This is a genomic window from Rhizobium leguminosarum (assembly GCF_019798305.1).
Classification (GTDB): domain Bacteria; phylum Pseudomonadota; class Alphaproteobacteria; order Rhizobiales; family Rhizobiaceae; genus Rhizobium; species Rhizobium leguminosarum_U.
Genome location: NZ_JAAXDD010000020.1, coordinates 57,672 through 104,983, shown reverse-complemented (window position 1 = coordinate 104,983; position 47,312 = coordinate 57,672). Strand labels below are relative to the sequence as shown.

54 protein-coding genes, 1 tRNA gene and 2 pseudogenes (1 of these 57 only partly in view) are annotated in these 47,312 nt (G+C 60.7%); 39 read left to right on the top strand and 18 right to left on the bottom strand.

All coding sequences use genetic code 11. The annotated features are described in order from the left end of the window. From HFO99_RS29505 to HFO99_RS29475, 7 genes are all read left to right on the top strand, one after another. Positions 1-808 (top strand): DUF930 domain-containing protein (locus tag HFO99_RS29505; protein WP_222365209.1); only part of this gene is annotated, 808 nt, incomplete at its 5' end. Beyond that, a complete protein-coding gene (locus HFO99_RS29500; RefSeq protein WP_155755772.1) occupies positions 805-1,056 on the top strand; it encodes a hypothetical protein in 252 nt (83 codons plus the stop codon). The genes HFO99_RS29505 and HFO99_RS29500, both read left to right, overlap by 4 nt. Positions 1,057-1,161: 105 nt before the next feature. Beyond that, on the top strand, positions 1,162-1,959 hold the full coding sequence (locus HFO99_RS29495) for an APH(3') family aminoglycoside O-phosphotransferase (protein WP_222365207.1): 798 nt from the start codon (positions 1,162-1,164) through the stop codon (positions 1,957-1,959). A gap of 77 nt (positions 1,960-2,036) precedes the next feature. Next, entirely contained in the window at positions 2,037-2,843 is an 807-nt protein-coding gene (locus HFO99_RS29490; RefSeq protein WP_222365206.1) for a helix-turn-helix transcriptional regulator, read from the top strand. A gap of 83 nt (positions 2,844-2,926) precedes the next feature. After that, complete coding sequence (locus tag HFO99_RS29485; protein ID WP_222365204.1) at positions 2,927-3,823, top strand: DMT family transporter; 897 nt, start codon at positions 2,927-2,929, stop codon at positions 3,821-3,823. A 3-nt stretch (positions 3,824-3,826) separates the two neighbouring features. Beyond that, a complete protein-coding gene (locus tag HFO99_RS29480; protein WP_222365202.1) occupies positions 3,827-4,519 on the top strand; it encodes a B3/4 domain-containing protein in 693 nt (230 codons plus the stop codon). Positions 4,520-4,616: 97 nt separating this feature from the next. Beyond that, positions 4,617-5,015: a DUF427 domain-containing protein gene (locus HFO99_RS29475; protein WP_011652877.1), complete on the top strand. Its 399-nt coding sequence runs from the start codon at positions 4,617-4,619 to the stop codon at positions 5,013-5,015. Between the two features lie 167 nt (positions 5,016-5,182). Here the strand turns inward: HFO99_RS29475 and HFO99_RS29470 are convergent, their stop codons facing one another. Further along, positions 5,183-5,428: a DUF6894 family protein gene (locus HFO99_RS29470; protein ID WP_222303079.1), complete on the bottom strand. Its 246-nt coding sequence runs from the start codon at positions 5,426-5,428 to the stop codon at positions 5,183-5,185. 133 nt (positions 5,429-5,561) lie between these two features. Here HFO99_RS29470 and HFO99_RS29465 point away from each other — a divergent pair. Both HFO99_RS29465 and HFO99_RS29460 read left to right on the top strand, forming a co-directional pair. Beyond that, a pseudogene (locus HFO99_RS29465) lies at positions 5,562-5,844 on the top strand (hypothetical protein). A 77-nt stretch (positions 5,845-5,921) separates the two neighbouring features. Then, positions 5,922-6,854 (top strand): LysR family transcriptional regulator, encoded by a 933-nt coding sequence (locus HFO99_RS29460; RefSeq protein WP_222365200.1) that lies wholly within the window; start codon positions 5,922-5,924, stop codon positions 6,852-6,854. 140 nt (positions 6,855-6,994) lie between these two features. On the opposite strand, the gene HFO99_RS29455 is transcribed toward HFO99_RS29460, so the two are convergent. Then, positions 6,995-7,921, bottom strand: a complete 927-nt coding sequence (locus HFO99_RS29455) for an NADP-dependent oxidoreductase (RefSeq protein WP_222365198.1) — start codon at positions 7,919-7,921, stop codon at positions 6,995-6,997. Further along, positions 7,921-8,391: an ester cyclase gene (locus tag HFO99_RS29450; RefSeq protein WP_222365197.1), complete on the bottom strand. Its 471-nt coding sequence runs from the start codon at positions 8,389-8,391 to the stop codon at positions 7,921-7,923. Before HFO99_RS29450 ends, HFO99_RS29455 begins: the two co-directional genes overlap by 1 nt. Positions 8,392-8,624: 233 nt before the next feature. Between HFO99_RS29450 and HFO99_RS29445 the strand changes: the two genes are divergently transcribed. From HFO99_RS29445 to HFO99_RS29415, 7 genes and pseudogenes are all read left to right on the top strand, one after another. Next, positions 8,625-9,845, top strand: a complete 1,221-nt coding sequence (locus HFO99_RS29445) for an MFS transporter (RefSeq protein WP_222365195.1) — start codon at positions 8,625-8,627, stop codon at positions 9,843-9,845. 94 nt (positions 9,846-9,939) lie between these two features. After that, positions 9,940-10,536: a DUF922 domain-containing Zn-dependent protease gene (locus tag HFO99_RS29440; protein ID WP_222365193.1), complete on the top strand. Its 597-nt coding sequence runs from the start codon at positions 9,940-9,942 to the stop codon at positions 10,534-10,536. A gap of 115 nt (positions 10,537-10,651) precedes the next feature. Continuing rightward, entirely contained in the window at positions 10,652-11,005 is a 354-nt protein-coding gene (locus tag HFO99_RS29435) for a DUF1428 domain-containing protein (RefSeq protein WP_222365191.1), read from the top strand. Between the two features lie 110 nt (positions 11,006-11,115). Beyond that, positions 11,116-11,864 (top strand): annotated as a pseudogene (locus HFO99_RS29430) (carbonic anhydrase). 165 nt (positions 11,865-12,029) lie between these two features. Beyond that, positions 12,030-12,452 carry a secondary thiamine-phosphate synthase enzyme YjbQ gene (locus HFO99_RS29425; protein ID WP_222302997.1) on the top strand — a complete coding sequence of 141 codons (423 nt, stop codon included), beginning with the start codon at positions 12,030-12,032 and terminating at the stop codon, positions 12,450-12,452. A gap of 213 nt (positions 12,453-12,665) precedes the next feature. Next, complete coding sequence (locus HFO99_RS29420; RefSeq protein ID WP_222365189.1) at positions 12,666-12,971, top strand: hypothetical protein; 306 nt, start codon at positions 12,666-12,668, stop codon at positions 12,969-12,971. Between the two features lie 173 nt (positions 12,972-13,144). Next, positions 13,145-13,483, top strand: a complete 339-nt coding sequence (locus tag HFO99_RS29415; protein ID WP_168272155.1) for a hypothetical protein — start codon at positions 13,145-13,147, stop codon at positions 13,481-13,483. 548 nt (positions 13,484-14,031) lie between these two features. Here the strand turns inward: HFO99_RS29415 and HFO99_RS29410 are convergent. After that, complete coding sequence (locus HFO99_RS29410) at positions 14,032-14,772, bottom strand: SIMPL domain-containing protein (protein ID WP_222365187.1); 741 nt, start codon at positions 14,770-14,772, stop codon at positions 14,032-14,034. 198 nt (positions 14,773-14,970) lie between these two features. On the opposite strand from HFO99_RS29410, the gene HFO99_RS29405 reads away from it, so the two are divergent. Beyond that, on the top strand, positions 14,971-15,417 hold the full coding sequence (locus HFO99_RS29405; protein ID WP_222365185.1) for a GNAT family N-acetyltransferase: 447 nt from the start codon (positions 14,971-14,973) through the stop codon (positions 15,415-15,417). A 100-nt stretch (positions 15,418-15,517) separates the two neighbouring features. On the opposite strand, the gene HFO99_RS29400 is transcribed toward HFO99_RS29405, so the two are convergent. Continuing rightward, positions 15,518-15,664 carry a hypothetical protein gene (locus tag HFO99_RS29400; protein ID WP_168344500.1) on the bottom strand — a complete coding sequence of 49 codons (147 nt, stop codon included), beginning with the start codon at positions 15,662-15,664 and terminating at the stop codon, positions 15,518-15,520. Between the two features lie 254 nt (positions 15,665-15,918). Between HFO99_RS29400 and HFO99_RS29395 the strand changes: the two genes are divergently transcribed. Then, the gene (locus HFO99_RS29395; protein ID WP_017994759.1) at positions 15,919-16,110 is read left to right on the top strand and encodes a hypothetical protein; all 192 of its coding nucleotides are present in this window, start codon (positions 15,919-15,921) and stop codon (positions 16,108-16,110) included. Positions 16,111-16,213: 103 nt separating this feature from the next. Here HFO99_RS29395 and HFO99_RS33700 read toward each other — a convergent pair whose 3' ends face one another. After that, positions 16,214-16,408, bottom strand: a complete 195-nt coding sequence (locus HFO99_RS33700; RefSeq protein ID WP_261323372.1) for a hypothetical protein — start codon at positions 16,406-16,408, stop codon at positions 16,214-16,216. A 713-nt stretch (positions 16,409-17,121) separates the two neighbouring features. On the opposite strand from HFO99_RS33700, the gene HFO99_RS29390 reads away from it, so the two are divergent. Further along, the gene (locus tag HFO99_RS29390) at positions 17,122-17,697 is read left to right on the top strand and encodes a hypothetical protein (RefSeq protein WP_222365183.1); all 576 of its coding nucleotides are present in this window, start codon (positions 17,122-17,124) and stop codon (positions 17,695-17,697) included. Positions 17,698-17,848: 151 nt separating this feature from the next. Here HFO99_RS29390 and HFO99_RS29385 read toward each other — a convergent pair. Next, positions 17,849-17,924 (bottom strand) — tRNA-Ile (locus HFO99_RS29385). A 195-nt stretch (positions 17,925-18,119) separates the two neighbouring features. On the opposite strand from HFO99_RS29385, the gene HFO99_RS29380 reads away from it, so the two are divergent. Continuing rightward, complete coding sequence (locus HFO99_RS29380; protein WP_222365181.1) at positions 18,120-18,488, top strand: response regulator; 369 nt, start codon at positions 18,120-18,122, stop codon at positions 18,486-18,488. 100 nt (positions 18,489-18,588) lie between these two features. Here HFO99_RS29380 and HFO99_RS29375 read toward each other — a convergent pair whose 3' ends face one another. From HFO99_RS29375 to HFO99_RS29365, 3 genes are all read right to left on the bottom strand, one after another. Beyond that, complete coding sequence (locus HFO99_RS29375; protein WP_017961378.1) at positions 18,589-18,792, bottom strand: hypothetical protein; 204 nt, start codon at positions 18,790-18,792, stop codon at positions 18,589-18,591. After that, positions 18,789-19,454, bottom strand: coding sequence for an acyl-homoserine-lactone synthase (locus tag HFO99_RS29370; protein WP_003541559.1), 666 nt, complete (start codon positions 19,452-19,454; stop codon positions 18,789-18,791). The genes HFO99_RS29375 and HFO99_RS29370 overlap by 4 nt, the downstream gene beginning before the upstream one ends. Before the next feature lie 95 nt (positions 19,455-19,549). Continuing rightward, positions 19,550-20,275 (bottom strand): LuxR family transcriptional regulator, encoded by a 726-nt coding sequence (locus HFO99_RS29365; protein WP_011652863.1) that lies wholly within the window; start codon positions 20,273-20,275, stop codon positions 19,550-19,552. Between the two features lie 123 nt (positions 20,276-20,398). On the opposite strand from HFO99_RS29365, the gene HFO99_RS29360 reads away from it, so the two are divergent. Together HFO99_RS29360 and HFO99_RS29355 are read left to right on the top strand one after the other, a co-directional pair. Further along, positions 20,399-20,593 carry a hypothetical protein gene (locus HFO99_RS29360; protein ID WP_017961375.1) on the top strand — a complete coding sequence of 65 codons (195 nt, stop codon included), beginning with the start codon at positions 20,399-20,401 and terminating at the stop codon, positions 20,591-20,593. 335 nt (positions 20,594-20,928) lie between these two features. Then, positions 20,929-22,854, top strand: coding sequence for a DUF5054 domain-containing protein (locus HFO99_RS29355; protein ID WP_222365179.1), 1,926 nt, complete (start codon positions 20,929-20,931; stop codon positions 22,852-22,854). 18 nt (positions 22,855-22,872) lie between these two features. Here the strand turns inward: HFO99_RS29355 and HFO99_RS29350 are convergent, their stop codons facing one another. Both HFO99_RS29350 and HFO99_RS29345 read right to left on the bottom strand, forming a co-directional pair. After that, positions 22,873-23,112: a DUF2934 domain-containing protein gene (locus HFO99_RS29350; protein WP_222365177.1), complete on the bottom strand. Its 240-nt coding sequence runs from the start codon at positions 23,110-23,112 to the stop codon at positions 22,873-22,875. A 25-nt stretch (positions 23,113-23,137) separates the two neighbouring features. After that, the gene (locus tag HFO99_RS29345; RefSeq protein WP_222247037.1) at positions 23,138-23,344 is read right to left on the bottom strand and encodes a hypothetical protein; all 207 of its coding nucleotides are present in this window, start codon (positions 23,342-23,344) and stop codon (positions 23,138-23,140) included. A gap of 359 nt (positions 23,345-23,703) precedes the next feature. Here HFO99_RS29345 and HFO99_RS29340 point away from each other — a divergent pair, with 359 nt between their 5' ends. Both HFO99_RS29340 and HFO99_RS29335 read left to right on the top strand, forming a co-directional pair. After that, a complete protein-coding gene (locus HFO99_RS29340; RefSeq protein WP_222247039.1) occupies positions 23,704-24,087 on the top strand; it encodes a hypothetical protein in 384 nt (127 codons plus the stop codon). 220 nt (positions 24,088-24,307) lie between these two features. Next, a complete protein-coding gene (locus HFO99_RS29335; protein ID WP_131639542.1) occupies positions 24,308-24,721 on the top strand; it encodes a DUF4174 domain-containing protein in 414 nt (137 codons plus the stop codon). Between the two features lie 63 nt (positions 24,722-24,784). Here HFO99_RS29335 and HFO99_RS29330 read toward each other — a convergent pair whose 3' ends face one another. Next, entirely contained in the window at positions 24,785-25,495 is a 711-nt protein-coding gene (locus tag HFO99_RS29330) for a GntR family transcriptional regulator (RefSeq protein WP_222365176.1), read from the bottom strand. A 268-nt stretch (positions 25,496-25,763) separates the two neighbouring features. Here HFO99_RS29330 and HFO99_RS29325 point away from each other — a divergent pair, with 268 nt between their 5' ends. The 7 genes from HFO99_RS29325 (at position 25,764) to HFO99_RS29295 (ending at position 32,313) form a co-directional block, all read left to right on the top strand. Next, positions 25,764-26,852, top strand: coding sequence for an ABC transporter ATP-binding protein (locus HFO99_RS29325; protein WP_222365174.1), 1,089 nt, complete (start codon positions 25,764-25,766; stop codon positions 26,850-26,852). 52 nt (positions 26,853-26,904) lie between these two features. Then, positions 26,905-28,203: a PotD/PotF family extracellular solute-binding protein gene (locus HFO99_RS29320; protein WP_222365172.1), complete on the top strand. Its 1,299-nt coding sequence runs from the start codon at positions 26,905-26,907 to the stop codon at positions 28,201-28,203. A 163-nt stretch (positions 28,204-28,366) separates the two neighbouring features. Beyond that, entirely contained in the window at positions 28,367-29,281 is a 915-nt protein-coding gene (locus HFO99_RS29315; protein WP_168323524.1) for an ABC transporter permease, read from the top strand. A gap of 1 nt (position 29,282) precedes the next feature. Beyond that, a complete protein-coding gene (locus tag HFO99_RS29310) occupies positions 29,283-30,104 on the top strand; it encodes an ABC transporter permease (protein ID WP_151519562.1) in 822 nt (273 codons plus the stop codon). A gap of 1 nt (position 30,105) precedes the next feature. Further along, positions 30,106-30,840: an aspartate/glutamate racemase family protein gene (locus tag HFO99_RS29305; RefSeq protein ID WP_168323525.1), complete on the top strand. Its 735-nt coding sequence runs from the start codon at positions 30,106-30,108 to the stop codon at positions 30,838-30,840. 221 nt (positions 30,841-31,061) lie between these two features. Further along, on the top strand, positions 31,062-31,559 hold the full coding sequence (locus HFO99_RS29300; protein WP_222365170.1) for a heme-degrading domain-containing protein: 498 nt from the start codon (positions 31,062-31,064) through the stop codon (positions 31,557-31,559). Positions 31,560-31,689: 130 nt separating this feature from the next. Further along, complete coding sequence (locus tag HFO99_RS29295; RefSeq protein WP_222365169.1) at positions 31,690-32,313, top strand: DUF2799 domain-containing protein; 624 nt, start codon at positions 31,690-31,692, stop codon at positions 32,311-32,313. Positions 32,314-32,322: 9 nt separating this feature from the next. Here the strand turns inward: HFO99_RS29295 and HFO99_RS29290 are convergent, their stop codons facing one another. Then, positions 32,323-33,582 (bottom strand): AGE family epimerase/isomerase, encoded by a 1,260-nt coding sequence (locus HFO99_RS29290; RefSeq protein ID WP_222365167.1) that lies wholly within the window; start codon positions 33,580-33,582, stop codon positions 32,323-32,325. Between the two features lie 170 nt (positions 33,583-33,752). Between HFO99_RS29290 and metH the strand changes: the two genes are divergently transcribed. From metH to HFO99_RS29275, 3 genes are all read left to right on the top strand, one after another. Continuing rightward, entirely contained in the window at positions 33,753-37,526 is a 3,774-nt protein-coding gene (gene metH, locus HFO99_RS29285; protein WP_222365165.1) for a methionine synthase, read from the top strand. A gap of 300 nt (positions 37,527-37,826) precedes the next feature. Continuing rightward, positions 37,827-38,060 (top strand): type II toxin-antitoxin system Phd/YefM family antitoxin, encoded by a 234-nt coding sequence (locus HFO99_RS29280; protein ID WP_017965157.1) that lies wholly within the window; start codon positions 37,827-37,829, stop codon positions 38,058-38,060. Then, complete coding sequence (locus HFO99_RS29275) at positions 38,057-38,458, top strand: type II toxin-antitoxin system VapC family toxin (RefSeq protein WP_222365163.1); 402 nt, start codon at positions 38,057-38,059, stop codon at positions 38,456-38,458. Before HFO99_RS29280 ends, HFO99_RS29275 begins: the two co-directional genes overlap by 4 nt. Before the next feature lie 3 nt (positions 38,459-38,461). On the opposite strand, the gene HFO99_RS29270 is transcribed toward HFO99_RS29275, so the two are convergent. Both HFO99_RS29270 and HFO99_RS29265 read right to left on the bottom strand, forming a co-directional pair. Then, positions 38,462-39,226, bottom strand: coding sequence for a GntR family transcriptional regulator (locus tag HFO99_RS29270; RefSeq protein ID WP_222331478.1), 765 nt, complete (start codon positions 39,224-39,226; stop codon positions 38,462-38,464). Next, positions 39,223-40,107 (bottom strand): BadF/BadG/BcrA/BcrD ATPase family protein, encoded by an 885-nt coding sequence (locus tag HFO99_RS29265; protein WP_222365161.1) that lies wholly within the window; start codon positions 40,105-40,107, stop codon positions 39,223-39,225. The genes HFO99_RS29270 and HFO99_RS29265 overlap by 4 nt, the downstream gene beginning before the upstream one ends. Positions 40,108-40,632: 525 nt before the next feature. On the opposite strand from HFO99_RS29265, the gene HFO99_RS29260 reads away from it, so the two are divergent. The 5 genes from HFO99_RS29260 (at position 40,633) to HFO99_RS29240 (ending at position 45,973) form a co-directional block, all read left to right on the top strand. After that, entirely contained in the window at positions 40,633-41,892 is a 1,260-nt protein-coding gene (locus HFO99_RS29260; protein ID WP_222365159.1) for an ABC transporter substrate-binding protein, read from the top strand. Between the two features lie 211 nt (positions 41,893-42,103). Beyond that, positions 42,104-43,048 (top strand): carbohydrate ABC transporter permease, encoded by a 945-nt coding sequence (locus HFO99_RS29255; RefSeq protein ID WP_222247056.1) that lies wholly within the window; start codon positions 42,104-42,106, stop codon positions 43,046-43,048. A gap of 9 nt (positions 43,049-43,057) precedes the next feature. After that, complete coding sequence (locus tag HFO99_RS29250) at positions 43,058-43,897, top strand: carbohydrate ABC transporter permease (protein WP_017965151.1); 840 nt, start codon at positions 43,058-43,060, stop codon at positions 43,895-43,897. Further along, on the top strand, positions 43,894-44,961 hold the full coding sequence (locus tag HFO99_RS29245) for a Gfo/Idh/MocA family protein (RefSeq protein ID WP_222365157.1): 1,068 nt from the start codon (positions 43,894-43,896) through the stop codon (positions 44,959-44,961). Before HFO99_RS29250 ends, HFO99_RS29245 begins: the two co-directional genes overlap by 4 nt. A gap of 10 nt (positions 44,962-44,971) precedes the next feature. Further along, positions 44,972-45,973 carry an ABC transporter ATP-binding protein gene (locus HFO99_RS29240; protein ID WP_222365155.1) on the top strand — a complete coding sequence of 334 codons (1,002 nt, stop codon included), beginning with the start codon at positions 44,972-44,974 and terminating at the stop codon, positions 45,971-45,973. A 74-nt stretch (positions 45,974-46,047) separates the two neighbouring features. Here the strand turns inward: HFO99_RS29240 and HFO99_RS29235 are convergent, their stop codons facing one another. Both HFO99_RS29235 and HFO99_RS29230 read right to left on the bottom strand, forming a co-directional pair. Continuing rightward, positions 46,048-46,353, bottom strand: coding sequence for an NIPSNAP family protein (locus HFO99_RS29235; RefSeq protein WP_170254947.1), 306 nt, complete (start codon positions 46,351-46,353; stop codon positions 46,048-46,050). Between the two features lie 195 nt (positions 46,354-46,548). Continuing rightward, positions 46,549-47,312 carry the 3' portion of an ABC transporter ATP-binding protein gene (locus HFO99_RS29230; RefSeq protein ID WP_017965148.1) on the bottom strand. Its footprint extends 298 nt past the window's final position, so the window shows 764 of its 1,062 coding nt (coding positions 299-1,062); the start codon falls outside the window, past its right edge; its stop codon occupies positions 46,549-46,551.

Here is a 47,312-nt window from a genome sequence, read left to right as displayed (position 1 = left end):
GCCTCCGCCTCCAAACGCTGCGAAGCTGCCCGAAGCGCCCGTCGCTCCACAGCCACAACGTGTCGCCCGCCCGGTCTTCGAATTTGCCGAGAAGGATTCAGCGCCGGAACAAAGTGAGCGGGGTATACCGCAGCAGGCAGAAGCACCAAAACCGCCGATCGTTGAGCCAAAACCCGAAGAAATGCCGCCTGTCGAATCGCCGCAACTCCAAAAGCCGGAGGTTCCGGAGACTATGCCTGCCGCGAATCCGCTGCCGCAGGATATCGAACTTCCCGAGGTAGAGACTGCTGAGGCCAATCCGGAAAAGAACGGGCCGGCAGCCACAGGACACGATGAGGCAAAGACGAATTTCGAGGCAAATCCGTCAACGAATTCGACGGCAACCTCCCCAATGCCACCGGACGCAGCGGCTAAGGAATCAAATAAGCTCACGAAAGCGAAGACGCTATTTACCGACGACTTTGTCTCAGACCCTACGGTCAAGACGGCGATGAATAACTTGCCGCGCCAAACAAGGGGTGGTCAGCTTTGCTGGAGCGAGCTTAGAGAACAGCTCCTTCATTCGTCTGCGGCATATGATCCCAATATTATTGAGGTGCCTCAATACGAGCTCCGGAATGGCAATTTCCTCGCGCTTAAGGGAAGCGCGTTCTATGACGGTCAGAAATTGCACCAATTGGCGTTCAGTTGCGAAGTGAATGACAACGCTACGAAGATTGTATCGTTTGAATTTGGTGTCGGGAATGTAATCCCGAAAAGTGAGTGGGCGCGTTATCACTATCCAAACGGCGACGCGGAGCATCGGTGAGCTTCGCTACAAGCCACGCGCAAGGAACCGCACCTAACCATCTCCTGATGGCCGTGATGATTCCGGTGAAGAAGAGGACAGATGATATGTCGAACGAGATCGAGCGTTTTTTTGAGCGTCAGGATGAAGCCGTGAGCGCGCTGTTCCTGGAAAACAAAGGCGACGAGCTGACCGATATTCTGGTGGCGGCTCTGGAAGAGGCTTTCGAAATCCTTCTTGAAGCCGCGCCCGCCGAAACCGTTCATTGAGGTCGCGGAAGCCCGTTCGGTCTGCCAGTGTGTCCTGACCGGTTGCGCGGCTTGCGCTGTCCCCTTATGTCGGGATAATGCGCCAGCATCAATGGCCTAGATATCATGTCGATTTTCCAAGAGGATCAACCACTGTCAGCGGGCGTGCTTGATGCCCGTCTTGAGGGTTATTGGTTCGAACGCGATGCGCTCGGCCGCTCCGCCGCAAGTGTCTTCCGGCTGGAAGCTCTCGGATTGCCGGCGCTTTATCTGAAGGTCGAACAGGCCGGTCCTTTTGGCGAACTCGCCGACGAAGCAGCCAGGCTTCATTGGCTCAAGGCTTCCGGTCTGCCATGTCCCGATATCATCGCAGAGGACAGCGACGGTGTGCACAACCGGCTGCTGATTAGCGCGCTGTCCGGGAGTGATCTCGCCAGCGCATCGGTGCTGACGCCGCTTGCGCGGGTCGAACTGCTGGCTGTGGCACTCCTCGATCTGCATCGCCTACCGATCGCATCCTGCCCCTTTGATCACCGGCTGGAGGTGCGTATTGCGGCGGCGAAAGCACGGATGCAGGCCGGTATCATCGACGAGACCGATTTTGATGAGATGCGGCTTGGAAAGAGTGCCGAGGCCCTTTTTGCCGAACTCGAAAGCGGGAGGCCTGGCCGCGAGGATCTCGTCGTCACCCATGGCGACGCCTGCCTGCCGAATTTCGTCGTCTCCGAAGACGGGTTTTCGGGCTATATAGACTGCAGCCGTCTCGGCGTCGCCGACCGCTATCAGGATATCGCGCTCGCCTGCCGCAGCATCGCCTATAATTTCGGCGAGGCGCTGATGCAGCCCTTCCTTAATCGGTACGGCATGCCGGCCACGGATCCGGCGAGACTCGATTATTATCAGCTGCTCGACGAGTTCTTCTAGGCATGCATCCTAGCCGCCACGATTGCGTCATCTCACGGCGGCTGGCAGAGTGGCCGGCGATCGGACGCGGGCAGACAATGGCGAAAAACCAATTCAGGATGTTGCGCTCGGCGCTGGCTGGCGTCGAAGCGGTGGAGGCGGAAACGCATCACAGCTTTGCGCGCCATACGCACGAGCAGTTCGGCATCGGTTTGATTTCCGCCGGTGCGCAGTCGTCGCTCAGCGGTCGCGGCATGGTGGAGGCTGAGGCCGGCGACATCATCACGGTCAATCCGAACGAAGTGCATGACGGCGCGCCGATCGGCGCGGGCCGATCCTGGCGCATCCTCTATTTCGATCCGACCATCGTCACCGGTTTGTCGCGAAAGATCAGCGAAGACGGGGCAGGGCGATCGGAAATCCCGCATCCCGTCATCCGCAATGCGGCGATCGCCGCCCGTTTCGAGACGCTGTTTGGCGCGGTGACCGGCGGCGGGGCGGCGGATGGGCTGCTCTGCGAGGAACTGCTTCTGCAACTCGTCGCCGATGTCATGCGCGAGCGCTTTGCTACCGAAGAGCGGCCATTGGTGCCGGAGTCGATCCGTGCGGCCCGAAACCTGATTGACGACGATCCGCTTGCCGCCGTCTCGCTCGCCGATCTCTCCAGGGAAAGCGGGCTCAGCCGCTTTCAGGTACTGCGCGGTTTTGCCAAGGCGACCGGATTGACGCCGCATGCCTATCTCGTCCAGGCTCGCATCCATATCGCCCGCCGGCTGATCGCTCAGGGCATGCCGCTTGCGGAAGCGGCCTTTGCCAGCGGCTTTGCCGACCAGAGCCACATGACGCGGGTCTTCGTGCGCAAATACGGTCTGTCGCCGCGCCTCTATGCCGGCGCCTTTCTCTGAGCGCCTGCTTTGCATCTGCAATTTCGTTCAAGACCCTGATCCATCCCTGCTGTTTTCTCGGCGCAACCAACAGGAGACGCTGAATGTCGAGGCAGGTTCAAGGTTATCTCTATCTGGCGCTGGCGATGCTTACGGTCGGAAGCACTGTGATCGCAAGCAAGCTGATCGCGTCGGATCTGCCGCCGTTCAGCGCCACCGCATTGCGCTTCGCCATCGCCTTTCCGGTCTTACTCCTGTTGATGCGGGCGACCGGTGCGCGGCTGCCGAGGTTTTCCCGACATGACCGCCTCATCCTCATCATCCAGGCCGGGGCCGGAAGCGTCGGTTATACGACGCTGCTGATCTCTGGCCTCAGCCTGACCTCGGCGGCCGATGCCGGCGTTATCATCGGCACGCTGCCGGTGGTGTCGGCCGCAATCGCTATCCTGCTGCTTCGCGAACGGCCGCAGCGTGCCCTGCTTCTCGCGGTTGCGCTTGCGACGTCAGGCGTGCTGTCGATCGCCTTTACGCCGGATGCGGCAGGCGGATCATTGGCCGGCAATGCGTTGATCTTCTGCGCCGTCGTCTGCGAGGGATTGTTCATCCTGCTCAACAAAAGACTGAAGACGGAGATTGCGCCGCTTGCGCAGTCGACGCTGATGGCCGGCATCGGTTTCATCGTCGCCGCTATCCCGGCCATTTTCGAAGCGCCTTTCGCACAGGGTATTTCCGCAAGCGCTGCAGGTGCCGTCGTCTATTATGCGCTAGTGCCGACCGTCGGCGGATTTCTGCTCTGGTATTTAGGGGCAGAAAGGGTGAGCGGCACGGAAGCCGCATTGTTCACCTCGGTTGCGCCAGTTTCCGCCGTCATGCTTGCCTTCATCATCCTTGGCGAGACGATCGGGCTCCACCAGTTCGCCGGTATCGCCTGCGTGCTTGCGGCCGTGCTCGGTCTTGCCTTTGCCGGGAACCGTACAGTGAAACCAGCCAGGGGGAGATAGATCATGCAGTTCAGCCATTCCGATGCCATATGGCAGGCCTTTGCGGAGCTTCGCGCCGGTGCGCTGCATGCGGGAGGGATCCATGCGGATGCCGATGTCGAGGCGGCGATCGCAGACTTCAACGCGATCGCCGAGGCCCGGCTGGCCAAAGCGCAGGAAAGCGAATTCCCCGAAATCCAGGCCTGGCGGCGCGGCTTTTCCCGCATGGGGCTGAAGCCGACGCAATATCGCTGCGCTTCCGAGGCGCTGCTGCGCCGCTTCCGCCAGGAACATGCGCTGCCGCGTCTGCATCCGCTCATCGATCTCTGCAATGCGATTTCGCTCGCCTTTGCCATTCCGATCGCCGTCTTCGATGCTGAAAAGATCGTTGGCGATCTCGAAGTCCGGCGAGCCAAAGGTGAAGAGACCTATCTGACCTTTGGCGGCGAAATCGAGCGTCCGGAGGCGAACGAGGTGATCTTCGCAGACGCGGAGAGCAGGGCACATGCGCGGCGCTGGACGAACCGGCAGAGCGGGTTTTCGGCGGTGCGGGAGACGACGCGTTCGGTGCTGATCGTTGCCGAGGCCTTGCACGCCTCCGCCGGCGATGACATCGCCAGGCTGGTTGAAACAGTTGCAGATGCGCTTGCACGGCACTGGCCGGCGGCGCCGAAAACGGCGATGCTAGGTCCGGTATCGCCGCGTTTCGAATTCTAAGGGCGCGGCGTTTCAGGGAAAGCTGCGTTCGAGCCCTTGGGCCGGCCGCATGCCCGCCCTATCTCTATGCGATCGATAGCTTCTGGAGACGAACCCGATGTCAGATAAGTCGATCAAGATTCCGGGGCCGGATCATCCGATCACCGTCGAGCACAATCCCTCCCGTGTCGTCGTCACGCTCGGCGGCAAGACGATAGCCGATACGCGCGATGCGCTGACGCTGTGCGAGGCCTCCTATCCGCCGGTGCAGTATATTCCGCGCAGGGATGTCGACATGTCGCTGCTTCAGCGCACCGACCATAGCAGCCATTGCCCCTATAAGGGCGACGCCTCCTATTACAGTATCATTCCGGGTGGCGAACGCTCGAAGAATGCCGTCTGGACCTACGAGGCGCCGAATGCCGCGGTCAGCAGCATCAAGGACCATCTCGCTTTCTATCCCGACCGTGTCGACGGTATCGAGGAGATGGCCTCTCCGGAAGCCGGCGCCTTCTGACGGTACGCACGACACTGAAACCCGTTCCGGCGGAACAGGTTGTCCGCCGGACCGTTAGGCTCATCCAGCGGGGATATGTCGTGCCGAAATTCTACTTTCAACTTTTCGATCGTGATGGCGCCGGGACGACCGAGGAGTGACCGGCAGCAGCCCTTAAACCGCAGCCGTTATCGTAAGACGTCGAGCCATTCGTTGTTGAAGACGAGGCTGGCAACCGTGACCGGATCGCCGCTCTCGTCGCGAACGGTAATGGCGATCGTCATGCGATCACCTGCCGGCAATTCGTCGCGGGCCACATCCAGCAGGATGCGGGTCAGCTCTTTCGGAATGTCTTCACGAGATTTGAGCTCGGTGCCGTGCTCGTCGCGCGTGGGACCTTCCTCATTGTGCAGATCGAAATAGTAGCGAGGCATGTTCTTTCCTGCAGGTCACAGGGAGAAATCACAGATCAAGACAAATTGTTCCGGGGCTAGGCATTGATTCTTATAGAAAATACAGGTCGCATCGAAATGGGTAGGGGCTCCAGCACTATTGGCGGGCAAGTCTGTGATTGAATCCCTGCTGCTCAACCTTGGAAGCCGCGATGTTTTGTGGGCCGAAGAGGAAAGCCATCTCAGAACGATGAGCGGCGCGCTACAAGGTGACGGCCGATGGCAGTCGCCAGATCACCGCACTGCATGTCGCCGGCGATTTCGTCGAGCAGGCGCTGAGGCGCGAGGGCGTGTTCACCTGGGAGAACCGGACGATCACCATCGTCGATTGGGAACGCCCGCAGGAAATCGCCGAATTCGATCCTGGCTATCTCAGCATCTCCCGGGAGCCGCGCTAAACGTCGACGCGCTTGCATACAAGTATGGTTTGCAACATGCTGCCGGTCGATAGTCGTCGTCTGGGATCATCCACATCATGAATAGCCTTCAAGCGGTCGATCTCAACCTCCTCGTCGCCTTCGACGCGATCATGGCGGAGCGCAGCGTCACCCGGGCCGGCGCCCGCATCGGCCGCACCCAGCCGGCGATGAGTGCAGCACTTGCCAGGCTACGGCAGCTCTTCGAGGATGAGCTCTTCGTGCGCAGCCCGAGTGGGTTGGAGCCGACGCCGCGGGCGCTCGACCTGGCCGAGCCGATCGGAAAATCTCTGCGGCATGCGCAAGAGGCGCTGGCTTTCAGTGGTGTCTTCGACCCGCGGTCGTCATCGGCTTCGTTCCGGCTTGGTCTTTCCGAACATCCAGCCTTCGTGCTTCTGCCGAAGCTGCTGGCGGCTATCAGGCAGGCCGCGCCGAATATCAGCGTCGACGTCAAGGGTTTCGTTGCCCGGGAAAGGGCGGTGGAAATGCTCGACGCCGGCGAGGTGGATGCGGCGGTCGGCGTGCCGGTCTCCTCGTCGCCGCGCATCCTTTCCCGACTGCTTTTCGAGGAGAGTTTCGTTTCGATCGTCCGCGCCGATCATCCCGCGGCAAGGGGACTTGATCTCGAAACCTTCGTCGGTCTCGACCACCTGCTCGTATCACCGGAAGGCGATCGTTATGGCCATGTCGACCGGAAGCTTTCGGAATTCGGTCTGCGCCGCAGGCTCGGCCTGACGCTGCCGCAAATGTATGCGGCGCCGGCGATCGTCGCCGAGACCGATCTCGTCGCCACGCTGATGCGCGGCGTCGTCGAGGTCTCGGACAGCCGCGCCCGGCTGTCGATCCACAAGCCGCCGATCGAACTGCTGCCGGTCTCCTTTGCTCTGTCATGGCATCGCCGCAACGATTCCCATGTCGGGCAGCAGTGGTTCCGCGAACTGATCCGCTCCGTCGCGGCCGCGAAACAGGATCAGTCCGAGGAATTGCGCTGACCCCGCCTTTGGGATCAGCCGCCTCGTTCAGAGCATGATGCCGAAAAGTGTGAGCGGTTTTCGGACGACATCATGCTCTAACTCTTTAATTGAGAACAGGATTCAGACTTTAGGCCGAACAGGCCTAAAATCATCCTGTTCTAGGGCCTCACCAGGGTCTTGCCGCGGGCGCCGCCCTTCGAAAGGGACCGCAAGGCCCCGACCGTGTCCGCAAGGGCGAACTCCTGGCCGATGACGCTTTGGAGACGACCATCTGCAGCAAGTGCTGCCACTGCGGCCAGGCGACCGGCATCGCTCTCATGAAAGAGAAACTGCGCATCAATGCCGCGCGCCTTCGGCCCTTCTGTGTCGAACGGTGCCGAGAGGCCGACGAGCTTGCCGCCGGGGCGGATGATGCCGAGCGAGCGCTCCAGCGTTTCGCCGCCGACCGTGTCGATCACCAGGTCGACGGCCCCAGCGAAGGCAGTAAAATCCTGGTTGCGATAGTCGATCACCTCGTCGGCGCCAAGCGAGCGGACGAGGTCGAGATTGGCCGCAGAGGCAGTCGCCGTCACATACGCGCCGGCACGCTTTGCGAGCTGAACGGCGAAGCTGCCGACGCCACCGGCGCCGGCATGGATGAGCACCGATTGACCGGGCTGGACCGCTGCGGCCTCGAACAGCGCCTGCCAGGCGCTGGCTGCAGCCGTCGGCAGGCCGGCGAGGCTTGCGAGCGGCAGATCGGCCGAAACCGGAACGACCAGTCGGGCAGGCACGGCCGCCAGTTCGGCAAAGGCGCCGCCGCTCGCCGCATCAGTGCGCGCGATCACCCTGTCACCCGGCCTGACGGTGGCGACGAGCCGGCCGGTTGCAACCACCGTTCCGGCGAGATCGGTCCCCAGCGTATAAGGGAAGGCGAGGGGGAAGAAGTCCTTCAGATATCCGGCAAGCAGCTTGTTATCCATTGGATTGGGGGCGGCTGCCTCGACGCGGATGAGCACCTCGTCAAGGCCGGGTACCGGCTCTGGCACATCCTCGATCCGGATGTCGTCGATCGGGCCATAGGCATGGATGCGGGCGGCCTTCATCACGCGCTCTCCGGAGGGAGGGACGACACCGTCTGCGGCGGCCAGGCGCCGAGCTGGTGCAGCATGCCGAACCAGTCCTCGAGATGCCAGGTATGGGAGATCCTGTCGCCTTCGAAGCGGTGGAATTCATGGAGCGCGATCTCGATCCGGCGGTTCGTCGCCGGAATGCCGAAAAGCGCGCCGCGCTGGGTGCCGAGGATGCGGGCGCGAACGCCGGCGCGGTCGTTGAAGCCGATCACTTCGTCGACGACGATTTCCACATCCGGCAGGGATTCGATGAAGCCGAGGATGATCGGCTTCAGTCCAGCTGGCCCCGGACCCTGGCCCGGTGCCAGCGGAATATCCTGCCAGTCTGATGTCACGGCTTCGTCGAGAAGATCGGGATTTTTGCGCGTGAAGGCACCGTAGAAGGTTTCAAGCGCTGCATGCTGACGTCCAGTCAGTGCGCTTGCTGTTGTATCGAAGGTCATCGAGAGCCTCTTTGTTTATGACAAGAGGAGGTTAGGGCATGCGGCCGTCATATCGGAAATCGATATAAGATATAGCTGATCATTGATAATTGATATGCCGACGAGCTGAGACCAATACAATCCGGCGGCTGTTGCGCATTGCGATTGACAAATCGTCCTTTCGGGCAGAACACCGCTCCGACCTTCTTAAAAACTCCTTGCTGGCGCGACCGTAGCCGGCCGGTGACATCGCAATGGACATATCCCAAGCACCGGGGAGCGTTCTTCGCCACCCCGGCTATCTGAACTTCGCTGCCTCCCGCGTTTTTTCCTCGCTCTCCTTCCAGTCGATTGGCATCGCCATGGGATGGATGATCTACGACCAGACGAACAGCGCCTTTGCGCTCGGTCTCGTCGGCTTTTGCCAGTTCCTGCCGATGGCGGTGCTGACCTTCGTCGTCGGTCATGTCGCCGACCGGTTCGACCGGCGGCGTATCGGGCTTGTTTGCCAGTTGATCGAGGCGGTGACGGCCTTGGTGCTGGCGATCGCTACCTGGCAGCAATGGCTGACGCCGGCCGGCATCCTCGCCGCCGTCACGGTGCTTGGGGCCGTCGTCGCCTTCGAGCGCCCGACCATGGCGGCGCTGCTGCCGAACATCGTGCCAGCCTCGATGCTGCAGAAGGCGGTTGCAACCTCGACCTCGATGGTGCAGACGGCGCTGATCATCGGCCCCTCGCTCGGCGGCCTGCTTTATGGCCTCCACCCCATCGCGCCCTTTGCTGTAGCAGCGCTGCTTTTTGCCGTTGCGAGCTTCAACGTCATCTCGATCCGGATGCAATGGAGCCCTGCCAGGCGCGAGCCGGTGACATTAGCCTCGGTCTTTGCCGGCGTCTCCTTCATCCGCAGCCGGCCGGTGATGCTCGGCACGATCTCGCTCGATCTCTTCGCGGTGCTGCTCGGCGGCGCGACCGCGCTGCTGCCGATGTTTGCCCGCGATATCCTGCATGCCGGCCCATGGGGGCTCGGCCTGCTGCGCGCCGCGCCGGCGATCGGCGCGCTCGCCATGTCGATCGTGCTTGCCCGCCGGCCGCTCGAGAGCAATGTCGGGCGCAAGATGCTTGCCGCCGTCGCCGTGTTTGGCGTCGCCACCATCGTCTTCTCGCTTTCGACCAATATTGCGCTTTCCGTCGTGGCACTGCTCGTCGTCGGCGCGTCCGATACGGTAAGCGTCGTCGTGCGCAGCTCGCTGGTGCAGCTGCTGACACCGGACGAGATGCGCGGCCGCGTCAGTGCCGTCAACTCGCTATTCATCGGCACCTCCAACCAGCTCGGCGAATTCGAATCTGGCATGATGGCGGCAGCCCTCGGGCCGGTCGCTACGGGCTTTGTCGGCGGGCTCGGCACGATCGTCGTCGTGCTCCTGTGGATGCGGCTCTTCCCGGATCTCACCAAGGTCAAGAAGTTACAGGGCTAGCCAGATCGTTCTTCGACGTCGGCTCGTTCAGCCTTGTTGAATGCCCCGCTTGGCCCCATTAGGTTCGGCGCGAACATCATAGACAGGGATTGGCGTGACGAGACATTTTCTATCTGTTGTGCTGGTGGCAGTTTTCGCGTCGGTGCCGGCCATGGCGCTGGCCGAGTGGCAGGCGGTCGAAGAGCTTCGACCTTATTCGATATCAGGCAAAACGGGCGCTGAACTCTATGAATCGATCGGCGCGCGAGGGCCCGAAGCCGGTGCGGGCAGGGCAATCGCGCATACGACGTTCAAGCTGACCTGGACCAGGAAATACGAACCGCAGGGAAATGCCTGCGTTATCGTGACCAACCGGCCGAAGCTCATCATCACCTATACGCTGCCGAAACCATCTGCTGCGCTGCCGGCCGCCGTGAAAAGCAGTTGGGAGACTTTCATATCGGGTGTGCAGGCCCATGAGCGGGTGCATGGTGAGACCATTAAGGAGATGGTCAAGGAAATCGAGGCGACGAGCATTGGCCTGACCGTTGCCGATGATCCTGATTGCAAGAAGATCAGGATCGAGCTGACCCGCCGGCTCGGCGAGATCTCCCAAAGACAACGCCAGCGCGGCCGTGACTTCGACAAGATCGAAATGGGTGACGGCGGCAATATCCAGCAGCTCATCCTCAAGCTGGTCAATGGGCCCTGAATGCCAGGAAGCTGATAAGGGCGCGGTTAGCCGCTCGGCAGCGGACTGGACCCGCTTGGCAAGTCTCCTATCTCTTCGGTGATAACCGGGCGCAGACACGCAAAGGAGGAGCGAGATGTCCTATGTCGATGGTTTCATCGTGGCGGTTCCGAAGGGGAATATCGAGGCCTACAAGGAATTCTCCACCTTCGCCGGCTCGATCTGGAAGGAATATGGCGCCCTCGAATATGTCGAATGCATCGGCGACGACGTGCCTTATGGCGAGTTGACCTCCTTTCCCAGGGCCGTGCAGGCGAAGGAGGACGAGGTGGTGGTGTTTTCCTGGATCGTCTACGGCTCACGCCAGGAGCGCGACGGTATCAATGCCAAGGTGATGGCCGATCCGAGGCTCAAGGGCGACCAGTGGCAGATGCCGTTCGACGGCAAGCGGATGATCTACGGCGGCTTCGAGACGCTGCTCAAGCTCTGATGCTTGTCTTCCAAATGCTGTGCGCTTGACGTTTCATTCTCCCTGATGAGCGCGCATAATCTCGCCACGGGGTTTGACCGGCCGCCGGTTGCCACCGTGGGGGGACGGACATGCAGCGACGTGATTTCATCAAGGGACTGATCGTGCTTGGCGCCTGCCCGGCCTGTGCCGGTGCTGGCTTTGCCGCCGAAGGCGCGCATTGGAGCTATGAGGGCCAGTCAGGCCCGGACCACTGGGGCGCGATGGCGCCGGAGAATACCGCCTGTTCAGCCGGCTCGCAGCAATCGCCGCTCGATCTGACCGGTGCTGTCAAGGCGGAGCTTCCGCCGATTGCGATCGACTGGAAGGCCGGTGGCAGGATCGTCAACAACGGCCACACGATGCAGGTCAACATGCCCGGTGGCAGCAGGCTTTCCGGGCCGGCAACAGCTACGAGCTGCTACAGTATCATTTCCATGCGCCGAGTGAACATCATGTCGACGGCAGGAGCTTCCCGATGGAGGCGCATTTCGTCCACAGGCACAAAGAGACCGGCACGCTTGGGGTGCTTGGTGTATTCGTGACACCGGGTGCTGCCAATCCCGGCTTCTCGCGGCTGGCGGCCGCCTTTCCGAAAACGGCAGGCGGCGAGGCTGCGGTCGATGTCGACCCGAACGGCCTGCTGCCGAAAGAGCTCACCTATTGGTCCTATGAGGGGTCGCTGACGACGCCGCCTTGCAGCGAGATTGTCGATTGGATGGTGCTGAGGCAGCCGATCGAGGTCGACGAAAGGGATATAAGAGCCTTCACGACGCTCTATCCGATGAATGCCCGGCCTGTGCTTGCCGCCAACCGGCGCTTCATCCTCTCTTCTTTCTGAAGCGATCATCGGCTTGCCCACGCGAGCTTGACTTGCCCCGGCAAGCTTGACTTGCCCACGCGAGCTTGACTCGCCCACGCGAGCTTGACTTGCCCGCGCAAGCTTGACTTGCGCCAGTCAGCGCGCCAACTCGCGAGACATGTCATCTCGAAGCGGGAGAGCGCCTTGCCCCAGACGATCCTCACCTTGTCCACACGCGGACAGGGCCTTTACGAGTTCACCCACCAGGCCGAAGCCTTCGTCATCGAGTCGGGGCGGGAGGAGGGGCTTCTCACCGTCTTCGTGCGTCACACGTCCTGTTCGCTGCTGATCCAGGAAAATGCCGATCCCGATGTGCGCACCGATCTTCTTTCCTTCTTCCGCCGCCTCATACCACCGGCCTCCGATCCTGACATGGGTTGGATCGTGCACCGCGCCGAGGGGCCGGACGACATGCCGGCGCATATCAAGGCGGCGCTGACGCAAGTCTCGATCGGCATTCCCGTTACCCGGGCGCGGTTGATGCTCGGCACCTGGCAGGGCCTTTATCTTTTCGAGCATCGTGACCGGCCGCACCGGCGCGAAATCGTGCTGCATCTCAGCACCTGAAACCGGTTAATTCCAGATCCGGATGATCATCCGGATCTGGATCGAAGAAGGAGAGCATGATGTCGTCCGAAACCGCTTACACTTGTCGGCATCATGCTCTTTGAATGCAAACTGAATGCCCGGTTCGAACGCCATTCAGTTTGCTGCGTTTACTGTCGAGACAATCCCCGAAGGGAGACCTTGGAATTACCAATCGACGGAGACACACCCCCCATGACGCATTTCCTGACCAAGGCTTCACTTGCCGCATTACTCGCCCTCTGCTCCATTCCGGCCACTGTTTCCACGGCGGCAGCCGCAGGGCCGCAGACGAGCTTTATCGTCGAGGCGCAATACCATCGTCCGATACGTGGTTGCTCGCCGATGCACGCGGTGCGCAAGGCGCATGATTTCGGCCTGCGCGATGCCCGCATCACCCGCATGTCGCCGCGGGTCGTCGTCGTTGCCGGGCGCGAACGCCGCGGCTGGGACAGGATCACCTTCGCGAATGTCCGCGGCTGCCCGCTGATCCGGCGCTGAGGACTGCGGCCGGAGGCGCCGATGCGGCGCTTCCGGTCCGTTTTTGCCTTGACGCTGACACTTTCCGCCGTCTCTTCTCCGGCCTGTATGAATGATTCCCAAATGACGCCTCGGCGTAATGCGGACTAATGGGGAGGGCTTGACGGCCCGACTTTCAAACGAAAGGTTTTTCGATGATGCAGTTTCTGGCAAAGGCGGGTCTTGCCGTCATGCTGACAGCCGGTACCCTGGCCGGCACGGTGGCCCCGGCTGCCGCCCAGTTGAATATCATTATTGGTGAGCCGGACCGTGGTCCGCCGCAGGATTACCGCCGCCCGCCGCCGGGCTACGGCCGGCCGTCGCGCGGCTGCAATCCGCGGCTCGCCGAAGATATGGCCCGGGATTACGGCTTCCGCCGTGCACGCGTCGTCGACATCACGCCACGCCGCGTGATCGTCCAGGGCTGGACGCGTCGCGGCCCCGATGAGATGAGCTTCGCCAATGTGCGCGGTTGCCCCGCCCTGCGCCGCTGATATCAAGGTAGAATACCGCCTCGTCTCCCCGATGCGGCGGCACTGCATAATTCCCTAAATCGGAATCGATTTAGGGGTAAAATTATGCCGCAATTCAAAGTGTTACGGCGTCCTTTGCGCGTCTGAAAAGATGCGCGGCGCTATAAAAACCGCCTTTGCCAGTCTCCCCGGATCGGCAAGGGCGGTTTTCTTTTTGCGCTCAATCTGACTGCGCTCTTTCCTCCGATATCATCGTGGGTCTTGTGCCACCGGCTGTCCGGTTGGCGCCAATGACTGCCCCTTACCCTAACCCTACCCTAACCCTCTCCCCGCTCGCGGGTAGAGGGGACGTGCCCTGCGAGGGGCTGGTGGGGAACGGAGAGGGTGCGGCATGGTCCCTTCGCCCCGTTTACGGGGTCCGAAGGACGGGTTGAGACCCGTGGCTCGACCCCGGTTGGTGGCGGCAGCCGGATGAGGGGCTGGCATCGGCGTTCTCTCGGGCCGAGGAGCAGAAGATGACATTGAACCGAGCGGCCGCGCGCCTCCTCAGACGCGCGGTGCTGTTATGCTCATTGTTCGATCGCGAAGGTCACGGTGACGCTCACATTGTAATTGTTCTCGCCGCCCTGGACGGGAACGGCAGCGTCGGAGGCCTCCTTCATCATCGTGGCGCGATAGGCCGGCTGCGGCATCGCGCGCGGCACATTCTCGTTGATCTCGAGAATGCGGCCGAGCTTGACGCCGGCGGCTTCGCTCAGCGTCTTTGCCCTCTTGACGGCATCGGCGACTGCGGCCTTGCGTGCCTCTTCGATCACGGCGTCCGGCTTGTCGTTGGTGAACTGGATATCGCCACCCTGGTTGATGCCGAGGCTGACGGACTGGTCGATCACCGCGCCGAGCTTGGCAAGATCGCGCAGCCTGACGGTGACCGAATTGATGGTCTGGTAGCCGATCAGCTGCGGCTGCTGCTGTTGCCCGTCGACCGGCTGCGGATAATTGTATTGCGGCTGGATGGAAAAGCCGGAGGTCTGCAGGTCGCGCTCGGCGATGCCGCCGCTCTTCAGCGCGGCAAGCACGTCGTTCATCGCCTTGTTGTTCTCATCGAGCGCTTCGCGGGCGGTTTTCGCCTGTTTGACGACGGCGAGGTTGACGATGGCCATATCGGGAGCGGCGGACGATTCGCCATCGCCGGTCACCGAAATCACCGGCTCGCGCGGCTTCATCTCCTGCGCGAAGGCGGGCGCTGCGGCGGCAAGCGGCAGCGCCAAAAGGGCGGTCATTAGGACTGTTCTGGTATAGATCGGCGCCATGTTTTCATTCCTTGGTTGTCGTTTCCCGGAAGAGCTTTCTGTCGGTTGATTGTGAAGCTATTGCGGCGGAAAAGACAGGCGCATGCGTAGCGAGAGAAAAATGTCAGGGATGCCTGCATCGGAGCTTGAACCCGGAGGACGTCTGCCGACCCTTAAGAGCCGAAACGGGCTGGACCGGAACCGACGGCTCGCTATCATATGGCGATCATCGACGACGAGGAAACAATGTTCGAAACGCTCGATCCCGTCCCGTCCGAGGTCGCCACCGTGATTTCCGATGGCCTGAACGCCTTCAACGAGAGCGCTGAGATCAGACGTGAGGCCTTCGCCATCGTCTGGCGGGAAAACGGAAGGGTTATCGCCGGAATAACGGCGTCCGTTTCCTTCTCGGTTCTTTTCATCGGCAATCTGTGGGTCGAAAAATCGCTGCGCCTGAGGGGCATTGGCCGGAAGCTGATGGCGGCGGCGGAAGAAGAAGGGCGCCGCCGCGCCGCCGTCATGGCCTGCGTCGACACGCTCTCAACCCAAGCGCCTGACTTTTACCCGAAGCTCGGATATGTCGAGTTCGGCAGGGTCAGCGGGCATGCCGGAGGCCGGCCCGTCGACCGGATCTGGTTCCGGAAGGAGTTGTCCGCCGCGGCTTGATCAGGAGCCGCTGGCAGCTTCAACATCCGATGTCATTGCAGGGATATGTGAGGTCGCTCTCGCGCGGGACGCCGGTCTACTGACCGCGCCAATCGTCCGACTAGGCGCCGAAATCGTCCATGAAGGACGGATGGATGGCGGGCTTCCGCTCCTGGCGTGCGTCCCGAATACGTTGGGGAACAGCACCGAGACCGGCGACGAAACGGGTGAGGAGATTGCGGTTGAAAAGTTTCTGTATGGCACTCATGGCAGTTCACTCATTCTTTTTTTTGTTAGCCGGCAGCATATATTTTGCCCAGGCTGCCATAACAATGGGCAATTTTGCATGACAGTTATGTGACGGTGCATGGCTTGAGGGTGGCTGGCCCAAAAGGTGATCACATTGGCGTTAGAAGCGGCCGTCCAGGGCGGTCGGCTGCTATAAATCCTCGTCGGTATTCGCCGTGGCGTGGTAGATTGCCCGCTTGGGTGAAACCATGCGCCTCCGAAGGAGAAGCTCAGATGAATCGATTTTTCGCATTTATCGCGACCGGAACGCTGATCAGCCTTGCCGCGATCATTTCGGGCTGCACATCGTCCGGGAGCGTCGACCAGACGTCGTCGATCGGCGGCGGTTATTATGAGCGTCAGCCGCTTAATCCGGCATGTGGGGGTGGGTTCAGGCCGAGCGATGGGCGTTCTTGTAGCTATTAGGAATGTGCGCCAAGTGGGCATGATGCCGCCGGACGAAGTCGTGTGCTACTGGCCATCGCCGGAGTCGACCTATCGCCGCAATCAGACTTCTAATTTCCGACCGCTAATAGCTACACGGACGATCATTGCCGAATCCATCGCGGCAGGCAGGCCGAAGGGCAAAGTCACCGCTCTGCGCGGTATAGCCGACCGAACCTGTCTGCACCGAGTCGTTTGAGCTCGTGGTGCACGACGATGCCGACATGGCAATGACGAAGACGGCTGCCATGGCTGCCGATAGTTTGCGAGCTTGAAGCATCTCCCCACCCCTCACTGTCCAAAATGGCCTTATAATCCTGGCAAGTAGGGCCGAGGAGGCGTCCCGATAACTGATGTTGTCGATCAAGATTTTGTCATTTGTTGAAAACCCCTTCGCCAGCACTCGCTGCCACGATCAAGGTTGCCTCGGCCACTCCTCCAGATGTCGTTTATTTGAACAACGACGATATAGGTTGCCGCAGCCTGTCAAAGGGTCCCATTCACCCGATTGACTGCAAGTCTGGAGTAGTTGGAGGCTCGGTGTGGTCATGAATCCAGAGCGAAGGTTAAGCTCGGTCGGCGAACATCCGCGATATGCGCCAGCAGCTTGCATTGGCAGAAGGCCCCTTGAGGTGCGGATGCCATATCCGGCGCGCACCGGGTCAGGTCGCATTGAAATGCTTGGGTTCCACGGCAAAAGAACAGCAAGCGGCAACGAACAGGGCTTTGGAAAACAAGGCAGAAGTCCTGTCGCAAGTCCTTCCAACCAGTAGAGAACTTAAGTTTATAGGGAGAACAACCTGCGACAGGGAAATTCTGCTTCTGTCCCGGGACTGTGTGAAGGGACTTTTCGGGCACAGCCGGTGTCATTGGATATGCGGACGCCTACGGCTACGGTCTCGATCAAGGCGCTCTTGAACGATACTTCGGCTCGATTGGCTTGGCGACGCCGGAGGGCGTTTCCTATAGCAAGGTATCGAGCACCACTTCGGTGTGAAGAGCAGCCAAACGATTTGGGAAGAGCACCTATACGAACTCAAGGGCTTCTACGAAATATTCGGCGAAGGTGCCGTGGCGACCATAAAGGCAGGCGCCTCGCCGGAGCGGAATCTTTGGCCGCTGCTTCCTAGGCTTACAGTGTCGTTGGCACGCAGTGAAGGGTTCGCGCCGCTAACCAACCTTCGTTCTGAGGTAATTGCGATTGCGGATGGCTGTGCGACTGTCATGTGCACCTCTGATGACAACCTTACAGAGATGGTGCTGAGGCTGAATTTCGCAGAGGAACGACTGCAGATAAATGTGAAGGATGGGCTGAGGACGGCCGACGACGGATCGGAGGGGGCGGCCAGAAGCTACGCAAGCGTCATGCGATTTGTTCGCGACTATATACTCAACGGTGTCCTTGAAGTGTGGGATTGGGATCAGCGAAGACTGCTTGGTAAATGCGATGTCTTCATTCCGTTGAATGTCGATCTCGAGGCAACCAAAAGAGCTTATGATTCAATCATTAGAAATTTCGAAAATCTAGCTGAGGTACGTTCGAAATCGGGGAACTTTGGTGGAGACTAGGTCCGCAGCTCCCACCATCATCGAATGACGCGCCATCAAACCGCCCTCAAGCATGCTTCAAAGGATTTCGAAAATTCCGGAATCTAGTGTCAAAATTCCGGTTTTTCGCGTCCGGCTACGGCGTCCGGCTACATACAGCATCTTAGAACGTTGGTGGGCCCGGAGGGACTCGAACCCCCAACCAAGCGGTTATGAGCCGCCGGCTCTAACCATTGAGCTACAGGCCCTTGGCGCCGGTGGCGGCACCGTGATGCCGGGGCAATGGTTCCCGCGAGCATCGGTTCGCTCTAACGCAAATTGCAAGGAGCCACAAGCGGGGAGCGCAAGCATCTGTGGACGATGCATTCGTGGGCGGCCACTGGAACCTTCTCGCGCGGGCGACACTTATCAAGTGACATTCCGCATGAAGAGGGCGATCGGAGATGGTGGCTTCGAACAGTGCCGTGGTGCTCACCGTGGAGGACGAGCCGCTGATCCGGTTCAATATCCTCGATGTGCTGGAGGAGGTCGGCCATGTAGCGCTGGAGGCGGCGAATGCCGATGAGGCTCTGGTGGTGCTGAAGGGCAGGCAGGATGTCGATATCCTGTTTACCGACGTCAACATGGCCGGTTCGATGGACGGTCTCCAGCTTGCCAATCGGGTGAGGGCGATGCGGCCGAACATCGGCATCATCATCACCTCGGGCATGGTGCGGCTCGATCCGATGGCGCTGCCCGCCAATACCGCCTTCCTGCCGAAGCCATACATGCACGATACGCTGATTTCGACGATCGATTCCCTGATGACGTAAACACGCCGCGCAGCCGCAAAACGGGGACTGTTTTTGCGGCTGCGCGCGAGGCGCCGGGAGACATGCTCGTCTTCAGGCGGGGCGGAGGGGAACCACACCCTCAGCTGAAGCTGCTCTTCAGCGCCTCGTTCTCGTGATGGGCCTTCTTCTCGTAAATCGTGAACAGCGCCATCGAAAGGAGATAGGAGAGGAAGGGATCCCCTATCTGCGTGGCGATGTCGCGGGATGCGAGAACATGGCGCTCGAGAGCGCCGATGTCCTTCTGTATTGCGGTCTGCGTGGTGGTTTCAGCGAGGCGATTCATGCTGCCATCTCCAGGAATTGGGTCACGACCGAGCGGGCCGGCACGTGCCTGACATAAAGGGGTAGGGTGAGGCCGAGGGCGGCGCGCATCTTGCGCAGCACCCGGTCCGATACTTCGAAGGCGCCGCAGCAGACGGGGTATTTGCCGTAGCCGTCTGCACGGCCGAGTTCTTCCACTTCGGCGCCGGCGCGCTTGTAGACGCGCTTGAGGTAGGGCTCGTAGTTGGAAATCATCGTATGGATGCCGTGATCGAGCGCGCATTCGCAAAGCGCAAGCAGCATCATGGAGAAGGCGCGGCCGGCGTCGACATTGGAGAAATCCTTGGCGATCGCCTCCTCGTCGATGCACATGCGCGTGCCTTCCCAGATGCCGGGGGCGATAAGATTGGCGGCATCGGGAAACGTCTCACGGAAGACGTCGTAGAGAAGGGTCGGGCCTGTCGTCGGCATCAGACGCATGCCGCCATAGAGGCGGGTGCGGCTATCGTTGCACCAGACGAGATAGGCAGGGGCGAGCGAATCGTAGCTATCGCGTTCGTAGGGGCCGATGACGGGAACGTCCCAGCCGAGCGTATCGGCGAAGACCTTCTTGCGCAGGCGAAACATCTGGTCGAGTACGGCAGCGTATTTTTGATACTCATGTGCCTGAATGATAACGAACATTTTGCCCTCCAGCGTTTTCAAGTTCGTGGAAGGCAGAATGGTTCAGCCGGGCCGGTTCGGAAATTCCCTCAGATGGGCCCCCTCAGATGAGGGGATCAAGGATTGATGATGCGCAATTGCACGGCCCGTGAAGCGGCCGCCGAGATCGTCGCACAGCCGAGCTTGAAGCGGGCGGTCTTCAGGTAATCGCGCGTGGTGTGCTCCGATATGCCGAGGATGACCGAAATATCCTTGTAATCCTTGCCCAGCGCCGTCCAGTGCAGACACTCGATTTCGCGCGGCGACAATGACGGCACCGGATCGTTTTCGCCATGCAGCTCATAGACGGCCTTGCGGTGGATGAGATGGGCGATCTCAATCCATTCGTTGCGGCAGCGGCGGACGAGTTCGGCCCATTCTTCCGCCGGTATGCGGGCATTCAGCGACAAGAGGGCGCGGCGCTGTGCCTTGTCTGCGACGGGAATGGAGTAGCCGTTGCCGCCGATGCCGTGCTTCTGGGCGTCGACCAGCATGGCATAGGCCTCAGGCGTCGGTTCGACCTCGCTCCAATCGAAGGGCAGTTGGCGTTCGAAGCCCTGTTTGACGATGGGATCGACCTTCACATAGCTGTTCAGAAGGTAGCGGGAGACCCAGGCATCCGGATAGGTGGTGCGTACGAAGGGCGAATCAATCTTGGCCGCGATCGTCTGGGCGAGATGGTAGGTGACGAAATCGAGGCCATATTCCGCCTGGAGAATGCGGATGGCGGCATCCACATTGGCCGCAGCCTTAATCTGTTCGAAAGCGGACTCGAACTTTTCACTATAGGTATTCTCAATCATTTCCACTGCCCCAATTCCCTCAATCCTACCGCGAGGGCTGTCATAAATACAAGGCATCCCCACATATGCGGGGAATGACAATCCGGGTCCCGTCTGCTAGCGGCTGTCATGAGGAGACCTCATATGGACAGCAAGAGACCATTCGCGATTGCCGAATGCCAACAGGCCGCCAAAGGCCTGAAATCCAGCTGGCAGGACATGGCAGGCTCCGAAGCGCTGATCCGCGCCCTCGTTGCCGAACGCAACGGCGACACGCCGCTGGCGCTGTTCTGGACCGAAGTTCACCGGGCGCTCTGCCAGGAAACCAACGCCTTCTGACGATGAACCTCCCGGAAGAGCGGCCCAGCCCTTTCTCCGCGATTTAGGCAGGGCACCCACGCCGGTCGGCAGGGAAATCGTCCGCCTTTCTCCAAAATTGCCCATGAACACGTCTTCATTCATGTCGTGATTCGATTTGACGGCGAAAGGATCGGACGCTGCGTTCTGGATATATGGTTAAGAAATCCGCATTATTTCATCGATTTGTGCCAAACTGGTTGACGGAGGGTTTGCGGCAGGAGCTATGGTGTTTGTGGAAACGGTTACATTCCGTCTTGCCTGTACAGCGCCGGCTGCAGAATGATTCGGATGTCATCACCGATGTGTGGAATGGAATGACTGAAAAGCGTGTGCATCTGGTCTTCAAGACCCATCTCGATATCGGCTTTACCGACCATGCCGAGAAAGTCCGCCGGCAATATCACGAGCGCTTCATTCCGCAGGCGATCGAGACGGGCAACCATTTTCATGGTGAAAATCCCGACGAGCCGAAATTCATCTGGACGACGGGCGCCTGGCTGATCTGGGACCATCTGAATTCGCGCTCGGCCGCAGAGGTGGCAGCGCTGGAACAGGCGATCGAGCGCGGGCTGATCCGCTGGCACGGCCTGCCGTTCACCACGCATACGGAGCTGATGTCGCCTGACCTTTTCCGGGCCGGGCTTTCCTATTCGCAGGAGCTCGACCGGCGCTTCGGCAAGACGACGATCGCGGCGAAGATGACCGATGTGCCCGGCCATACGCTCGGCATGGTGCCGCTGCTTTCCGAGGCGGGCATTCGCTTCCTGCATCTCGGCGTCAATACGGCGTCGCCGCCGCCCGATGTGCCCGACATCTTCCGCTGGCGAGCGCCCGGCGGCGAGGAAGTGGTCGTCATGTACCAGCGCTCCTATGGCGAGACCTGTTTCCCCGACGGTCTCGAGGACGGGCTGAGCTTTGCCCATACCAACGACAATATGGGGCCGCAGAGCGTGCCGCAGACGGCCGGGGCCCATCGCGAATTACGCGCCCGCGAACCGGATGCGGTCATCCGCGCGGCGACGCTCGAGGATTACGGCGTCATTCTCTGGAGCGAGCGTGAGCGTTTTCCTGTCGTCGAGCTGGAACTCGGCGACAGCTGGATCCATGGCAGCGGCAGCGATCCGGTGAAGACGGCGCGCTTCCTGGCGCTGCAGCGGCTCTACGACCGTTTCGCGGCGGATGGGCTCGACGCGCGGCGTCTCGCCTTCGGGCGCGGACTGGCGATGGTGGCCGAGCATACCTGCGGCGTCGATATCAAATCTTATCTGCGTGACGACAAGGCATGGTCGCGGTCCGATTTCGAGGCCGCGCGCCGATCCGATTATCGCTTCGCCTATACCGAAGCCTCGTGGGACGAGCAGCGAGCCTATGTCGACCAGGCGGTCTCGGAACTCGACGAGACGGACCGAGAGGCGGCCCAGGCCGTGCTCGCCGAATTGACCACTCCTGCGGTGATCGAAGGCGGCGGGCGGGAGTTCCGCCTGCAGGCCGGCGGCTGGTCGATCGCGCTCGACGGTGCGAGCGGCGATGTCGCCGAAATCACCTCGCCCTCCGGCCGGACGATCTCCGGCCGTAACGGCTCGCTGATCGCCTATCGATATGAGAGCTACGATGCCCACGACATCATCAGGCACATGGAAACCTACCTGACCCATCGCCAGGAATGGGCGGTGCTCGACCACGACAAGCCGGGGCTTGCCCGGTCGGGAGCAGCACTTTCGAAGGGTTTTCTGCCAGCGCTGGAAGCGACCCAAGGGGCGTGCATCCTTCTGTCGATGCCGGCCGAGGCCGTGCAGAAATACGGCGCGCCGCCGCATGTGATGCTGCATTTCACCGCCGAGCGCGATCGTCTCGACCTGCGTCTGACGTTGCATGACAAGCCGGCGAACCGCATGCCGGAGGCCAGCTTCCTTTCCTTCACGCCTGATGGTGCCGGGGACTGGAATTTCCACAAGATGGGCCTCTGGCACCGATCGGGAAATATTGCGACGAGCGGCGGTGGGCAATTACAGGCGGTGACATCAGCACGCCGTGATCTTGCCGATGGTCCGCTGACGATCGAAACCTTCGATGCGCCGCTCGTTGCGCCGCAAGGCTTGGATTTCATGACGTTTTGCAGGACGCTGCCGGATTTTACCGCCGGCATCCGCTTCAATCTGCACAACAATAAGTGGGGAACCAATTTCCCGATGTGGTGGCAGGGTGATTTTCAAGCACGCTTCCGGCTCAGCGTGAGCTGAGCCGGAGGCAGATAAGGCTCAGCCGACCTTTGTCGCAGGGTTGACCCAATCTTGGCGCGGCACTTCGGGCCTTTGCGGTTTCGGACGAAACTTCACCAGCACCTCGCGACCATCGACAGAGGCTTGCGTGCGTTCCAGCGCATCACGTTCGGCAACCGCCTGGCGCCAATGCTCGTCGTCGCGGCCATCGGGCCGGCCCTGTTCTTCCCAAATCGCGTAAGCTCTCTTGCTGATCCATTCGTGGCGTATGTCGCTCATCTATCCATTCCATTCATCAAAAGCGTTATTCGGCAATTCTGTCCTGCTGAACCGGCGGCCGGCGCTTGGCTGCCATCAGCAGGTCGAGCTCGATCGAGGAGGGCCCGAAACGGGTGAACAGGCTCTCAGCCTGGTCGTTTCGGAGGCCGTATTTGGAGGCGAATTCATCAAGGCTATAGGGACGGCCGCGCAGGATTCTGCTCCGGCGCTCCGGTTCACGTATTTGCGTCATTGGTGGTAACCCCAGTCGGTTCGGCGAATGTGAGAACAAAACAGATTACAACGCCGAAAGTTCCGTGATTTTGCAGCGATTCCTGCCCTTTGTCCCATTCCGGACCGATCTCAGGCGGGAGGCAAAAACATTTGACGGATGGCGCATGCCAAGAAAATTTCCACTAAAACATGCAAGAATATCATGGCGTTATGGAATTCGCTTCCATGCGCGCGGAGAAATGGGCTTTACCCCAGCGCGTTACTCTATAGAATCAATAGTGTTATTCGGTTCGCAGGGGCAGCAACGTTCCGTTTCCCCGCGTTTGGCGCGACCGATACCGGAGGACTTTGGCCTCAATCCATCAAGAGGAGACAGACATGATGAATGCACTGCCGCCACTTCATGACGGCCATGCGCCGTTCGACCTCCAGCAGCTGTTTCGCGAAGCGCTCTATGCCTTCGAGGAATGGGACAGTGAATTGACCGAACCGATCGTGACCTATGAAGGACGGGTCATGCCCATCAGCTTCGTTTTCGAAGCCATGCGCGAATGCACCGACATCGTGCCGATGAACATCGTCGGCGCCGTCACCGAACGGCTGACCAAGCCGTGGGAGGGCGAAGGCCCGCTCGACCAGATGACCTTCTCGACGGCGGCGCGTGTCATGCGCGTTTTGGTGCGCAAGCGCCTTCACGTCACTGGGGCTGCAGATCTCGTCGCCGTTTCGGCCCACGCGTCCGAAGACCAGGGCCGCGATTGACAAAGTGAGGATCGCGGCCATGGCTGCGATCCTTTTCCGCTTTTTGGCGGAACCTCGCTTATTCCCAGCCGTTTAATTCGGCAGGCACAGCCCGCCACTACAGCGCCCTTTTCGACAGTCGCAAAGGGCGCTGTGGCACTTCGAATTGCTGCATAATCTATCCTTAAATCGATCCCGATTTAAGAATTATGCAGTGGTGACGGGCGAGGAATGAAGCACCATGCTGAAATCTATTGTTCATGAAATCATCGGTACACCCAGGCGTGAGCCTGAGCTTCCGCAATCGCTCGAGCAGTTTCGCGACAGGAAACGGGTGCTGATCATCTTTGCAGATGCGCAAGATGACCGCGCGCTCATCCAGGACGAATGGCTGCGCAAGGCGCATATGCGGTTGATCGAGGAAGACGTCGAGGTGTTCAGCATCGCCGGCGGCGGCGCGTTTGCGCTGTTCGACGATGACTGGGAACTCGATGCCGACGATATTCGCGATCGACTGCAGGGACCGCCGTCCGGCGAGTTCGGGCTGATCCTGATCGGACGCGACGGAACCGTTAAGCTGCGCTCGAGCGAGCCGATGAGCGCCGAGGATATCTTCGCTGCCTTTGAGATGTTGCCGAAGAAGACGCCTTGGTAGCGTTTCGAGAGCCCGTTTGAAGCGGGCGCGGTGAAGCATCCGCGTCCCGCGTCTTTTGCATGTTCAGAGTTCGAAGGCTTCCTTGAGGCCCAGGCTCTTGCGTTCGCGCAGGTCGAGATCTGCCTCGATATGGGCGATGTGATGCAGCATCAGCTGGCAGGCGCGGTCGAGTTCGTCGGCTTCGATCGCCGAGATGATGTCACCATGTTCGGAATGGCCGCAGCTCGATGCGGTCGACTGCCCGTAGAGCGCAATCACCAGAGACGATCGGGCGACAAGCTCTTCCATGAAGCGCTGCATGATTGAGTTTCCCGATATGGCCGCCAGCATCAAATGAAAATCGCCCGATGCCTTGATTTCGGCGCGGCGCGCCGTCTGGCCACGCTCGCTCATCAGGCGGCCTTCTTCCAGCAGAAGCTGTCGCAGATGGGTAATGTCATCAGGCGTGATCCGCGCCGCTGCCTCGCGCAAAATGCCGGGTTCAACCAGCCGGCGGGCGGAAAAGATCTGACGAGCCTCTTCCGGCGAGGGATAGGCGACGAAGGCGCCGCGGTTCTTCTCGACGCTGACAAGACCTTCATAGGACAGTGCCTGCAGGGCGGCGCGGGCAAGCGTGCGGCTGACGCTGAAGAGATTGCCGACATCGCTTTCCGAAAGCTTGGTGCCGGGCGAGAGCCTGCGCTCGACGATCGCTTCGCGAATGGCATCGCGGATCTGTTGCGCGCCTGTTTCGGCGGAGTCTTCGGCCTGCTGAGCCTTGGCGGCGGATTTCATGAAATTTACTTCCTGATGGTCGGCAAACCATACCCGGCTTCGCGGCAAAAGTTAAGCAGAATTTGTGCCCGAAATGGTGGTGAGATTGTATACGATGTTTTGCACAAATTGCGCACGATAGCCTAAATCATGTGCAGATAGCGTTGCGCCTATAATTTACTCCCTGAATTGCGGCTTTAATAAAAATGTTATTTTACAATCGCTTATTCTAAGCAATGGAGTCTGGCACGGCAGATGCATTCTTCTTTTCCAAACAGGGGAAGGCATGATGTCGAAAGCGGCAGAGATCGATATAGTATCCGTTTCGAAGGTCTATGGCGCGACGACGGCGGTCCATGCGATCAGCCTGAAAATTCCCGCCGGCTCCTATTGCTGCTTCCTCGGCCCGTCGGGCTGCGGCAAGACTTCGACGCTGCGTATGATCGCCGGCCATGAGAGCACCTCGTCGGGCGACATCAGGCTCGGCAATGCCGTCATCACCGATTTTCCGCCGGCCAGGCGCGGCACGGCGATGATGTTCCAGTCCTACGCGCTTTTCCCGCATCTCGATTTGATCGACAACGTCGCCTTCAGCCTGAAGATGAAGGGCGTCGACAAACAAGAGCGGCGTGCCAAAGCGCTCGAGATGCTGAAGCTGATGCAGATGGAGGCCTATGCCGTCAGACGTCCGGCTCAGCTTTCTGGCGGCCAGCAACAGCGCGTGGCGCTGGCGCGCGCGCTGATCACCGATCCGGAAGCGCTGCTGCTCGACGAGCCGCTGTCGGCGCTCGATCCGTTCCTGAAGATCCGCATGCGCGCCGAACTCAAGAAGCTCCAGAAGTCGCTCGGCATCACCTTCGTGCACGTCACCCATAGCCAGGAAGAGGCAATGGCGCTTGCCGACGTCATCGTCATCATGAATGACGGCCGGATCGAGCAGGCGGCGGCACCCCGCGAGGTGTTCGAGCGGCCGGCAACCGCTTTCGTCGCGCGGTTCATGGGCGACCACAACGTGCTATCCGGCCGGGTGACGTCGAGCGAGAACGGCGTGCTCGTCATGACCGTTCCGGAAGGTCAGAGCTTTTCCGTGCGCGGAACGGGCAGGGAGGTCGGCGAGCCCGTCGATATCGGCATCCGCACCGACCGTGTGCGGCTGCAGGTGGCGACCGAATGGACGCTCGGCTTCGACGGCATCGTCTCCAATATCGAATATCGCGGCTCTTCGGTGAAGATCACCGTTATCGGCGCCGGCAGCGACGACTTCACCGTCATTGCCAACGACGGCGAATATTTCGCCCGGCCGGTCGCCGTCGGCGATACCGTCTCGCTCAGCTGGGCGCTTGAGGATGCCGTGCTTCTCGGCCGCTCTGCCACATGAGCAATCACCATCAAGAACCATGAACCTTCTATCCAAGAAAAGGGGAACTGACATGACGACTGAAACGACATCGACCAAGGCGGAGAAAGGCCTTTCCCGCCGCGCGCTGCTGAAGACGGGGGCTGCCGCCGTCGGCGCCATCGCAGGTTCCGGCGCCATCACCGGCTTTCCCACCATCTGGGCCCAGACGAACATCACGCTTCGCCAGTTCGGCACCGGCGTTTCGAACATCAATGCCATCGCCGAGAAGTGCAAGGCCGATCTTGGCATCACGCTGGAGATGACGGCGACCGATTCAGACGCCGCCGCCCAGCGCGCCGTCACCCAACCCGACAGCTACGACATTGCCGACATCGAATACTGGATCGCCAAGAAGGTGTTCCCGACCGGCGTCATGCAGCCGATGGACGTCAAGAAGCTGAAATATTACGACAAGATCGTACCGCTGTTCATCAACGGCAAGCTGAAGCCGGAGAGCGTTATCGCTCAAGGCACGGCGCCGCACACGGTCGGCTTCGTCGAAGCGCAGGATTCCAAGAAGTTCGCCAAGGAAGCGACGCAGTGGATGACGATGGTTCCGACCATCTACAATGCCGACACGCTCGGTATTCGCCCCGATCTCGTCGGCCGCGACATCACCAGCTGGGCCGACATCATGGATCCGAAGTTCAAGGGCAAGACCTCAATCCTCAATATTCCGTCGATCGGTATCATGGATGCCGCGATGATCATGGAAGCGCTCGGCAACATCAAATATGCCGACAAGGGCAACATGACCAAGGAAGAGATCGACAAGACGATCGAATTCCTGATCAAGGCCAAGGGCGACGGCCAGTTCCGCGCCTTCTGGAAGAGCTTTGACGAGTCGGTGAACCTGATGGCGTCGGGCGAAGTCGTCATCCAGTCGATGTGGTCGCCGGCCGTCGCCGCCGTCCGCTCCAAGGGCATCGCCTGCAAGTATCAGCCGCTCAAGGAAGGCTATCGCGCCTGGGGCGGCGGTCTCGGCCTTGCTTCGCACCTCAAGGGCGCGCAGCTCGACGCCGCCTATGAATACATCAACTGGTACACATCGGGCTGGGTCGGCGGCTATCTCAACCGCCAGGGTTACTATTCCGCCTGCATGGACACCGCCAAGAACTTCATGACGGCGGACGAGTGGGGCTACTGGATCGAGGGCAAGCCTGCAACCGGCGACATCATGTCGCCTGAGGGCAAGGTCATGGAGAAGGCCGGCGCCGTTCGCGACGGCGGCTCCTTCGAAGCCCGCATGGGTGCGGTCGCCTGCTGGAACTCGGTGATGGACGAAGACCGCTACATGGTCCGCCGTTGGAACGAGTTTATCGCTGCTTAAGGCCAAGTAGGCGTTGTCGCCTTCCCCTCCCCAACCCTCCCCACAAGGGGGAGGGAGCCCAGCGAGGGTGCGGCAAAACTTTCCCTCCCCCTTGTGGGGAGCGTTGGGGAGGGGTCTTTGATGATCCCTCCTTTCATTACTTCGACGAACGAAAGGGCAAAGGATGGCGACCATCGCAGCGGAAACGGAGGAGGACGGCCAGGGCGCGCGCGGCGGGCGCGGACTGAAGCTTTCCCCATCGGCGATATCCTATCTCCAGGCGACGCCGCTGTTCGTCATTCTCGGCTTGTTCTTCCTGCTGCCGATCGCCATGATCGCGGTCGTCAGCTTCTGGGACTACGACTTTGCCGGTCTCTATCCCGACTTCCTGACGATGAACTACACCGACACGCTCGGTTCGTGGGTGACGTGGAAGATCTATCTTAACACGCTGAAATTCACCGCGATCGTCTGGGCGCTGACGCTCGTCATCGGTTTCTGGGTCGCCTATTTCCTGGCCTTTCACATCCGCAAGACATCGACGCAGATGATCCTCTTCCTGGTCTGCACCGTGCCGTTCATGACGTCGAACATCATCCGCATGATCTCGTGGATCCCGGTGCTCGGGCGCAACGGCCTCGTCAACTCGACGCTGATCAAGATGGGCATCATCCCGCAGCCGATCGAATGGCTGCTCTATTCCGATTTCGCCGTCGTGCTTGCCATGGTGCATCTCTATACGCTGTTCATGGTGACGCCGATCTTCAATACGCTGATGCGCATCGACCGGTCGCTGTTCGAGGCGGCGCGTGATGCCGGCGCCTCCGGCTGGCAGGTGTTGTGGAATGTCGTCTTCCCGCTTGCCAAACCCGGCATGGCGATCGGCACGATCTTCGTCGTTACGCTTGTGATGGCCGACTTTTCGACGGTGCAGGTAATGTCCGGCGGCCAGAGCGCCTCGGTGGCGCTGATGATGAAGAACCAGATGTCGCTGCTGCAATATCCGGCCGCTGCCGCCAATGCCGTGGTGCTGCTCGCAGTCGTGCTGTTGATGGTCGCGGCCATCCTGCGCATCGTCGATATCCGCAAGGAGCTTTGAGATGAGCCACGAAAAACGCGGCCTGGAATTCTACCTGCTGGCGCTCTTCTTCATCATCTTCGTGCTGTTCCTCTACGGGCCGCTATCGGCGATCCTGATCCTCTCCTTCCAGGGGCCGGATGGCGGCCTGACCTTCCCGATGAACGGTGTTTCCACGCACTGGTTCTTCAACCTATTCGAGAAGCAGGCGGTCGGCGATTTCGGCGCCTCGTTCCGCCGCTCCTTCACCCTCGGACTGATGGTGATGGCGGTGACTGTCGTCGTCTCTCTGCTCGCCGGCCTTGCTTTCCGCCGCCGTTTTCGCGGTTCGACGGCGCTGTTCTATGCCACGGTCGCAAGTCTCGTCGTGCCGTCGATCATCATCTCGCTCGGCATCGGTGTCGTCTTCCAGGAGGGAGGGCTCAAACCCGCTTGGTATTCGTCGGCCTTCGGCGCGCATCTCACCTGGACGCTGCCCTTTGGCGTGCTGATCATGTTTGCCGTCTTCAACCGCTTTTCGCCGGCCTATGAAGAGGCGGCGCGCGACCTCGGCGCCAGCTCCTGGCAGACGTTCCGCCATGTCGTGTTGCCGATGATCGCCCCGAGCCTCGTCGGCGTCGGACTGTTCGGCTTCACGCTCTCCTATGACGAATTCGCCCGCACGCTGATGACATCAGGCACCTACAATACGTTGCCGCTCGAAATCTACGGCATGACCACCAATGTCACGACGCCGGTGCTCTATGCGCTCGGCACGGTGACGACGCTGTTTTCCTTCACCATCATTCTCCTCGCGCTCGGCATCATGACGATGCTCAGCCGGCGGCAGGCAAAGATAAACTGACATGCGCATCCTCATCGTCAATCCGAACACCACGGCCTCCATGACCGAGAAGGCCGCGACCGCTGCGCGGGCGGTGGCGGCATCCGGCACGGAGATCATCGCGGCCACCTCGCGCATGGGGCCGGTTTCCATCGAGGGGCATTACGACGGGGCCTTAGCGATCCCCGGCCTGCTCGCCGAACTCAAGGAGCGGCAGGGTGTGGATTATGACGCGGCTGTTATCGCCTGTTTCGACGATACCGGGCTCGAAGCGGCGCGAACCTTTTCCGATGTGCCGATCCTCGGGCTTTGCGAATCCGCCGTGGTGACGGCGGGCTTCCTGGCGCAGCGCTTCACCGTGGTGACGACGCTGGAGCGCTCGCGGGTGCTGATCGACAATCTGGTGCGCCGCTACGGAATGGGCGACCGCGCCAAGGTGCGCGCCTCCGACATCCCGGTGCTGGAGCTGGAAGATGCAGGCTCGGGCGCGATCGGCAAGCTTAGGGCCGAGATCGAGCGGGCGCTTTTGGAAGATGGCGCCGAGGCGATCGTGCTCGGTTGTGCCGGCATGACCGATCTGGCGCGCGAACTGCAGGAAATCTACGGCGTGCCCGTCGTCGACGGCGTCGCCGCCGCCGTCAAGCAGGCCGAAGCGCTGGTGTCGCTCGGACTTTCCACCAGCAAGCGCGGCTCCTATGCCTCGCCGCTGCCGAAACCCTTCATCGGGGCGATGAGCGGTTTCTCGCCGGTCCTGTGACCGTTTTCGAGATGCTGACGCCGAAGCTCTGACGAAGAGCATTTCCGTTTTCTTCGAGTCACGAAAATGCTCCATCTCTTTGTCTTCGCGCAATTCCGGACGCAAAACCGCCGCGCAGTTTTGCTGGAATTGCTCCAGCGGTAGGCCCAAGTTTTTGCTTTACTTTTTTGCTCCCCGCGAGAATGGTCTGCACGGATCATCGCGCAAGAGGAACGCTTATCATGACAATCGAGGACGATCTCAGCCGGATCGTGGAGCAGGAGAAAGTGCTGAGCTTCGACGCCTTCGACCTGACGACGGCATGGCAGCTCGGCAAACTCCTGCAGGAACTCGCCACCGAGCGCGGCCTCGGTATCGCGATCGACGTGACCCTGCATTCGATGCCCGTTTTCTATGCTGCCCTCCCGGGTGTGACGCCCGATAACGTCAATTGGGTCCGCCGCAAGCGTAACATGGTGCTGCGTTATTTCCGCAGCAGCTATGCCTCCGGTCTGAAGTTGCAGAGGGACGGCAAGACGGTCGAGGATAACGGGCTTTCCGGTGCCGACTATGCGCCGCATGGCGGCAGTTTCCCGATCAACGTCAAGGGCACCGGTTGCATCGGCGCGGTCACCGTCTCAGGATTGCCGCAGCGTGACGACCACAATCTCGCGGTCGAGGCGCTGGCGCTGATGCTTGCCAAGGATCTGGATACGCTGCGGCTGGCCCCGCTGCTCTGATGCGGTCTCCCGCCGTAATTTTGACAGAAAAAAGCCATGAAAACTACAAATTCGCGTCGCCGTGCCGGTGACGCGAGCTTGTCCTGCGGCTAATCTGCGGCGTCGCACTCCTCATCTTACCCGGGACGCCATGATCCGCTTGTTTCTTGCGCTTGCCGCCACCATCGGCTTCGGCCTTTTCCTTGCCTCCTGCAACACGCTGTCCAAGGAGGAATGCGTCGCTGCCGACTGGCGGGTGATCGGCGAGAGCGACGGTGCAGCAGGCCACGAGCCGCAACAGCGCTTCGCCGCACATGCGAAATCCTGCGAGCGGGTCAAGATCGTGCCCGATCAGACGATCTGGTTTCAGGGGTATCAGGCTGGCCTGGTGCGCTACTGCACGCCGCTTAGCGGGCTTGCGCGCGGCCAGGCGGGCAGCGGCTACGCCAATGTCTGCCCGCCGGAGACCGCGCCCGGCTTCCTGCGCGGCTTCGGTCTCGGCAGCAAGCAGCACGAGCTGCAGGCGCGCCTCAGCTCGATGCAGAACGACTATAGTTTCAAAGAGACAGGCATCGATGAGCTTTCCGACAAGCTCAGGGATGCAAAAGACGACGAAAGGTCGGAGCTGCGCCGGCGGATCAGGGATCTGGAGGACGACCTGCACGATATCCGCCGCGACCAGCGCGACGTGCAGGACGAACTCGATCGCGTCAACGAGGATGTCGAGTGGTTCCAGCGAAACCCGAACGCCGAGCTGCCGGCGCCGGGTTACTGATCTCCGGCCTTAGATCCCGCCGCCAGCCTCAGTGATGCCCTTTGTCAGGCTGCCCGTAGCCGGGAAGAGCGGGATGAGGCAGGCCTGCAGCGCGTGATAGATATCGCCCTTGCCGGGGAAGAGCGAATGAGAGGGAACGAGATCCTCCGTCAGTTCCTCGTGCCAGCCGCCGTTCTTGTGGTCCATGAAGGCGCGCTCGATCACGTTCCAGATCTTGCGATAGCTCTCTTCATGGAAATCGCTCGGCAGGTGCTCGTTGAGGAAATGTGCAGCAGCCGCACCTTCGCAAGCCGGCCACCAGAGCTTGTTGCGCTTGGCGGGCTTGTCGTCCCAATCGAGCGTATAGAAGAAGCCGCCCTTGTCGTTGTCCCAGCCGAGCGCCATGGATTGGGCAAAGAGGGCCTTGGCTGCATCCGGCATCCATTCGATCCGGTTGCCGCCGAGCGCCCAAAGCTGCAGGATGAGGCGGGCCCATTCCAGCCAGTGGCCGGGCGTCGTGCCGGCCGGGCGGAACATTTCGTTCGGATGATAGTAAGTCTTGTCGAGATTCCATTTGGCGTCGAAATGTTCGGCGACGCGCCAGTCGACCGAACCGGCGGCGCGGCGGATGACGAGATCGGCAATGCTTTCGGCCTTGGTCAGGTATTCCCGGACGCCGGTGGCTTCGAAGGCCGCCATCAGCGCTTCGGTCAGGTGCATGTTGGAGTTCTGGCCGCGATAGGCGCCGCCATCGAGCGGCTGCCAGTCGGCGGTGAATTCCTCGGCGATCGCGCCGTGTTTGGCTTCCCAGAACTTCGTGTTGAGGATGTCGGTGATGTCGGCGAGCATGCCGTCGGCAAGCGGATGACTGATCGTCTTTGCCGATGAGGCGGCGAGCAACACGAAAGCATGCCCATAGCCCTGCTTGTTGGAATCAATAGGACCGTCATTGTTGAGCGACCAGAAATAACCGCCGTTTTTCCGGTCGCGATGATGGTTCCAGATATAGTTCATACCGTGGTCGACGACATCGGCAGCGCCGGGGCGGCCGAGCAAGGCGCCGATCGAGAAGCAATGCACGGCGCGCGCCGCGATATGGATGCCGCGAACCTGGCCCTCGGCGTCGAGAGGCCTACCTTCGTCGTCGAGATCGTAAAAGCCGCCCTTGGGATTGACCGAATTGTGCTGGAAGAAATCGAAGAGACCGTTCGCTTGGTTCAGCAGCCAGCCGCGGTGATAGGCGCGGGTCGTCCAGTTTCCAAGCACGGCGTTGCCAGTTGCGGGTGCCATGATGCTCCTCCGATTTCGTGCACAAAGCGTTGTAAACGCCTATATAGGCGTCGTGCGAGTCTGTCATCGGGCGAGAATTGCAAAGTCACGAAATCGACAGGCATATATTGACATAAAGATATCTTTATGTGATCAGGAAGTCTGATACTACGACGTCAAGGAGCCCTCCCGTGTTTGACAATCTCTTTGGTCCGGAAACGGGCAAACGTGACGGCAGTGAAGTTTTCGCAGCTTTGAAACAAGCCGCGAGCGAGCGCATCCTTGTTCTCGACGGCGCCATGGGCACGCAGATCCAGGGGCTCGGCTATGATGAAGACCAGTTTCGCGGGACGCGCTTCATCGGCTGCGCCTGTCATCAGAAGGGCAATAACGACCTTTTGATCCTGACCCAGCCGGATGCGATCGAAGAGATCCATTACAGATACGCCAAAGCCGGCGCCGATATTCTCGAGACCAACACCTTCTCTTCGACCCGCATCGCGCAGGCAGATTACGAGATGGAAGGTGCGGTCTACGACCTCAACAAGGAAGGTGCGGAGATCGTGCGCCGGGCGGCACAGCGCGCCGAGCGCGAGGATGGCCGCCGCCGTTTCGTTGCCGGCGCCATCGGACCGACCAACCGCACCGCCTCGATCTCGCCCGATGTCAACAATCCCGGTTTCCGCGCCGTCACCTTCGACGATCTGCGTTCCGCCTATGGCGAGCAGATCGACGGTCTGATCGACGGCGGCGCCGATATCATCCTGATCGAGACGATCTTCGACACGCTGAACGCCAAGGCTGCGATCTTCGCCTGCGAGGAGCGCTTCGAGGCCAAGGGCGTGCGCCTGCCGGTGATGATTTCGGGCACGATCACCGATCTTTCCGGCCGCACGCTGTCTGGTCAGACGCCGTCGGCCTTCTGGAATTCGGTGCGCCATGCCAATCCCTTCACGATCGGGCTCAACTGCGCGCTCGGCGCCAATGCGATGCGCCCGCATCTGCAGGAGCTTTCGGGTGTTGCCGACACCTTCATCTGCGCCTATCCGAATGCCGGCCTGCCAAACGAATTCGGCCAGTATGACGAAACGCCGGAGCTGATGGCGGCGCAGATCGACGGCTTCGCTCGCGAGGGCCTCGTCAACATCGTCGGCGGCTGCTGCGGCTCGACGCCGGAGCATATCAAGGCGATCGCCGAGACCGTTGCGAAGTACAAGCCACGGCCGATCCCCGAGCATCGCCCCTTCATGTCGCTGTCGGGTCTCGAACCTTTCGAACTGACGAAGGACATCCCGTTCGTCAATGTCGGCGAGCGAACCAACGTCACCGGCTCAGCCCGCTTCCGCAAGCTGATCACCAACGGCGATTTCACCGCAGCGCTCGATGTTGCCCGCGATCAGGTCGAGAACGGCGCGCAGGTGATCGACATCAACATGGACGAGGGTCTGATCGATTCCGAAAAGGCGATGGTCGAGTTCCTCAACTTGATCGCCGCCGAGCCTGACATCGCCCGTGTGCCTGTCATGATCGACTCGTCGAAATTCTCGATCATCGAATCCGGCCTGAAGCGCGTCCAGGGCAAGCCGATCGTCAATTCGATCTCGCTGAAGGAAGGCGAGGAGAATTTCCTCGCCCAGGCGCGGCTGCTGCATAATTACGGCGCTGCCGTCGTCGTCATGGCCTTCGACGAGACGGGACAGGCTGACAGCTATGAGCGCAAGGTGGAAATCTGCACGCGCGCCTACAAGCTGCTGACCGACAAGATCGGCTACCCGCCCGAGGACATCATTTTCGACCCGAACATCTTTGCGGTCGCGACCGGCATCGAAGAGCACAACAACTACGGTGTCGATTTCATCGAGGCGACGCGGACGATCCGCCAGCGCATGCCGCTGGTGCATATTTCGGGCGGTGTCTCCAACCTGTCCTTCTCGTTCCGCGGCAACGAGCCGGTGCGCGAGGCGATGCACGCCGTATTCCTCTACCACGCCATCCAGGCTGGTATGGACATGGGTATCGTCAATGCCGGCCAGCTTGCCGTCTACGACAACATCGATCCCGAGCTGCGCGAGGCCTGCGAGGACGTGGTGCTGAACCGCCGTCCCGACGGAACCGAGCGGCTGCTCGAAGTGGCGGAGAAATTCCGTGGCGGCGCCGCACGCGAAGGCCGCGTCCAGGATCTTTCCTGGCGCGAATGGAGCGTCGAGAAGCGTCTCGAGCATGCGCTGGTCAACGGCATCACCGAATATATCGAGGCCGATACCGAGGAGGCGCGCCAGCAGGCCGCGCGGCCGCTGCACGTCATCGAAGGGCCGCTGATGGCCGGCATGAACGTCGTCGGTGACCTGTTCGGCTCGGGCAAGATGTTCCTGCCGCAGGTGGTCAAGTCGGCGCGCGTGATGAAGCAGGCGGTGGCCGTGCTGCTGCCCTACATGGAAGAGGAAAAGCGCCTCAATGGCGGCGAGGAACGCCGGTCGGCCGGCAAGATCCTGATGGCGACGGTCAAGGGCGACGTGCACGATATCGGCAAGAACATCGTCGGCGTCGTGCTTGCCTGCAACAATTACGAGATCGTTGACCTCGGCGTCATGGTGCCGGCGACGAAGATCCTCGAAACGGCCATTGCCGAGAAGGTCGATGTCATCGGCCTCTCCGGCCTGATCACGCCGTCGCTCGACGAGATGGTGCATGTCGCCGCCGAGATGGAGCGGCAGGGTTTCGAGATCCCGCTGTTGATCGGCGGGGCGACGACCAGCCGTGTGCATACGGCCGTGAAGATCCATCCCGGCTACAACAAGGGTCAGACGGTCTACGTCACCGATGCGAGCCGCGCCGTCGGCGTCGTCTCCGCACTGCTGTCGCCGGAAATGCGCCAGAACTATGTCGACGATATCCGCACTGAATATGCCAAGGTGGCGGCCGCCCATGCGCGCAGCGAGGCCGAGAAGGTGCGCCTGCCGTTACCCCGGGCTCGTGAGAATGCCCACAAGATCGACTGGTCTGCCTACCAGCCGGTGAAGCCGCAGTTCTTCGGCACGCGGGTGTTCGAGGATTACGATCTGGCCGAGCTTGCCAAATACATCGACTGGACGCCGTTCTTCCAGACCTGGGAGCTGCGCGGCCGGTACCCGGCCATTCTCGACGACGAGAAGCAGGGCGAGGCGGCGCGCGCGCTCTGGGCCGATGCGCAGGCAATGCTGAAGAAGATCATCGACGAAAAGTGGTTCCGTCCGCGCGCCGTCATCGGCTTCTGGCCGGCCGGCGCCGTCGGCGACGATATCCGGCTGTTCACGGACGAGAGCCGGAAACACGAGCTTGAGACCTTCTATACGCTGCGCCAGCAGCTTTCGAAGCGGGACGGGCGGCCGAACGTGGCGCTCTCTGACTTCGTGGCACCTGTCACAAGCGGTGTTCAGGATTATGTCGGCGGCTTCGTGGTGACGGCCGGCATCGAGGAAATCGCCATCGCCGAGCGTTTCGAGCGGGCGAACGACGATTATTCCTCGATCCTCGTCAAAGCGCTGGCCGACCGCTTCGCCGAAGCTTTTGCCGAGCGCATGCACGAGCAGGTGCGACGCGAATACTGGGGCTATGCCAAGGACGAGACGCTCAGCAAGGAGGATCTCATCACCGAAGCCTATGCCGGCATTCGCCCGGCGCCGGGTTATCCCGCCCAGCCCGACCACACCGAAAAGGCAACACTGTTCAAACTGCTCGACGCCGAAAAAGCAGCCGGCGTGAAGCTGACGGAAAGCTATGCGATGTGGCCCGGTTCCTCGGTCTCCGGCCTCTATATCGGCCATCCCGACTCCTATTATTTCGGCGTCGCCAAGGTGGAGCGCGATCAGGTGGAAGACTATGCGGCGCGCAAGCAGATGGCGGTGTCTGAAGTCGAGCGCTGGCTCGGACCGGTGCTGAACTATGTGCCGCGCAAGGCGGACGAGCAGATCGACGACGCGGCCTGATTGCCGAGTCTTCGCGGTCGCTTAGAGCATGATGCCGAAAAGTGTGAGCGGTTTTCGGACGACATCATGCTCTAACTATAATGTAGAACAGATTTTAGGCCGACCCGGCCTAAAATCATCCTGTTCTATGGCGGCGTCCTCAGAGATTGATTCAATAAATGAAAAGCCGGAAGGGGTTCACCTCCCGGCTTTTATGATTTTGATGCGGCTCATAATTACCCGCATTCAGGCTATTTGATTTTGATAGCGCAATTGACGATGAGGTGGTATGCTTAGCCAAGTTAGCTAACGAGGGCGACGATGCAAGTTACCATCCATGCCGCAAAGACCAATCTGTCGAAATTGATCGACGCTGCCCTTTCCGGTGAGGAAGTGGTGATCGCTAAGGGACGCAAGCCTGTCGTGAAGATCATTCCGATTGTGCAGTCTTCCTTCAAGATCGGGCTGCTCAAGGGACAAGTTGTTGGAAATGGCCCCGACTTTTTTGAGCCCATGGATCAGGACGAGCTTGCGCCTTGGGAAGGGGGCGAGTGAACTCGCTCCTGCTCGACACCCATGCTTGGGCATGGTCGCTGATCGGCGATGAGCGGCTCTCGGCCAAGGCAATTGCTCTGATCGAAAAAGCGGAGACGATTTTCGTCAGCCCAATATCGCTATTTGAAATCGGGCAGACGGTTCGTCTCGGCAAATGGCCGGAGATGGAGCCTTTCATTGGCCGGTTGCCGGAACTGCTGCATGAACAGGGTGGCATTGCCGCGGCATTGACACCGGAAATCTGTCTGACCGCAGCCATGATGGACTGGACACGTCGCGATCCGTTCGACCGGCTTCTTGCCGCGACCGCCATGCAGAATGGGATACCGATTATCTCCGCCGATGCGATCTTCGATGATCTTGTCGGAAATCAGCTCTGGATCGCCCGCTTCTGGTAGGGCTTACGTCACTGCAATCGTCAGTTCCGCGACAAAATCATAGGCATCGCCGCGATAGAGCGAGCGTGTGAATTCGACGGCGCGGCCGGAGCCCAGATAGGAGATACGCTCGATCGACAGGCCGGCCGCGCCGACGGAGACGCCGAGAAGCTGGGCGTCGGCCTCCTTCATATTGGTTGCCGAGATACGCTGCACCGCGCGCACCGGGCGGACCTGGAGGCGTTCGAGCTCGGCATAGAGCGAATTGGTGACCGCTGCGGGATCGGGCAGGAACTCGCCGGAGACGCTAGCATTCTCTATCGCCAGCGGCTGGTCGTCGGCGATGCGTAGACGGGAGAGGCGCGAAACCTTGACGTCGGTACCGAGGCCAAGGATCATCATCTCGTCGGGCGAGGGGGTGTGGATGCCCTTATGCAGCCATTCGGAGCGCGAGGACATGCCGCGGCGCGCCATATCCTCGGTAAAGGAGGTAAGCTGCGACAGGCGCTGCTCGACCTTGGAGACCGGCTTGGCGACGAAGGTGCCCGAACCGTGACGGCGCACCAACAGGCCGTCGGCGACGAGTTCGTCGATCGCCTTGCGGACAGTGACGCGACTGACGGCGGCGAATTCGGCGATGTCGCGTTCCGGCGGCAGCGCATCGCCGTGACCAAGCGTGCCGGTGCGCACGGCTGCTTCGAGCGTGCGGCGCAGCTTGACGTATAGCGGCCCTGTGCCGGCTGCCTGCAGGCGCTCCAGAGAAAGGAGGGAGGCGAGGTCATCGGTCATGCCGCACCTCTCTGGCCGTCGTTCATGAGCTTGACCGCAAGCTCCACTGCGCCCTGCAGGGCGTCGCCTTTCGGTCTGGCAAGCAAAGGCTTGTAACGTTCGGAAAGCCACGACTCATAAGCTTCGGCAAGACCGCCGAGCAGGCAGATCGACGGGCATTCGGGCCAGAGCAGTGCTTCGAGACTTTCGCCGATCGCCGTTGCCGCCTCCGTGACGATGGCGACTGCCACGGCATCGCCCTTCGCCGCATGTCCGAAGACGGTGGGGGCGTAACGGGCAAAATCCTTCGGTCTTGCCGAGTGGGCGAATTCGGCGATGCGCTCGGGATCGTTGCCGTATTCGGTCATGACCGCGTTGGTGATCGGCGATGCCGGGCGCACCCCGTCATGGGCGAGCAGCGATCGTTCCAGGAGATCGCGGCCCAGACGGGCACCGCTTGCCTGGTCGCCGACAACGAAACCCCAGCCGCCGATGCCGTTCAGCCGGCCATCCCTGCGGGCATTATAGACCGAGCCGGTGCCGAAGGCGCCGACCATGCCGTCGGCATCGCCGAGCGCGCCCTGCAGGGCGATCAGCGCATCGGTGACAACGCGGCCTTCGGCAAAGGGCAGGGCCCTTTCGATTCGCCTGCCGTAATCGCCGACATTGGCGCCGGCGACGCCGACGACGGCTGCGACGGAGGAAACGGTTTCAGCGGCAAGCCCGGCATCGCCGAGCGCCTGCCGGGCGGATTCGATGATGTTGAGAAGAGAGTTTTCCAGATCCGACAGAATGTTGGCAGGGCCGGCTTTGCCGCGGCCGATGACATTGCCGTTCCTGTCCGCGACTGCGGCCCGGCAGCTCGTTCCGCCGCCGTCTATGCCGATTGCAAGCTCCGTCATCGGGCCTCCGAATATGCCGTTCCCCATGGTTCTCAATACAATACCAAAAAAATACCATTTACCAAGTGGGAATGATGGAGAAAATTCATCTTTTTATCATGTTGATATTGCTTCATAAAACTTTTAGATCGATTTTATCTGGCCAAAAAGTTAAATTCGGCTGGACAATTGGTATTTTTTTGGCCTTAATTCGGTAACAAGGGAACAGCACTTCGAGGCCCACGAAAATCGGCAGTTAAGCCAAGCCGGAACCGCTTCGAGGATGATCAAGAGAACGACCTACCGGCCCGTCAAGCTGGTGGCGAAGCTCAGGCATCCATCGGCTTTCCCCATCATTTCGCCGCTCCCGGTGTAGCCGGGAAGGCGCGCAGTTCGGCCGCAGGCGTCCGCCTTCGTGTCCGTCGAGCTTTCGGGATCGGCATTGCTGACGGTCCTCCAAGGGGCGTTGGGTGTTGCCTCAGACACACCAATTGCTTGTTTCAGATCGAAAACAGCGCCTAGCGGCGTTTAAAACAGGAGAGGGAAATGAAAAACACTGCTCTGAAAAGCTTGCTGCTTGCCTCCAGTCTGCTGACTTCAGCGGGCCTCGTCCATGCAGCCGACGTCACGCTAACGGTCGAAAGCTGGCGTAACGACGACCTGCAGATCTGGCAGGAAAAGATCATCCCGGCCTTCGAAGCGAAGAACCCGGGCATCAAGGTCGTCTTCTCGCCGACCGCGCCTACCGAATACAACGCCTCGCTGAACGCCAAGCTCGATGCCGGCTCCGCAGGCGATATCATCACCTGCCGTCCGTTCGATGCCTCGCTCGAACTCTTCAACAAGAAGCAGCTCGTTGACATCACCAGCCTGCCTGGCATGGAGAACTTCTCGCCGGTCGCCAAGGCCGCCTGGAGCACCGACGACGGCAAGTCGACCTTCTGCGTGCCGATGGCTTCGGTCATCCACGGCTTCATCTACAACAAGGATGCCTTCGACAAACTCGGCATCTCGGTGCCGAAGACCCAGGACGAATTCTACGCAGCGCTTGACAAGATCAAGGCCGACGGCACCTACATCCCGCTCGCCATGGGTACGAAGGATCTCTGGGAAGCCGCCACCATGGGCTACCAGAACATCGGCCCCAACTACTGGAAGGGCGAAGAGGGGCGCAAGGCTCTGATCGAAGGAAAGCAGAAGCTGACGGATCCGGAATGGGTCAAGCCCTTTGAAGAGCTTGCCAAGTGGAAGCCCTATCTCGGCGACGGCTTCGAAGCCCAGACCTACTCCGATAGCCAGAACCTGTTCACGCTCGGTCGTGCAGCGATCTATCCGGCCGGTTCATGGGAAATCGCACTGTTCAACAGCCAGACTCAGTTCAAGATGGGTGCTTTCCCGCCACCGGTTCCGAAGGCAGGTGACACGGGCTACATCTCGGACCACCCGGATATCGGTGTCGCCCTGAATGCCAAGAGCACCCATGCCGAAGAAGCCAAGAAGTTCCTCAGCTGGGTCGCTTCGCCGGAGTTCGCCGATATCTACGCCAACTCGCTGCCGGGCTTCTTCAGCCTGAACTCTACCGCGGTCAAGATGTCCGATCCGCTCGCTCAGGAATTCGTTTCCTGGCGCGGCCCGTACAAGTCGACGGTGCGCTCGACCTACCAGATTCTGTCACGCGGCACGCCGAACCTTGAAAATGAGACCTGGGTCGAATCGGCCAACGTGATCAACGGCACGGATACGCCTGCGGTTGCTGCCGAAAAGCTCCAGAAGGGCCTCGACAGCTGGTACAAGCCGGCCAAGTGATGTGATCAGGGGCGGCGTTTGCAGCCCCTCATCCGGCCTGCCGGCCACCTTCTCCCCGCTGGCGGGGAGAAGGAGACTCACCTCCCAGCCCAATATGGCGTCTCAATAGGGCGTGTTCCCTCTTTTCCCAGGTGGCAGAGAGTTGGGGTGACGCGCAACGTTTTCCACCTGTGCTGCCCTTGCAGTCAGTCGACAAGAAGAGGCAAAAGCCATGAGCGAAACCGACACGGTCGATATCGTCCCGATCAGGCGCCCAGTGCGCTGGCACATCTTCGTCTTCATGCTGCCGGCCCTGATCGTCTATTCCGCTGTCATGGTGCTGCCGCTCATCGAAACGCTCAGGCTTTCGCTCTACAATACGGTCGATGGGCAGCCGGCCTTCGTCGGACTGGCGAATTTCAAGGTGCTGTTCGGCGATGCGCGCTGGGCGCGCGATTTCTGGAATGCGCTAGTCAACAACCTGATCTTCTTTGCCATCCACATGTGCGTGCAGAACCCGATCGGCGTGGCGCTTGCCGCCCTACTTTCGGTGCCGAAGCTGCGCGGCGTTGCCTTCTACCGCACGGCGATGTTCCTGCCGACGCTACTCTCCTTCGTCATCGTCGGCTTCATCTGGAAGCTCATCCTTTCGCCGATCTGGGGTGTCGCTCCCTGGCTGATGAGCCTGGTCGGCATGAAGTGGGCCTTCGCCCCCTGGCTCGGGCAATCCGGTCCTGCGCTGATCGCCGTGTCGCTGATCTCGAACTGGCAATATATCGGCATTCCGATGATGCTGATCTATGCCGCATTGCTCAGCATCCCCGAAGAGGTGATCGAGGCGGCCGAATGCGACGGCATCACCGGTTGGGCCCAGTTCTGGAAAATCAAGCTGCCGCTCATCCTGCCGGCGATCGGCATCATCTCGATCCTGACCTTCGTCGGCAATTTCAACGCCTTCGACCTGATCTATACCGTGCAGGGCGCGCTTGCCGGGCCTGACATGTCGACCGATATTCTCGGCACGCTGCTTTACCGCACCTTCTTCGGCTTCCAGCTTCAGCTCGGCGACCGCTCGATGGGTGCGACGATCGCCACGGTGATGTTCCTCATCATTCTCGCCGGCGTCTCGCTTTATCTCTTCGTCATCCAGCGGCGCATGCGTCGCTACCAGTTCTGAGGAGCGCGCATGTCCAAGGCACGCACATCTCCCATCCGCACCGGCCTCGTGCATCTGGCGCTCAGCGCCTATACGCTGGTCGCGCTGTTTCCTGTCTTCCTGACGATCGTCAACTCGTTCAAGGATCGTGCCTCGATCTTCCGCGAGCCGCTGATGATCCCGACGCCGTCGACCTTCAGCCTCGTCGGCTATCAGACGGTGCTCGGGCAGGGCGATTTCGCCATCTATTTCCAGAACAGCTTCATCGTCACGATCGTCTCGATCCTGCTGGTGCTGCTCTTCGGCGCCATGGCGGCCTTTGCGCTCTCTGAGTATCGCTTCCGCGGCAATATGCTGCTCGGGCTCTACATGGCGATCGGCATCATGATCCCGATCCGTCTCGGCACGGTGGCGATCCTGCAGGGCATGGTGGCGGCCGGCCTCGTCAATACGCTGACGGCGCTGATCCTCGTCTATACCGCGCAGGGCATACCGCTGGCGATCTTCATCCTGTCGGAATTCATGCGCACGGTTTCGGACGACCTGAAGAATGCCGGGCGTATCGACGGGCTTTCCGAATATGCGATCTTCTTCCGCCTGGTGCTGCCGCTGGTGCGCCCGGCCATGGCGACGGTCGCCGTCTTCACCATGATCCCGATCTGGAACGATCTCTGGTTCCCGCTGATCCTCGCACCCTCCGAGGCCACCAAGACGGTGACGCTCGGCTCGCAGATCTTCATCGGCCAGTTCGTCACCAACTGGAACGCGGTGCTGGCGGCGCTGTCGCTGGCGATCCTGCCGATCCTCGTCCTCTACGTCATCTTCTCGCGGCAGTTGATCCGCGGCATCACGTCAGGAGCCGTCAAGTGAGCCAATCCGAAAAGCCGATCCGTGTCCTCGTTGCCGGCCTCGGCAACATGGGCCGCAGCCACGCGCTCGCCTATCACAACAATCCGGGCTTTGAGATCGTCGGTCTCGTCAACCGTTCCAAGCCGTCGCAGCTTGCGCCGGAACTCGAGCAATACACGATCCATCCCGATTTCATGACGGCGCTCGCCGCGCTGAAGCCGGACCTCTGCTCGATCAACACCTATTCCGACAGCCACGCCGATTATGCGGTCGCCGCCTTCGAGGCGGGCTGTGATGTCTTCGTGGAAAAGCCGCTGGCGACCACGGTCGTCGACGCCGAGCGCGTCGTCGCCGCAGCGGGGAAGGCCGGGCGCAAGCTGGTGATCGGCTATATCCTTCGCCATCACCCTTCCTGGATGAAGCTGATCGAGGAGGCGCGCAAGCTCGGCCCGCCTTACGTCTTCCGCATGAACCTCAACCAGCAGTCCAGCGGCCCAACCTGGGCGACGCACAAGTCGCTGATGCGTACCACCTCGCCGATCGTCGATTGCGGCGTGCATTATGTCGACGTCATGTGCCAGATCACCGACGCCAGAGCCGTCGAGGTGCGCGGCATGGGGCTGCGCATGTCGGAAGAGATCGCTGCCGACATGTATAATTACGGTCACCTGCAGGTGCTGTTCGAGGATGGTTCCGTCGGCTGGTACGAGGCCGGCTGGGGGCCGATGATCTCGGAAACCGCCTTCTTCGTGAAGGATGTGATGTCGCCGAAAGGCGCGGTGTCGATCGTCATGGATCCGAACGCTAAGTCCGACGATATCGACACGCACACCAAGACCTCGGTGATCCGGCTGCACACGGCCGAGACCGGCCCGGACGGCAAGTTCATTCGACCCGACCAGGACATGACGATGGAAGGCGAACCCGGCCATCAGGCGCTCTGTGATCTCGAACAGGCCTTCATACTGAGGGCGATCCGCGAGGATCTGGACCTCGACCGCCATATGGCGGATGCGGTGGCGTCGCTGCGCATCTGCCTTGCCGCCGACGAGAGCGTGCGTACCGGCCAGCCGGTCAGAATATAAGGAAAGACCTGTGGGATCGCTTCAACTCAAATCCATCCGCAAGACCTATGGCACGCATGAGGTGCTGAAAGGCATCGACCTCGAGGTCAAGGACGGCGAATTCGTCATCTTCGTCGGGCCCTCCGGCTGCGGGAAATCGACGCTGTTGCGCAGCATTGCAGGCCTCGAAGACGTCACTTCGGGCGCCGTCGTCATCAATGGCCGCGATGAGACGCTGACGCCACCGGCCAAGCGCGGCATCGCCATGGTGTTTCAGTCCTACGCGCTCTATCCGCATCTGACGGTCAAGGACAATATGGGGCTCGGGCTCAAGCAGGCCGGTACCGCCAAGGACGAGATCGACAAGCGTGTCGGCAAGGCATCCGGGATGCTTTCGCTGCAACCCTATCTGGCGCGCCGGCCGGCCGAGCTTTCCGGTGGCCAGCGCCAGCGCGTCGCCATCGGCCGCGCCATCGTGCGCGAACCGGAACTCTTTCTTTTCGACGAGCCGTTGTCGAATCTCGATGCGGCGCTGCGCGTCCAGACCCGCCTCGAAATCGCCCGGCTGCACCGCAGCTTGAAGGCGACGATGATCTATGTCACCCACGACCAGGTCGAGGCAATGACGCTTGCCGACAAGATCGTCGTCTTGAATGCCGGGGCAATCGAGCAGATCGGTTCGCCGATGGAACTCTACAAACGACCCGCCAATGTTTTCGTCGCCGGCTTCATCGGCTCGCCGCAGATGAATTTCATCGCGGCCGAGAAGGTTAGCGATCACAGTGCCAAGACGATCGGCGTGCGTCCCGAACATATGACGCTGTCGCGCGAGCAGGGGACTTGGGCTGCGAAGGTCGTGCATGTCGAGCATCTCGGCGCCGACACGATCATCTATCTGGAATCTGATCAATGCGGCCTGTTGACGGCGCGTCTTTTCGGCGAGCACCAGTATGAGCCGGACGAGATCGTCTATGCGACCCCGGACCAGGCGCATGTCCACCGCTTCGATGTAGACGACCAAGCGATCCGCTAAGCGCATGACAGAACGAAAAAGCCCCGCCAGCCAGCCTGGAGGGGCTTTTTCGTTTCCCGCCGCCCGCGGTTCGATCAGCCGAGCACGGGCCGCATGAAGCTGCGTTCATAGCTGACGATGCTGCGGTTGCGTTTGTCGAGTTCGAAAGCGGCCTGACATTCCGGATCGTTTGCCATGCGTGTGCGATAGTCCTCGTAGGCGGCAAGGCTCGGGAAGGAAAACAATGCAACGGCAATATTGTTGGCGCCTTCGGACGGCAAGAAATAGCCGTGATGGGTGCCGCCCATCCTGTTGACGATCGGAATCCAGAGCCGGGCATATTCCTCGAATTCGGCAAGCTTGTAGGGGTCGATCATATAACGCAGGTGGCAGGTAATCATTGACATATCCCATCGCGTAAAATGCCGGACAGAGGGCTACCGGGCTCATTTGGTTTGCTCAACTTCTGGCACTGACCTTGGAGAGTTCAAGCGCTTTGCGGTGATGGCTGCATCACGATTGCTGACAGGTCGGCCGGCCTGAAATGAAAAAGGCGCCGTATTGCGGCGCCTTTTGTCTGAGCGGCATTGGCGAACTCAGTCGCGGATGATGAGCAGGTCGGCTGCCATGAAACGAAGCGTTACCGTTTCGCCGGCCTGCGGAGGGGTAGTGCCCGGGCTGTTGAACATGTCGAAGGAGATGACGTTGCCGCCGACATTCATGCGGGTGCGGATGACCGACCCCAAGAAGTGGGCCGAAACGACCTGGCCGGTCAGCGCCGTGTCGCTCTTGACGCTGTCGGAGAGCGAGCCCGCTTCCGGGCGTAGCGCCAGCGAGATGGTTTCTCCGGCCTTGTGGGCGGCGACCGACTGCTTCAGCGTTATACCCTGATCGCCGATCTGGATGCGGTTGGTATCGGGATCGACGACCTTGGCCTCGATGAGGTTCAGCGTGCCGACGAAGGAGGCGACGAAGCGCGTTGCCGGCGTATTGTAGATCTCGAAAGGCGAACCAATCTGGTCGGCCTTGCCGGCATTCATGACGACGATGCGGTCGGAGATCGAAAGGGCTTCTTCCTGATCATGGGTGACGAAGACCGTGGTGATGCCGAGCTGCTGCTGGATCTGACGGATTTCCTCGCGCAGCGACACGCGAATCTTGGCGTCGAGTGCGGAGAGCGGCTCGTCGAGCAGCAGCACTTGCGGCTTGACGGCGAGCGCACGGGCAAGGGCGACCCGCTGTTGCTGGCCGCCCGACAATTGATAGGGGAAGCGGTCGGCCAGGTGATCGAGCTTGATCAGGCCGAGCATTTCCTTGACGCGGGCGTCGATCTCAGGTTTTGGGGCGCCGGCGACCTTGA

Excerpts from the sequence above, each read along its gene's own strand:
- HFO99_RS29235 (WP_170254947.1), bottom strand. The coding sequence starts at position 46,353 with ATGATTACCTGCCACCTGCGTTATATGATCGACCCCTACAAGCTTGCC.
- HFO99_RS29405 (WP_222365185.1), top strand. The coding sequence starts at position 14,971 with ATGGCGATCATCGACGACGAGGAAACAATGTTCGAAACGCTCGATCCC.
- HFO99_RS29400 (WP_168344500.1), bottom strand. The coding sequence starts at position 15,664 with ATGAGTGCCATACAGAAACTTTTCAACCGCAATCTCCTCACCCGTTTC.
- HFO99_RS29265 (WP_222365161.1), bottom strand. The coding sequence starts at position 40,107 with ATGACGGAGCTTGCAATCGGCATAGACGGCGGCGGAACGAGCTGCCGG.
- HFO99_RS29335 (WP_131639542.1), top strand. The coding sequence starts at position 24,308 with ATGCTGAAATCTATTGTTCATGAAATCATCGGTACACCCAGGCGTGAG.
- HFO99_RS29490 (WP_222365206.1), top strand. The coding sequence starts at position 2,037 with ATGGCGAAAAACCAATTCAGGATGTTGCGCTCGGCGCTGGCTGGCGTC.
- HFO99_RS29375 (WP_017961378.1), bottom strand. The coding sequence starts at position 18,792 with ATGAATCGCCTCGCTGAAACCACCACGCAGACCGCAATACAGAAGGAC.
- HFO99_RS29435 (WP_222365191.1), top strand. The coding sequence starts at position 10,652 with ATGTCCTATGTCGATGGTTTCATCGTGGCGGTTCCGAAGGGGAATATC.
- HFO99_RS29365 (WP_011652863.1), bottom strand. The coding sequence starts at position 20,275 with ATGATTGAGAATACCTATAGTGAAAAGTTCGAGTCCGCTTTCGAACAG.
- HFO99_RS29380 (WP_222365181.1), top strand. The coding sequence starts at position 18,120 with ATGGTGGCTTCGAACAGTGCCGTGGTGCTCACCGTGGAGGACGAGCCG.
- HFO99_RS29485 (WP_222365204.1), top strand. The coding sequence starts at position 2,927 with ATGTCGAGGCAGGTTCAAGGTTATCTCTATCTGGCGCTGGCGATGCTT.
- HFO99_RS29460 (WP_222365200.1), top strand. The coding sequence starts at position 5,922 with ATGAATAGCCTTCAAGCGGTCGATCTCAACCTCCTCGTCGCCTTCGAC.
- HFO99_RS29310 (WP_151519562.1), top strand. The coding sequence starts at position 29,283 with ATGAGCCACGAAAAACGCGGCCTGGAATTCTACCTGCTGGCGCTCTTC.
- HFO99_RS29495 (WP_222365207.1), top strand. The coding sequence starts at position 1,162 with ATGTCGATTTTCCAAGAGGATCAACCACTGTCAGCGGGCGTGCTTGAT.
- HFO99_RS29410 (WP_222365187.1), bottom strand. The coding sequence starts at position 14,772 with ATGGCGCCGATCTATACCAGAACAGTCCTAATGACCGCCCTTTTGGCG.
- HFO99_RS29345 (WP_222247037.1), bottom strand. The coding sequence starts at position 23,344 with ATGACGCAAATACGTGAACCGGAGCGCCGGAGCAGAATCCTGCGCGGC.
- HFO99_RS29475 (WP_011652877.1), top strand. The coding sequence starts at position 4,617 with ATGTCAGATAAGTCGATCAAGATTCCGGGGCCGGATCATCCGATCACC.
- HFO99_RS29350 (WP_222365177.1), bottom strand. The coding sequence starts at position 23,112 with ATGAGCGACATACGCCACGAATGGATCAGCAAGAGAGCTTACGCGATT.
- HFO99_RS29250 (WP_017965151.1), top strand. The coding sequence starts at position 43,058 with ATGTCCAAGGCACGCACATCTCCCATCCGCACCGGCCTCGTGCATCTG.
- HFO99_RS29480 (WP_222365202.1), top strand. The coding sequence starts at position 3,827 with ATGCAGTTCAGCCATTCCGATGCCATATGGCAGGCCTTTGCGGAGCTT.
- HFO99_RS29445 (WP_222365195.1), top strand. The coding sequence starts at position 8,625 with ATGGACATATCCCAAGCACCGGGGAGCGTTCTTCGCCACCCCGGCTAT.
- HFO99_RS29300 (WP_222365170.1), top strand. The coding sequence starts at position 31,062 with ATGACAATCGAGGACGATCTCAGCCGGATCGTGGAGCAGGAGAAAGTG.
- HFO99_RS29355 (WP_222365179.1), top strand. The coding sequence starts at position 20,929 with ATGACTGAAAAGCGTGTGCATCTGGTCTTCAAGACCCATCTCGATATC.
- HFO99_RS29320 (WP_222365172.1), top strand. The coding sequence starts at position 26,905 with ATGACGACTGAAACGACATCGACCAAGGCGGAGAAAGGCCTTTCCCGC.
- HFO99_RS29295 (WP_222365169.1), top strand. The coding sequence starts at position 31,690 with ATGATCCGCTTGTTTCTTGCGCTTGCCGCCACCATCGGCTTCGGCCTT.
- HFO99_RS29255 (WP_222247056.1), top strand. The coding sequence starts at position 42,104 with ATGAGCGAAACCGACACGGTCGATATCGTCCCGATCAGGCGCCCAGTG.
- HFO99_RS29470 (WP_222303079.1), bottom strand. The coding sequence starts at position 5,428 with ATGCCTCGCTACTATTTCGATCTGCACAATGAGGAAGGTCCCACGCGC.
- HFO99_RS29330 (WP_222365176.1), bottom strand. The coding sequence starts at position 25,495 with ATGAAATCCGCCGCCAAGGCTCAGCAGGCCGAAGACTCCGCCGAAACA.
- HFO99_RS29280 (WP_017965157.1), top strand. The coding sequence starts at position 37,827 with ATGCAAGTTACCATCCATGCCGCAAAGACCAATCTGTCGAAATTGATC.
- HFO99_RS29325 (WP_222365174.1), top strand. The coding sequence starts at position 25,764 with ATGTCGAAAGCGGCAGAGATCGATATAGTATCCGTTTCGAAGGTCTAT.
- HFO99_RS29270 (WP_222331478.1), bottom strand. The coding sequence starts at position 39,226 with ATGACCGATGACCTCGCCTCCCTCCTTTCTCTGGAGCGCCTGCAGGCA.
- HFO99_RS29340 (WP_222247039.1), top strand. The coding sequence starts at position 23,704 with ATGATGAATGCACTGCCGCCACTTCATGACGGCCATGCGCCGTTCGAC.
- HFO99_RS29370 (WP_003541559.1), bottom strand. The coding sequence starts at position 19,454 with ATGTTCGTTATCATTCAGGCACATGAGTATCAAAAATACGCTGCCGTA.
- HFO99_RS33700 (WP_261323372.1), bottom strand. The coding sequence starts at position 16,408 with ATGCTTCAAGCTCGCAAACTATCGGCAGCCATGGCAGCCGTCTTCGTC.
- HFO99_RS29315 (WP_168323524.1), top strand. The coding sequence starts at position 28,367 with ATGGCGACCATCGCAGCGGAAACGGAGGAGGACGGCCAGGGCGCGCGC.
- HFO99_RS29290 (WP_222365167.1), bottom strand. The coding sequence starts at position 33,582 with ATGGCACCCGCAACTGGCAACGCCGTGCTTGGAAACTGGACGACCCGC.
- HFO99_RS29395 (WP_017994759.1), top strand. The coding sequence starts at position 15,919 with ATGAATCGATTTTTCGCATTTATCGCGACCGGAACGCTGATCAGCCTT.
- HFO99_RS29360 (WP_017961375.1), top strand. The coding sequence starts at position 20,399 with ATGGACAGCAAGAGACCATTCGCGATTGCCGAATGCCAACAGGCCGCC.
- HFO99_RS29420 (WP_222365189.1), top strand. The coding sequence starts at position 12,666 with ATGACGCATTTCCTGACCAAGGCTTCACTTGCCGCATTACTCGCCCTC.
- HFO99_RS29455 (WP_222365198.1), bottom strand. The coding sequence starts at position 7,921 with ATGAAGGCCGCCCGCATCCATGCCTATGGCCCGATCGACGACATCCGG.
- HFO99_RS29450 (WP_222365197.1), bottom strand. The coding sequence starts at position 8,391 with ATGACCTTCGATACAACAGCAAGCGCACTGACTGGACGTCAGCATGCA.
- HFO99_RS29260 (WP_222365159.1), top strand. The coding sequence starts at position 40,633 with ATGAAAAACACTGCTCTGAAAAGCTTGCTGCTTGCCTCCAGTCTGCTG.
- HFO99_RS29305 (WP_168323525.1), top strand. The coding sequence starts at position 30,106 with ATGCGCATCCTCATCGTCAATCCGAACACCACGGCCTCCATGACCGAG.
- HFO99_RS29415 (WP_168272155.1), top strand. The coding sequence starts at position 13,145 with ATGATGCAGTTTCTGGCAAAGGCGGGTCTTGCCGTCATGCTGACAGCC.